The sequence below is a fragment of the Ursidibacter arcticus genome (genome assembly GCF_009761375.1).
GTDB lineage: Bacteria > Pseudomonadota > Gammaproteobacteria > Enterobacterales > Pasteurellaceae > Ursidibacter > Ursidibacter arcticus.
The window spans coordinates 1-51,574 of sequence record NZ_LEKM01000105.1 but is presented as its reverse complement, the minus strand read 5'-3'; the positions used below and the strand labels follow the sequence as shown (position 1 = coordinate 51,574).

Sequence of the window (51,574 nt, the reverse complement as noted above, 5' to 3'; positions counted from 1 at the left end):
CAGACTGATGACAAACCCCAATTTGTTGTATCCAATTAACGGACGCCAGCGTGGCGTCCCTACATAACAAAATAAAATCTGTTATTTTTCAATTGGTTATAACTTTCCTTGTAGGGACGCCACGCTGGCGTCCGAATGAAAAAAGACTTTGTCAATAATCTGGGTGGGATTTAGCCCACCATTTTGTAACTGATTGATTTTAAATATGGTGGGCTAAAGTCTACCTTACCCCAAAAAAATTTTCTTAAAGATAGATTTTATCTAAGCAAGATTTCAGATTCCCACCTAGCCCAATTTCAAGTAGAATAGCTCTCAATTTTTATCAATAAGGAATGAATATAATGTCCACGCAATTTGTTTATACAATGCATCGTGTTGGTAAGGTTGTTCCACCAAAACGACACATTCTTAAAGACATCTCATTAAGTTTCTTCCCTGGTGCTAAAATCGGGGTGCTTGGCTTAAATGGTGCGGGTAAATCGACACTTTTACGCATTATGGCTGGTATCGACAAAGAGATCGAGGGTGAAGCTCGCCCACAACCAGGGATTAAAATTGGCTATCTTCCACAAGAACCAAAACTTGAACCACAACAAACTGTGCGTGAAGCCATTGAAGAATCAGTGGGTGAAGTTAAAAAAGCACTTACCCGTTTAGATGAAGTGTATGCGCTTTATGCGGATCCTGACGCTGATTTTGATAAACTGGCAGCGGAGCAAGCAGAACTTGAAGCCATTATTCAAGCTCACGATGGTCATAATCTTGAAAACCAATTAGAGCGAGCAGCAGATGCGTTACGCTTACCTGACTGGGACTCAAAAATTGAGCATCTTTCAGGGGGAGAACGCCGTCGTGTAGCACTTTGCCGTTTATTACTTGAAAAGCCAGATATGTTGTTATTAGACGAACCAACCAACCACTTAGATGCAGAGTCAGTGGCTTGGTTAGAACGTTTCTTACACGATTATGAAGGCACAGTCGTTGCAATTACCCACGACCGTTATTTCTTAGATAACGTAGCAGGTTGGATCTTAGAACTTGACCGCGGAGAAGGTATTCCTTGGGAAGGAAATTACTCATCTTGGTTAGAGCAAAAAGAGAAACGTTTAGCACAAGAGCAAGCTGCGGAATCGGCTCGTCAGAAATCTATCGAAAAAGAGCTTGAATGGGTACGTCAAAATCCAAAAGGTCGCCAAGCAAAAAGTAAAGCTCGTATGGCTCGTTTTGAAGAACTTAATAGTGGCGAATATCAAAAACGTAACGAAACCAATGAACTCTTTATTCCACCTGGCCCACGCTTAGGGGATAAAGTGATTGAAGTACAAAATCTAACAAAATCTTATGGCGAACGTACTTTAATTGACGATCTCTCATTCTCTATTCCAAAAGGAGCGATTGTCGGGATTATTGGGGCAAATGGTGCGGGTAAATCAACTTTATTCCGTATGCTATCAGGGCAAGAACAGCCTGATTCTGGTTCAATCGTCTTGGGCGAAACAGTAGTAATGGCATCTGTTGATCAGTTCCGTGATGCGATGGATAACAGCAAAACCGTTTGGGAAGAAGTATCTGGTGGACAGGATATTATGCGAATTGGCAACTTTGAAATTCCAAGTCGTGCTTATGTTGGACGCTTTAACTTCAAAGGGGTAGATCAACAAAAACGTGTAGGTGAGCTATCGGGTGGTGAGCGTGGTCGTTTACATTTAGCAAAATTACTACAAGTAGGCGGAAATGTCTTATTACTAGATGAACCAACCAATGATTTAGACGTTGAAACCTTACGTGCATTAGAAAATGCAATTTTAGAGTTCCCTGGTTGTGCATTGGTTATTTCGCACGACCGTTGGTTCTTAGACCGTATTGCGACCCATATTCTTGACTACGGTGATGAAGGTAAAGTAACTTTCTATGAAGGTAACTTCTCTGACTACGAAGAGTGGAAAAAGAAAACCTTTGGAGCAGATGCGGTACAGCCACATCGTATCAAATATAAACGTATTGCGAAGTAGTAAGTCGATAGAGATGGTACAGTTGTACCATCTTTGAATAAGATAGGTATCAGGAGATACTTACAACACTTAAATGAGGTAAACAATGGAAACTATCGAAAGAATCCAAAAACAAATTAGCGAAAACCCAATCTTACTTTATATGAAAGGTTCGCCAAAATTCCCATCTTGTGGTTTCTCTGCTCGTGCAGTGGAAGCAGTAATTAACTGCCAAGTTCCATTTGGTTATGTAGATATTTTAACTAACCCAGATATTCGTGCAGAATTACCAAAATACGCAAATTGGCCAACATTCCCACAATTATGGGTAGAAGGTGAGTTAATTGGTGGTTGCGATATCGTGCTTGAAATGTTCCAAAAAGGTGAATTACAAGCATTGTTAAAAGAAGTTGCAGAAAGACACCCAGCGTAATTTTAATAAATAATAGGCAAGTAGATAAAATAGTTTACTCACTTGCCTAATTTTTTATATTTCATCTACTATTTTAACACTAATATTGAAATTAACTTTTCAAACACGTCATTAAATTCTTGTTCATCAATATCCGCAAAGCCAATGGAAAAGAGTTGCCGATTAGGGTAATTAAGCGGGTAGATTTTAATGTTTTTTTGCAAGCAGCGTTCTACTAATTCAGTGCTGGTGTGCGGGCTTTTCAAGAGTTCAATCAATAAATATGCTCCGGAATGTTCGCCATAATAGCGAATTTTATCTGAGTGAGATTGCAATAGACGGCAAAGCATTTCCATTTTTTTACGATAAATTTTCCGCATTCGCTGAATATGTTTTTCAAATTCACCTTGTTGAATAAATGTGGCTAATCGTTGCTGTTCAAAGCGAGAAACACCACAGTTAAAAAATCCGCAATATTCTTGATAAAGTGAAAGTAGGGATTTGGGTAATACCATAAAGCCAACTCGTAAAGATGGCATCAGTAGTTTAGAGAATGATCCTAGATAAATGACCTTCTCATTGACATCAAGGCTTTGTAATGCAGGAATAGGCTTACCTTTGTAGCGATATTCGCTGTCGTAGTCATCTTCAATAATATAACGTTGTGGCTGTTGGTTCGCCCATTCTAGTAATTGTTGGCGTTGTCCAATAGATAATACTTGTGAGAACGGGTAGAGGTTAGATGGAGTCAGGTAAGCAACATCTATTTGGCTTTCCGCCAGTGTGGCTAGATCAAGCTGTCCGTCAGTGGTTAAGGGGAGGTGAAGTACTTTTTTACCATAAGCAGTGAGCATTTTTTCAATGGTAATATAACCATAAGACTCCATTGCATATTGTATAGGCTTTTCGCTGATTTGATTAAAAAGTAAAATTAGTTGTAGCACACAATTTTCTAATCCTGTACCGATTACAATTTGTTCAGGTTCACAATTTACTCCACGAGATGCGTATAAGTAGTGGGCTATTTCATTGCGTAAATTACGATCACCTTGTTTGTCGCCTAAGGCAATCATTTCATTTTGCCAAAATTTAAGGCTCTGTTTTCCTGCTTTTTGCCACTGACGTATCGGAAAATTTTTACTATCAATTAAATTAGGATTGAGATCGTAGTAAGTTTTGCGAGATTGAAAATATGCAGTTTGTTTTTGACGTGGCAGATCACAAGGAAAATCCAGCTCCGCTTGAAAGCTGACAAAAAAACCACTGCGAGCTTTAGCATTGATATAACCTTCCGCAAGTAATTGCTCATAAGCATTCTCAACGGTGTTTTGGCTGATTTGCAGAAACTCACTTAAGTGGCGTTTGGAAGGTAATTTATCACCAAAATGTAATTGTTGTTGATGAATTGCTAAACGGATTTGTTGATAAAGCTGTAAATAGAGTGGCGTTTTATCGGTTTTATCTAAGCGATAATTTATTTTTTTCATTCTGACACCATTAAAATCATCAAAACTGATACTTTTAATCATATCTGTGATTTCTCAAAATAGCGAGCAATTTCACTAACAGAAGGAAAATACAATGGCAACAATTCTAGGTTCAGATGTCGTAAAACGTGGTATGGCACAAATGCAAAAAGGTGGCGTAATTATGGATGTTGTGAATGCCGAGCAAGCTCGCATTGCGGAAGCTGCGGGTGCAGTGGCAGTAATGGCATTAGAGCGTGTACCTTCTGATATTCGTGCAGCAGGCGGTGTGGCTCGTATGGCAAACCCTAAAATTGTGAAAGACGTTATGGGGGCTGTTTCTATTCCTGTAATGGCAAAAGCGCGTATTGGGCATATTACTGAAGCGCGTGTATTAGAGTCTATGGGGGTCGATTACATTGATGAGAGTGAAGTACTTACGCCTGCAGATGAAGAGTTCCACCTATTAAAAAGTGAGTTTAGAGTGCCTTTCGTATGTGGCTGTCGTGATCTTGGTGAAGCACTTCGCCGAATTGGAGAAGGAGCGTCAATGCTGAGAACGAAAGGAGAACCAGGAACAGGAAATATTGTAGAAGCTGTTCGTCATATGCGTAAGGTTAATGCACAGGTGCGTAAAGTTGTCGCAATGAGCCACGATGAGCTAATGACAGAAGCGAAAAACTTAGGTGCACCTTTTGAATTATTACTGCAAATTAAAACCTTAGGTAAATTACCTGTGGTGAATTTTGCAGCTGGTGGTGTGGCAACACCTGCCGATGCAGCATTGATGATGGAACTCGGTGCTGACGGTGTCTTTGTAGGTTCAGGTATTTTTAAAGCAGAAAATCCAGAGAAATTTGCTCGTGCAATTGTTCAAGCTACTACACATTATCAAGACTACGATTTAATCGCTCGTCTTTCAGAAGATTTGGGTGAGCCAATGAAAGGGGTTGAAATTTCTCGTCTCTCAGCAGCAGAAAGAATGCAAGATCGTGGTTGGTAGAGTATGCAAAATTATCGTCATTTAACTATTGGTGTGCTTGCTCTACAAGGTGCGGTAAGTGAGCATTGCCAACAGATTGAGCAATTAGGTGCAACGGCAAAAATTGTAAAAAATCCAAGTGATCTCACCGCTCTTGATGGTTTAGTTTTACCTGGGGGAGAAAGTACTGCTATCGGTAAGCTAATGCGTACGGTGGGACTGTTGGAGGCAATACAGCAGTTTGCTCAACAAGGAAAAGGATTGTTCGGTACTTGTGCAGGAATGATCTTATTAGCTAAACAAATTGAAGGTGGAGAGCCTGCTCATCTAGGGGTAATGGATATTTGTGTGCAACGTAATGCGTTTGGACGGCAGATAGACAGCTTTCAAACTGATTTGGCGGTAAAAGGCTTAGAAAAGCCATTCCCAGCAGTATTTATTCGAGCACCTTATATCTCAACCATTGAGAATAGTCGTGTAGAAGTACTTGCAGAATTTGAGGGTAATGTAGTATTGGCAAAACAAGGTAAGGTACTGGCTTGCTCTTTCCACCCAGAATTAACCAATGATGCCAGAATAATGCAATACTTTTTAGAGATAGTTGCATCTTAAATATTATTCATAGTAGAGCCCTTCTAGGAAGGCATAAAGCAAAATGGCAAGGAATCCACCTTGCCATTTTTTTGTAAAAAAATCGAATTAAAAGCCCGCTTGTTTTTCAAGCTGTTCAACTAAAGCGTCATCAAGATTTAATTCCGTAGCGAGTTGTGATAAGAACACTATTTCTTTACGAGAAAGATCTTTACACACAACACGAGCGGCTAAATAAACTTGGCTTGCCAATGCAACATCATTACCGACAATGCTAGCAATTTCAGAAACACGAATTGGACTTGCGATTTCTTGTGATAGCCATTGTTGTAATTCAGGGTCATTTCCCCCCTCTTGTTCAATTAACGCTTTTTCGTGTTCATCAAGTACACCGTCAGATAATGCGGCTGCGATCATTGTGCGTAAAATTACATTACTACGTTCTTCTTCACTATGAGCTGTTGAAGTAAACACAGTTTCAGAAACCTGTTGCTGAGTATTTGCCTGATCTTTTTGATAATTTTGATAGGCTTGGTAAGCAATACTGCCCAATGCAGCGAGTGAGCCAAGTTTTGTTAGGCTTGCTCCACCATTTCTACCTAATACCATTGATAAAATACCCGCTAAAGCCGCACCACCACCAATTTTAGTAATTGTATCTGCAGTGTTTTCACTTGGTTTATTAATTTTGCCAGCTGATTGTTTCACTGTGCCTAATACGGTATTTAAAATTTGATTAAAATTCATTTTCTTTCCTTAATGTTGATTGAATGGCATAAATACAGGAGAAGGTAGCTTATCATAGAAATTTTGTCTAATCACTATTCACTGTGACGATAAAACGCAAAGAGCTATTTTATACTGTTTAAGATAATAATTAGGATTTATATATGTCAGTTAGTTTGTGTTTTGTAAATTTATGTGATCTTTATCTCATTTTCGAATGCTTTTGATTGTTTTTGTTATTCGTTGTTTTATTATTCATCTCGAAAGCAATCGTAGTTTGTGGTGATTGTTTGAATTTAGGAGAGAAAATGAAAAGTAGCGTTGAAAGACGTTCTGATATTTTAGAATTGCTCAAGCTGACAAATAGTCAGCGAGTTGAGGCTTTAGCTCAGTATTTCAAGGTATCTTCAGTGACGATTAGAACTGATCTAAATGCTTTGGAACAACAAGGGTTTATAACTCGTTCACATGGTTTTGCAGTGTTAAATTCTAGATTGATTGCGGAACTTTCAATTGCAGACAAGCGAAATCATTATCCTGAAGTTAAGCAAAATATAGGCAAAATGGCTGCGTCATTATTACAGAATGGTGATAAAGTTATTCTAGATTCTGGAACAACAACGAAAGCAATCGTAAGTCATTTAAATGATTTAAACTTGACAGTTTTGACAAATGGTTTAGATATTGCGATGGAATTAGTTGCTTGTCCGAATGTAGAAGTCAGAATGACGGGAGGGATTTTGCGTAAAAATGCGATGTCTTTTTCAGGCATAATGGCAGATAACAATTTACGTCAATATCGCTTTGATAAAGTGTTCTTAGGTGTTGATGGTTTTGATTTGCAAAAAGGTGTTACAACTTTTAATGAGCAAGAGGCACATCTAAATCGTTTGATGTGTGAAGCAGCAAATCAAGTTATTGTGGTAACGGATTCAAGTAAATTTGGACAATATAGTGATTTTGTTATTTGCCCGGTCAATCAAATTGATGTGTTAGTCACAGATGATCAGCTACCGAAAAATTATCAGCATTATTTAGAAAATTCAGGTGTAAAAGTGTTGATTGCTTAATTCATTTTCTCTTAACAAAGTATTTATTTATCGTCGATTAGATTTGAAATAAAACATTTAGCTACTTTGCAAGTTTCAAATTTGGACGACAATATTTTGTGAGGGAAGTGGAATGATTCTAAATATTTCAAACCAAACCTTAGAAAATCAAAAGGCTTTTTGGACAGCAAAAGAAATTGCACAGCAGCCACAGACGTGGCGAGAAACCACAGAAATTGTTGCAAATTCATCTATTCATACTTTTATTGCTCCACTCGTAGAGAGAGCTAAAAAAGGCGAACTACGTATTATTTTTACTGGGGCGGGTACATCGGCGTTTATCGGTGAAGTGATTGCTCCAGTTTTAAGTGAACAATTAGGTTGCGTAGTAGAAGCTATTGCTAGTACAGATTTAGTTTCTAGTCCTTATCAATATTTATTTGAAGATAAACCTACCTTATTAGTTTCTTTTGCCCGTTCAGGAAATAGCCCTGAAAGTATAGGGGCTGTTGATCGTGTCAATGATATTGTGAAAGAGGCTTACCATTTAGCGATAACAAATAATGTGAAAGGGGCATTATTTGTAAAATGTTCACAAAATCCTACCGCTTGTTACCCTCTAGCCTTGCCTGATTCTACTCACGATCAAGGATTTGCAATGACATCGAGTGCTAGCAATATGATGTTAGCTGCATTGTTAGCCTTCGCCCCACAAAAATTTAATTCACAGTGGGTAGAGCAATTTTCACAAGTAACAGAAAAATTATTAACAGAAGATGCTTTAACAGTTCAAACTCTAGCTCATTTACCTGTAAAACGAGTGGTTTATTTAGGTAGCGGTGGTTTTCAAGGGTTGGCTCGAGAAACCGCATTGAAATTATTAGAATTAACTGCAGGAGAGCGTTTAGGCTTTTTTGAATCAACAATGGGATTTCGTCACGGCCCGAAATCATTAGTACAAAATGAAACACTTATTTTTGTATTCCTTTCGCAACACGCTTACACCGAAAAATATGATCGAGATCTTTATAACGAACTAATTCGAGATAAAAAAGCGAGAGAAGTAATATTACTTGGTGACACAAGCGGTCAGTTCCACGCAGAAATTTACCAATTAGATGATGCAGCTCGTATTTTCCCATTTTTAGTTATAGGTCAATTATATTCATTTTATAGCTCACTTCATTTGGGCTATACCACCGATAACCCTTGTCCAACTGGGGAAGTAAATCGAGTGGTGCAAGGTGTAACGCTTTATTCATACAATAACTAAGGAGACCAATATGGCAATTTTAAACGTACGAATTGATGGTCGTTTAATTCACGGTCAAGTGGCTAATTTGTGGACATCTTATCTCGATATTACTCGCATTATGGTCGTTGATGATGTTGCTGCAAATAATGATATTGATAAAGCAGGACTACGTTTAGCTTGTCCAGCAGGTGTCAATTTAAGCGTACTTACCGTTGAGAAGGCAGCAACAAACATTAACGATGGACGTTATGATTCACAGCGTGTGTTGTTGGTGACTCGTAACCCACAGACATTATTAAGGCTAGTGGAACAAGGTGTTGCATTAACGGAAATTAACGCTGGCAATATGCCAAAAACGGATCTAACGCGTGCAATCAGAAAAACGGTACACGTTACCGATGATGATGTGGATGTGTTTAGAAAACTTTCTGCAAAAGGTATCAATTTAACCGCACAATTAGTACCTAATGAAGAGAAAGTCGATTTAATGAAACTTTTATAGAGGAGTAAAGATTATGATCGAATGGTGGCAAATACTTTTGATAACGCTCTATGCGTTCTATCAAATTTTAGATGAAATTACTATCGTATCAAGTGCTGGTTCCCCTGTGTTTGCAGGTTTTATCACAGGGTTAATTATGGGTGATCTAACAACAGGGTTACTCATTGGTGGTTCAATGCAACTTACCGTTCTCGGTGTAGGAACTTTCGGTGGTGCGTCACGCATTGATGCAAACTCAGGAACTGTTATTGCAACAGCGTTCTCTGTTGCTGTTGGAATGGATCCGCAACTTGCATTAACATCATTAGCAGTACCAATTGCAGCGTTAATGGTTTATACCGATATTTTAGCGAGAATGTCTAACGTGTTCTTCGCTCACCGTATTGATAAAAATATCCAAGACCACGCCTATAACGCAATTACAGTGAACTATCTCTGTGGTGCAATCGCTTGGGGTCTTTCTCGTGCATTACCGATCTTCCTTGCTCTAGTCTTTGGTGGTCCATTTGTGGCAAGTTTAGCTGAAGCAATGCAACACGGGGTATTAAAAGTTATTGCAGATGGTTTAACGCTTGCAGGTGGTGTATTACCAGCATTAGGTTTTGCAATCTTACTTCGTTACTTACCAACAAAACGTCATATTGCTTACTTAATCCTTGCATTCGCACTCACCTCTATCTTTATTACCCTATTCGGTAATATTTCAGCAGTAGGTGCAGCAACAAATGTAAGTAATTCAATCAATAGTGTGCCTATGTTAGCAATGGCTGCAATCGGATTCGCATTCGCTTATATGGTTTACCAACGTAGCGTAGAGGGTGGATCTGCCCCAGTTGCGAAAAATACAACTTCTGCAAAAGGAGAAATTGAAGATGACGAACTCTAATCAACAAGTTGGAAATCCAAAAGGCTATAAACTTACTGATGCAGATTTCCGCCAAATCAATATCCGTAACTTATTCTTTAACCAAGTCGGTTGGAACTATGAGCGTATGCAAGGTTCTGGTTATCTTTGGATTATGTTGCCACAACTACGCAAAATGTATGGCGATAATACACCTGAATTACAAAAAATGATGGTGATGCATAACCAATTCTTTAATACCAGTCCATTCTTTAACACAATTGTAAAAGGGATCGACCTTGCTCTTGAAGAAAAACAAGGGGTTAAATCACTAGAAGCAGTCGCAGGGATTAAATCAGGTTTAATGGGACCATTCGCCGCTATTGGTGATGCGATTTTTGGCTCTCTCGTTCCTGCAATTATGGGTGCGATTGCCGCAACAATGGCAGTAGGTGGTAATCCATTAGGGGTTGGTTTATGGGTTGCTGTTGCAATTGCTACGATGGTATTCCGTTGGGTGCAACTCAAAATCGCTTATCGTGAAGGGGTTAATCTTGTAACTAATTTAGGACACAAACTCAACGCCTTAACCAATGCCGCAACAGTACTTGGGGTGTTTGTTGTCGGGGTGATGTGTGCCACGATGGTAAATGTGAAAGTACCTTATGTGGCAACCATTGGTGAAAAAGTCGTATCAGCACAAGCAAACTTAGATCTCATTCTTCCACGCTTAGTGCCTGCTTTAGTCGTGTTCTTTATCTACTGGTTACTTGGAAGACCAAAAATGAACTCGAATAAAGCGATTATGATCATTATCGCACTCTGTATCTTGCTCTCTTGGGCTGGATTATTAGCGAAAGGTTAATGTAAGCCCTCTCCCTCCGAAATTCGGTGAATTTCTCTTCCCTCTCCCACTTGTGGGAGAGGGGGTTTGTAAAACAGGAAGCGATATATCGATAATCTAATGAACTGTATTTTTAGAAAATAAATTAATAACCAAAACACCTGCAATAATCATTGCCATACCAATAAGTCCTGCTAAATCAGGTTTTTGACCGAAAGCGAAATAGGCAATAACAGCAGTAAGTACAATACCAGTACCAGACCAAATAGCATAGACCAAGCCGACAGGTAAGGTTTTAAAAACAATAGAAATTAAATAGAACGCAATTAAAAATGCACTTAAAGCAAGAATTGTAGGTAATGGCTTAGTGAAACCATTACTATATTTTAAAGCTGTAGTGCCACAGATTTCAGCACAAATAGAAATAAATAATAAAAACCAAGCATTCATATAAAAAATTACCTTAATCATTGAAAAAGAGTGGCTATTTTAAAGAGAAATAATTTATTTGGTAGTCTTGAAAAATAAAAAAATCTGTGCGCATTAAATCAAGTGGTATTAAATTAATTGTTATAAAACAAATGGTTATGTTTTTATAATCTAAAGTAAGTATAAATTTTCTAGGTTAATAATTACCAAGGTATTTGCAATGTTGAAACTCATTATTTTTGATATGGACGGCGTTATTATTGACTCGGAATATATGGGATTTGGTTTATTACAACGCTTCGTAAATGAATTGAAAACTTTTGATGAGCCAATTAGCCTGCAACAATTTTCATCTGTTGTTGGGCGTTCTTATCAAGACCTTTTTTTAGCTATTAAACAACTCAGCAAATCACCGCTTTCAGTAGAAGAAATTGGTGAGCGATTGCTAAGTTATGATAAAGACTATTGGGAAAATTTAGATTATTTAGCCATTTTTCGTCAAGACATTCGCCATATTATCCATTTTGCTAAAGCCAATAATATTAAACTTGCAGTTGCATCATCAGCAGATCGTAAACATATTGAACGAATACTTACCCTTACTCAAATTAGAGAACATTTTGATTTTATTATGAGTGGTAAAGAATTAGTGAAAAGTAAACCTGATCCTACCATTTACCAAAAAGTCTTGGCTCATTTTAATCTAAATGCGGATCAAGTCATTGCGATTGAAGACTCTGAACACGGTATTGCATCGGCAAAAGGAGCTGGATTAAAAGTAATAGCCTATGAAGAAACTCGGATTTTAATCGATCAATCCAAAGCTGATTTTAAAGGCAAAGATATGAATGCGATTTTAACTATTTTGCAGTCATTACATTTCGCAAATTAGGAGCAAGAAATGACTACATTTGAAATTGGAAACAAAGATTTTTTACTTAACGGCAAGCCATTCAAAATTATTTCTGGGGCAGTTCACTATTTCCGCATTGTACCAGAGTACTGGTATAAAACCTTATACAACCTAAAAGCAATGGGGTGTAATACCGTAGAAACTTATGTGGCGTGGAACGTCCATCAACCAAAGCCAAATGAATTTAACTTCAGTAAGCGGGCAGATTTGGTGAAATTTTTGCAAACGGCAAAAGAGTTAGGGCTTTATGTCATTTTACGCCCAACGCCTTATATCTGTGCGGAATGGGAGTTTGGCGGATTACCTGCTTGGTTACTGAACATTCCAAATATTCGCTTACGCCAAAACGATCCTCTATTTCTTGCCGAAGTTGAACGTTACTTTGCCAAATTATTGCCTTTAGTCGCCCCTTATCAGACTACACAAGGTGGCAATATTCTAATGATGCAAATTGAAAATGAATACGGCTCTTTTGGCAATGATAAAAACTACCTACGAGCTATTCGAGATTTAATGCAAAAAAATGGCATAAATGTACCGCTTTTCACTTCTGATGGTGCTTGGCAAAATGCGTTAGAAGCAGGTGCATTGATTGAAGATGACATTTTGCCAACAGGTAATTTTGGCTCACGTTCTAACCAAAATTTAGATGAATTACAACGCTATTTTGATAATCACCATAAATCTTACCCATTGATGTGTATGGAATTTTGGGACGGGTGGTTTAACCGCTGGAAAGAACCTGTAATAACACGAGATGCACAAGATTTAGTGGATTGCACGAAAGAGCTATTAGATCGTGCCAGTATCAATTTCTATATGTTCCAAGGCGGTACGAATTTTGGCTTTTGGAATGGTTGTTCAGCTAGATTAGATACCGACTTACCACAAGTTACTAGCTATGATTATGATGCCCCTGTTAGAGAATGGGGTGAACCATCTGAAAAATACTATTTGCTACAAAAATTATTGGCAACTTATCCAGATGCCAGCCCAATTTCTGAGCCGATTTTACCTGAAATCACGGCTTATCCAACTTTAGTGCCGAATAAGTCTGTTTCTCTATTTAGTACCTTATCGACAATCAGCCAAAGAGTAGACAGCCCTTATACACAGACAATGGAAACATTAGGACATTATTACGGCTACTTGCTTTATCGGGCTAAACCAACGGCATATAGCGGTGAGATTAAGCTCAGAATTTACCAATGCCGAGATCGTGTACAAGTATTTAACGATCAACAAAAAGTCGCCACTCAATATCAACACGAAATTGGCAACGACATAATGCTACAAACCCCGAATGGAGCATTTCAGTTAGATCTTTTAGTTGAAAATATGGGGCGTGTCAATTATGGCGGAAAACTCCTCGCCCCAACACAACATAAAGGGATCGGAGCAGGTGCAGTTTTAGATCTTCATTTCCATACAGGGTGGGAGCAGTATTTGATTGATTTTGAACGCTATGATCAGATTGATTTCAACGGTTTTACAGATCCAAAAACACCGTCATTTTATCAATTTACTTTAACGATTGATGATGAACCGAAAGATACCTTTATTGATACGCAAGAATTAGGAAAAGGCATTGTTCTTGTAAACGGTGAAAATATAGGACGATACTGGAATGAAGGCCCGACTTGTTACCTTTATATTCCTGCACCGCTATTAAAACAAGGCAATAACAACATTATTGTTTTTGAAACAGAGGGTGTAGAAATTACACAACTTAAATTTAGCGATAAACCGATTTATAAAAAGTTAGATACGAAGAATTTGTAGAATAAATAATTAAATTCTGCCCCCGCTTGCGGGGGAAGTACCTGAGCAAAGTGAAGGGGTAGGGGGTGAATGCGATTTAGAAATAATGAAACAGAGCAATTAATAACGTATAAAAAGCATCTTCGTAAAAATATGACACACGAAGAAGTTATTTTGTGGCAAGCCATTAGAAATGCACAACTAGGAAAATGGCGAATACGCCGTCAAGTTATTATAAAACACTATATCGTTGATTTTGCTTGCATACCAGCTAGGTTAGTCATAGAAATTGATGGATCGCAACACTATCAAGCTCAAGGATTAGCATATGATATAAAACGAACAGAAGAATTAAATCAGCTAGGATTTAAAGTATTGCGTTTTACAAATCACCAAATAAAAACGCAATTGAGAAATGTACTAGAAGATATTTATTTGCATTTAAATAGATAATCAGCCCCCCACCCCCTTGCTTTGCAAGGGTACTTCCCCCGTAAACGGGGGAAGATAGTGTCTAAATAGAATAAATATAAATTAGATTTTACAAATACAATAAGGAGCAATTATGAGCTTAATTTTAATCAGCCACGGCGAATTTGCAGAAGGGTTATTGGAAACCGCTGAAATGATTTTAGGCGAAATTCCCCAAGCACAAACTGTTTGTTTATATCCTCACGAAGGGACTGAAGACTTTCGACAAAAATTTGAACAGGCTTTAGCAAAAGCAAGTGATGATATTGTGGTGTTTTGCGACATTATGGGCGGCACACCTTGTAATGTGGCAATGCGTTATTTAAGCCAGCTTTCAGGGTTATATAGCGGAATGAATTTACCGATGGTAATTAGCTATGTTAGCGAAGAAGGTACGGAAGGCTTAATCGAAAATGCGAAAGAGCAGATCTACGATGTCGCAGAAAAATTAAAAAATTTAGCATCAGATGATGACGAGTAAAAGGAGAAAACAAATGAGCAAACAAGAATTACTAAAAAAATTAGCTACTAAAGATGGGATTATTGCAGCACTTGCTATTGATCAGCGTGGGGCGTTACGCAGAATGATGGGCGATGATATTACGCCACAGCAAGTCAGTGAATTTAAAACATTGATCTCACAAGAGCTAACGCCTTATGCCTCTTCTATTTTACTTGATCCTGAATTTGGTTGGGCAGCGGCAGAAAAACGTGATGAAAATTGTGGATTGATTATGGCGTATGAAAAAACAGGTTACGACAAAACCGTGGTTGGTCGTTTTCCTGATTTAATTGACGATGTTTCTGTGTATCGCTTAAAAGAAAAAGGCTCAGAAGCGGTGAAATTATTGATCTATTTTGATATTGATGAACCGAAAGAGATCAATGATCGCAAAGCCGCTTTTGTTGAACGAGTTGCGTCAGAATGTAATGCTGAGCAGATCCCATTATTTCTTGAAATTTTGACTTATGATGGCACGAATGAAGATTATGTTCATAACGCCAAGGTCAAACCTCATAAAGTGATTGAGGCAATGAAGTTTTTTGCAGATAAACGTTTTGGTGTTGATGTATTAAAAGTGGAAGTTCCTGTCAATATGGCTTATGTAGAAGGTTTTGCGAAAGGGGAGGTTCTTTATACTCAAGATGAAGCAAAAGCATTCTTTAAACAGCAAAGTGAAGCGACTTCATTACCTTTTATTTTCTTAAGTGCAGGTGTATCAGCAAAATTATTCCAAGATACGCTTGTATTTGCCAAAGAAGCGGGTAGCCAATTTAATGGTGTATTATGTGGGCGTGCAACTTGGGCTGGCGGTGCTGACGCTTACAAAGCCGAGGGTGTTGATGCAGCTCGTCAATGGCTAAAAACACAAGGTAAACAAAATATCAGTGAATTACTTGCCGTATTAGAACAAACTGCAACCCCCATTAAATTATAGTTAAACTGCTATATTTTTACTAAGTTAGGGGAGAGTTACTCCTCTAACTTTTTAATTTCTACTATTGTAAATTTTTTGTATAAAAAGACCGCTTATCTTGAAATCTTGATGTTCAATGAGCATATTCGATATTTGTTTTAGTTTATATAAGTCGGAACAATACTTTTGAAATTTACCAAAAAATACCTTGCATTATTTTCACTTCTTTTAGCTGGAGGATATTATTTTTATCCTGAAAACTATCCTATCTATGTAGAAAGTGATCATTATTCCGTAGATAAAAAGCAGTTTTTTAACCCAACACTAGATAAAAATGTGGAAAAAATAGCCGCGTTCAAAGCCATTTGGCAGATGATATTTAACGCACAAGCATTTACTCCACCTTCACTATTACCAATGAATAAACCTGATTTTCAGGCATTTTTATCAGAAAGTGATAATGCAAAATTTATTTGGTTTGGGCATAGTTCCATACTGGCAAGAATCGCAAATCAAACTATTTTTATTGATCCAGTCTTTGCAAAATCGGTTTCACCTATCCCAATTATGATGAAAAGATTTCAAGCTCCCCCTGCAACATTAGCAGAGCTACCCGAAGTGGATTTAATTATTTATAGTCATAACCATTATGATCATTTAGATGAGAATGTGGTTCGCCATTATGCTTTGCAAAAAACTCGCTTTATCGTACCGCTTGGAATGAGTGTTTTATTGAAAAAATGGGGGGTAAGTGCAGAGCGTATTGAAGAATTAGACTGGTGGCAATCTACTCAAATAGGGAATTTAACTTTAACAGCTGTACCAGCTAAACATAATACGGGACGTGGTTTATTTGATAGCAATAAAACTTTATGGGCAGGTTATGTATTTAAAACGCCACAAGAGCAAATCTATTATTCAGGGGACTCTGCTTTTGGTAATGGGCTACATTTCAAGCAAATTGTGGAACGTTTTGGCGGCTTTGATTTAGCATTTGTTGAAAATGGGCAATATAACCCTGCTTGGATTGATAACCATATGTTACCAGTTCAAACTGCTCAAGCGGTAACTATGCTAAATGCAAAACGCTTTATGCCTGTTCACTGGGGAGCTTATCCTCTTTCTATCCACGCTTGGGACGAGCCTGTAAAAGAGAGTATTCCGCTTGTTGAGAAAGCTGGAATTAAAACATTAACACCAATAATGGGAGATGTGTTTGATAAAAATACAGAAACGTCACATTGGTGGTTAAATGTAAAATAATTGTATCTTTAACCTAGCCAAAACTAGTCTAAATAGGTACAATTTAACGCTTGTATTTGGCTATGTTTTAGCAAAATATAAATAGATAACAGTATTTCTTTGGAGAGAATTATGTCGTGGAATGAATCAGGCAACCAGCAAGATCCTTGGGGTAAACCAGGGCAAAAAAAGCCTGAACAAGAACAAGGCTCAGGTCAGCAACAGCCTGAGCAGAAAAATAGACAATCAGAACAACAACCACCTGATTTAGAAGAAGTTTTTAATAACTTACTGAAAAAAATGGGGGGCGGAAAAGGCAATGGTGGTTCAAATCGTACTCCTTCAGCACCATTACCTGTGGGGAAATTGCTACCTTTGGGTTTAATTTTAGGGGCAATTGTATGGGGAGCATCAGGTTTTTATACTATTCAGGAAGCAGAGCGTGGTGTCGTTACTCGTTTCGGTAAATTGCATAATATTGTATTACCTGGTTTAAACTGGAAACCGACCTTTATTGATGAGGTTTTGCCAGTAAATATTGAACGTGTATTAGAGCTAAAAACGAATGGTTCAATGCTTACACAAGATGAAAATATGGTTTTAGTAGAAATGACGGTGCAATATCGTGTTGAAGATCCTGCTAAATATAAATTTAATGTAAATAATCCTGATGATAGTTTGAAACAAGCAACGGATAGTGCGTTACGTTATGTTATCGGTCATATGACAATGGACGATATTTTAACTACTGGTCGTGCCGTTGTGCGTGAAAGAACTTGGAATGCGTTGCGTGATATTATCAAAACTTATGATATGGGACTGCTTGTAACAGACGTAAACTTCCAATATGCCCGCCCACCTGAAGAAGTCAAAGCTGCATTTGATGATGCGATTAAAGCACAAGAAGATGAACAGCGTTTAATTCGTGAAGCGGAAGCTTATGCTCGAGGTCAAGAGCCTATTGCTCGTGGTCAGGCACAACGTATTTTAGAGCAAGCGAGTGCTTATAAAGAGCAAGTCGTGTTGAATGCTAAAGGGGAAGTAGAACGCTTTAGTAAATTATTACCAGAGTATAAAGTGGCTCCAGAAGTAATGCGTGAGCGTTTATATATTCAAACAATGGAAAAGGTGATGAAAAACACACCTAAGTTAATGATGGACGGTTCACACAGTAATAATTTAACGGTTTTACCAATTGATAAACTAATGCAGAAACCAACCGCTTCTGATGCAACAGAAACGATGGTTCGTCCGCAAGTTCAAGTGCCACAAGTTGCACAACCTGCACAACCTGTACAGCCAGTTCAATCAGTGCCTACTCAGCAAGAAGCAGAGCCAGTGCGTAAAGGGAGATTTTAATGATGCGTAGAATATTATTCCCCTTATTAGCGGTTATTTTATTTATTGTTTATCAAGCAGTCATTGTTGTACAAGAAGGTCAGCGTGGCATTATGTTACGCTTTAATAAGGTTCATCGTGATGCAGATAATAAAGTTGTTGTTTATGAGCCAGGTTTGCATTTTAAACTCCCTATTATTGACCAACTTAAAACATTAGATGCTCGTATTCAAACCCTTGATGGTCAAGAAGATCGTTTTGTTACCGTAGAGAAAAAAGATCTACTCGTTGATTCTTATGTCAAATGGAAAATCAGTGATTTCGGTCAGTTCTATACATCAACAGGTGGTGATTACCAAAAAGCATCAGATCTTTTACGCCGTAAGGTAAATGACCGTTTACGTTCAGAAATTGGCTCTCGTACGATTAAAGATATTGTGTCGGGTTCTCGTGGTGAGTTAATGGCGGGTGCTCAAAAAGCACTGAATGCAGGCGAAGACGGTGCAGAACGTTTAGGTATTGAAGTTGTTGATGTGCGTGTTAAGCAAATTAACTTACCGAATGAAGTGTCATCATCTATTTATCAACGTATGCAAGCGGAGCGTGCGGCCGTTGCTCGTGAACACCGCTCTCAAGGTGAAGAAAAAGCAGAATTTATTCGTGCTGATGTTGATAAGAAAGTTATTTTAATTTTAGCCAATGCGAATAAGACAGCAGAAGAAATGAAAGGTCAAGGGGATGCAGAAGCTGCTAAAATTTATGCTGACGCATTTAGCCAAGATCCACAGTTTTATAGCTTTATTCGTAGCTTAAAAGCTTATGAAGAGAGCTTTGCTGAAGGCAAAAATAATATGATGCTACTTAAACCGGATAGTGAATTTTTCCGCTTTATGAAAGCACCTACAAAATAATTGTATCTAAGACCCGAGTAATCGGGTCTTTTTATGTTTGATTTTTGAATAACAAGCGGTAGCTTTGTAGAATATTTTTACAAAATATCGTTTACTTGAATTTATAGAACTAACTCAAGAGGCAACTAATTATGGGCAAAAGTGTAGCAATCCTTGGCGCACAATGGGGCGATGAAGGAAAAGGCAAAATTGTTGATTTATTGACGGATCGTGTGAAGTATGTGGTGCGTTATCAAGGTGGTCATAATGCAGGTCATACCTTAATTATCAACGGTGAGAAAACAGTACTTCGTCTTATTCCATCTGGTATTTTACGCGATAATGTAACTTGTTTAATCGGTAATGGAGTTGTTCTTTCTCCTGCTGCGTTGATGCAAGAAATGGGAGAGTTAGAGTCTCGTGGGATCAATGTGCGTGAACGTTTAAAAATTTCTGAGGCTTGCCCACTAATTTTGCCATATCATGTTGCAATGGATCACGCACGTGAAGCTGCATTAGGTAAAAATAAAATTGGTACAACTGGTCGTGGTATTGGACCTGCTTATGAAGATAAAGTGGCTCGTCGTGGCTTACGAGTAAGTGATTTATTTAATCGTGAAGTATTTGCAGAGAAATTAAAAAATATTCTTGAATATTATAATTTCCAGCTTGTTCATTACTACAAAGTTGAGCCAGTAGATTACCAAAAAACGTTAGATGAAGTTTTCGCTGTGGCGGATATTCTAACGGGAATGGTTGCTGATATTACGACTTTATTACATAAAGCTCGTGCGAATGGTGATAACATCTTATTTGAAGGTGCTCAAGGAACAATGCTCGATATTGACCACGGCACTTATCCATTTGTAACAAGTTCAAACACCACCGCTGGTGGCGTTGCAACAGGTTCAGGTTTTGGTCCTCGTAGCCTTGACTATGTATTAGGGATTATTAAAGCCTATTGTACTCGTGTTGGTTCAGGTCCATTTACCACAGAACTATTTGATGATGTTGGGGCAGAAATTGCTCGTAAAGGGAATGAATTTGGTGCAGTAACAGGTCGTCCACGTCGTTGCGGTTGGTTTGACGCAGTTGCTGTTCGCCGAGCAATTCAAATTAACTCAATTTCAGGATTCTGTATGACTAAATTAGACGTACTTGATGGTTTTGAAGAGTTAAAAATCTGTGTAGCCTACAAAATGCCAAATGGTGAAATTGTAGAATATGCACCAATGGCGGCAGCAGACTGGGAAGGTGTTGAGCCAATTTATGAAACATTACCAGGTTGGAGTGAAAATACTTTCCGAGTGACTAAACTAGAAGATCTTCCACAAAATGCGATTAACTATATTAAGCGTATTGAAGAAGTATTAGGTGTGCCAGTGGATATTCTTTCAACAGGTCCTGATCGTGTAGAAACAATGATTTTACGTGATCCATTTGCAGCATAATTGCGATAAAGCCAATGAAAACGCACCTTAATTGGTGCGTTTTTGTTAATCTTTATCGGTATCTTACCGCTTATTTGAGATTCATCTCTTGTAATAATGGTAATGCAGGATAAATCTCTTGCATAATCCAACGGATATAACGTTGATCTACCCCTATCACGCGGGTCATTTTCTCATCAAAGATAGCTTTAGAACTCACAGACTCCCAGTTACCATCAAAGGCAAGTCCAATCAATTTTCCTTCACTATCTAGCATTGGTGAGCCTGAATTTCCGCCAGTAATATCCAGATTAGAAAGGAAGTTCACTGGTACAGAATTTAATTTCTCATCTTGGTAACCTGCATAGCGTTTTTCTGCAATAGCATTAAGTAATGCTTTAGGTGCATCAAAAGGCTCTTTACCAGTATCTTTTGCGGTAATTTCTTCTACTTTAGTAAATGGTGTTTGTACTTCACCATTTAATTTAGTGTAGCCAACGACATTACCAAAGGTAAGGCGTAGGGAAGAATTTGCATCAGGATAAATCGCTTTACCAATCGTTTTTTGGTAATCAATAACTGCCTGTAAATAGAGTGGGCGTAAAACTAAGTTTTCCCCTTTAATTGCTTTTGTTTCATTCTCTAATTCAAGTAAAGTCGGCATTATGGCAACCGCATATTGAATTGCAGGATCATCGCTTTTCTCAAAAGTCGCTTTATCTGCAGTTAGCCATTTCAAACGATTTTCGGCAATTTTTAATTCGCTTTGACTTAAGCGTTCTAAAGCTTTTTCAATATCTTGCTCAGTGTTACCGCCTAACCATTTATCAATAGCGGCAATACGTTGCTGAGTTGGTAATTTTAGATATTCTTGCAACCAATAACGTTGTAGTTGTTTATCCATTGACGGTTCATAGCGACGCTCCATCTGTTTGAGATTGCTTTCAATGCTTGCAATATCTCGTTCTTGATAACCTTTTTCTCTTTCACTATTTGGTTTTTCTTTTTCAATAGATAAACGATATAGGCTAATAGCAGAGCTGGTTAATGCTCCAACGGACTCTTTCAGAATAAGATCTCGAGCTTGGTTTTCTCGTGCTTTCTGGTTGAGTTCTTGTAAACGATGATGAGCATCTAAAGCTGATTTTCCTTTATCTCCTTGCTGTTTAAGCCAGTTGAGAACATTTGCTTCTTCTTGAGCTTTGACTGAAATTGCATCAATACGTTTAAAGCCTTCTAATTGACCATTATAGTTTTTCGATCTATTTCCCCAGCGATGTTTTATGCTGGCATATTTCACATCAATATCTGGGCTATTTTTAGCGGCATTATCAACTAATGTGATCATATTTTGATAGTGTTTAGATGTTGTTGGGTAAAGCCATTCAACAACATTAGTAAATTCGTCAGATAATGCATAACGATTTGTGCTACCTGGATAGCCAGCAATCATTACAAAATCACCTTCGGCAAGGGGTTTATCTGTAAATTTTAGCCAATGTTTTGGTTTATAAGGCACATTATCTTTATGATAAGCGGCAGGTTTACCATCTTTATTTACATAGGCACGATAGAATGAGAAATCTCCTGTATGTCGTGGCCACATAAAGTTATCGACTTCGCCACCATAAGCACCGATTGAGCTTGGCGGTGCGTAAACAAGACGGATATCTTTAAGCTCTAAGTTTTTGAATAAACGGTAGGTAATACCATCAAAGAAACTATATAAACGACAACGATATCCATCTGTTTCACATTTAGAAATCAGTTCTTTTTCAAATTGATCGAAGAGATTTGCTCGTTCTAGCCCTGTTTTAGCATTTTGAATAGCTTGTTGTACATCTTTAGTTACGTCAATAATTTCATCTAAAACAAATACTTTAGCATTACCTGCTGAGAGTTCATCTTGATGAGTGGCAGCATAAAATCCATTTTTTATTAGATTTTTCTCAGGGGTAGAGTTTAACTGAATTGCACCGTAAGCACAGTGGTGGTTAGTAACAACTAATCCTTGTGGAGAAACAAAACTAGCGGTACAGTTACCTAAGGATAAAACAGCACCGAGTGGATCACCTGTTAATTGAGTGAGTTGTTCAGGTGGTAATTTTAACCCTGCTTGCTTTAGGGCATTACTAATTTCTGGGAGTTGCTGGGGAACCCACATCCCTTCTTGTGCATAACTTACTAAGGAATAGCTTGAAAATAATGCTAAAGCAAGTGTTTGCTTGAGCGTTGGATATTTCAATTTAAAAGTAAAAATTTTAGATTGAAGTTTCATATAGACTCCTTTTGGTTCAACATTAATGTGGTGACTGCTTGTTCACTCGCAGATATCATAAGCAAATGGTCAAGATAAATAAATTTATTTATAGCATATTTTTTAAACTAAAATTGATTTAATTTGTTCTAAATCATACTTTTATCTACTGAAATAATTTATAGATCGGATTATAAAAATTGAGATGATTTTTACAAACTTTAGTGTTAATTTACTAAATATTACTTACATTTGGAGTGATATATACATTTAACCTTAAATATGGAAGGAGAACACACTATGAAAAAAATGTTACTAATGAGCGGTTCTAAATATCAAAATACAGATTATTTAGTTCACTGTTTGCCTTGGTTAAAAGATTTCTTAGCTGCTTACAAAGGTAAACGTATTGCATTTGTTCCATACGCAGGCGTAAGACAAACTTACGATCAATATGAAGAAAAAGTGCAAAAAGCATTAGCTGAACTTGGTATGGAAATTGTTGCGGTACATCGTGATGCTAAACATAGTAATATTATTGAGAGTGCTGATGTAATTGGTATCGGTGGTGGTAACACCTACTGCTTACTCAAGCAGATGTATGAAAATAATTTAATGGACGCTATTCGTGAAAAAGTATTGGCTGGCACACCATATTTTGGTTGGAGTGCAGGAGCAAATGTTGCAGGTGCATCAATTATGACCACCAATGATATGCCAATTACCTACCCACCTTCTTTTGACGCATTAAACTTATTCCCACATCAAATTAACCCACACTTTATTTCAGGGAAAATGCAAGGTCATAATGGTGAAAGCCGTGAAGAGCGTTTAGAAGAGTTCTTACGAGTTAATCCAACCGCACAAGTGTATGCACTTCCTGAAGGTACAGCCTTAAAAGTAGAAGGGGATAAAGTTTCACTATTAGGTGAAAGTGATGTGTTGTTATTTAATAGCGTAGCACAACCTTCGATTATTGCTAAAGGATCGAGTTTTACTCTTTAACATTAAGGATATAGAAAATGGCTGAATTTAAAGCGATTGTCGCAATTGTAGGTATTATTGCAACAATTTATCTGCTAATTAAAAAATATGAAACAAGGACTGTTCTTATTGGTGTCGGTCTTGTTATGGCGGTACTTGCTCTCAATCCAATGGGAGCGTTAGATGCCTTTGCGAAAAGTATGACGTCGAGCGGATTGATTATGGCAATCTGTTCAAGTATGGGTTTTGCTTATGTGATGAAATATACTGAGTGTGATACACATTTAGTTCATTTATTAACTAAACCGTTGAGCGTACTGAAATTTTTCTTAATTCCAGTGGCAACAATCATTACTTTCTTTATCAATATTGCAATTCCATCTGCGGCAGGTTGTGCAGCAGCGGTTGGGGCAACGTTGATTCCTGTATTAAGAGCATCAGGTGTTCGTCCAGCAATGGCTGGTGCGGCAATTCTTTCAGGGACATTTGGTTCAATGTTAAGCCCTGGTTCATCACATACAGCGATGATCAGTGAAATGACCAAATTGAGTATTACTGAGGTTATTCTTTCTCACGCACCTTATACGTTAATTGCTGGTGCAATTGGTGTTGTTTCTTTAACTGTACTTGTACTTGTTTTTAAAGATTATGGTAAACAGCACAGAGAAGATTATCTGAAAGAACATGGTGAGTCAGAAGCGAAATTCGCAAAAGTAAATGTACTTTATGCTTTAGCCCCATTAATTCCTTTAATCATTCTTGTTATTGGTGGTACTTCATTACAAAAAATGCCAGGACTTGAATGGACGAAAATGGGCGTTCCACAAGCAATGTTAATTGGTGCAATTTATGCGATTGTAGTTACTCGTACATCACCGTCAAAAATTACCAATGAATTTTTCAATGGTATGGGTAATGCGTATGCAAATGTACTTGGTATCATCATTGCTGCAAGCGTTTTCGTTGCAGGCTTAAAAGCGACGGGTGCAATTGATTCAGCTATTGAATTCTTAAAACACTCTAATGAATTTGTACGTTGGGGAGCAACAATCGGTCCATTCCTGATGGGCTTGATTACAGGCTCTGGTGATGCGGCAGCGATTGCATTTAATACCGCAGTAACACCGCACGCAACAGAGTTAGGCTATACTCACGTTAATTTAGGTATGGCAGCAGCGATTGCTGGTTCTTTAGGTAGAACGATTTCTCCGATTGCTGGTGTAACGATTGTTTGTGCAGGTCTTGCTGGTGTTAGCCCTGTGGAAATTATTAAACGTACTGCATTAGGTATGATTCTAGCAGTATTATTCTTAGCACTCTTTATGTTATAACTTATCGTAAAGATCGTAATCAGGCAGTATCGTTGAGATACTGCCTTTATTTTTACAAAAAACAGCTCGGATCAGACCGCTTAACTGTATTAAATATTTCAGTGAATGGCGTAAAACGTGTAGAATAGTGAAAATTTTTTAGATTAAACTCAGAGGTAAAAATGAAACGAGTTGTTATCACCGGTTTGGGTATCATTTCAAGTATTGGTAATAATAAAGAAGAAGTCCTTGCGTCTTTACGCGAAGGTAAATCAGGTATTGAATTTGTCCCTGATTTTGCAGAAGTGGGAATGCGTAGCCAAGTCGCAGGTACAATTAAATTAAATCCAGCGGAATTAATTGATCGTAAAGTTTATCGTTTTATGGGCGATGCTGCAGCTTATGCTTATCTTTCAATGAAAGAAGCAATTGAAGATGCAGGTTTAACCGAAGAACAAGTTTCAAATGATCGTACTGGTTTAGTGATCGGTGCTGGTACTGGTTCAGCACATAGCCAACTCGTTGCGTGTGATGCAGTGCGTGGCCCTCGTGGTGTGAAAGCCATTGGACCTTATGCAGTAACAAAAACAATGGCATCAAGTGTATCAGCTTGTTTAGCAACGCCTTATAAAATTCGTGGTGTAAACTACTCAATTAGCTCTGCTTGTGCAACATCAGCACACTGTATTGGACACGCAATGGAATTAATTCAGTTAGGTAAGCAAGATATTATTTTTGCAGGTGGTGCTGAAGAACTTTCTTGGGAATGTGCTACTGAATTTGATGCAATGGGGGCTGTTTCAACAAAATATAATGATACACCAACTAAAGCTAGCCGAGCTTATGATGCAAATCGTGATGGTTTTGTTATTGCGGGTGGTGGTGCAGTTGTTGTTGTTGAAGAATTAGAACACGCATTAGCTCGTGGGGCAAAAATTTATGCTGAAATTGTAGGCTATGGTGCGACATCTGACGGCTATGATATGGTTGCTCCAAGTGGTGAAGGTGCTGTACGTTGTATGAAACAAGCAATGGCAACTGTTGATGGCGAAATTGAGTATATCAATGTACACGGTACATCAACACCTGTTGGTGATGTAAAAGAGCTTGGTGCAATTCGTGAAGTATTTGCAGATAAATCACCTGCTATCTCATCAACTAAATCAATGACAGGGCACTCATTAGGTGCTGCTGGTGCACACGAAGCAATTTACTCATTATTGATGTTAGATAATGATTTTATTGCACCGAGTATCAACATTGAAACACTTGATGAACAAGCTCAGGGAATGAATATTGTAACAGAATGCCAAAACAAAGCATTAACTACTGTAATGTCAAATAGCTTTGGCTTTGGTGGAACTAACGCTTGTTTAGTATTCCAAAAATATAAAGGCTAATTCTTGATTGGATTCTTTGTTCAAATTTTGATATAAAGACGTGGGGTTTTCCCCACGTTTTTTATTTTTAATTTTTATTTTTTGGAGTGTACTGATATGAACAAAGTAAAACAAATTTTATTCGCCTCGTTGATTGCGGTTTCAACAATAGCTACTGCAAACGTATCAACAGAAATGCGTCAAATGGGACGTAACGTCAATGGGTTGCTACGAGCAGATTCAGCCGAGAGTTTCCAACAAAGTGCAACAGAATTTCTAATTGCCGCTAAAAAAGCTCAAGAAACAATGCCGAAAAGCCTTGATGGTGATCAAGAAAAATTTAAAGGTTACCAAAAAGGCATACAAGAGGTGATCGATGTTGTGGAACAAGCAAACCAATTAGCCAAAGATGGAAAACTTGATGAAGCTAAGGCAACGGCGGAAAAACTGGATAAACTCAAAAAAATGTATCATTCTGAATATAAATAATATTTAGCAAGCGGTCTGATCTTCTATCTTTTTTACAAAAAAGTGTGAAAATCAAACCGCTTATTCAACAGGGAAATTATGCAACAACACTCAATTACTCGAATTTTACTTACTATTGCAGCCATTGTGATTATTCTTGCTGGCGTTAAATTATCCGCAGAAATTATTATTCCTTTTTTATTATCACTATTTATTGCAATTACTTGTTCTCCCATCATTAAGATAATGACAGATCGTAAAGTACCACTTTGGTTAGCAATTACTTTACTGTTTGTACTTTTTATTGTGATTTCATTTTTCCTTGTCGGTTTAATTAACAGTACAGTAAGGGAATTTGCCCTTTCAATTCCAACCTATAAAATATTACTTTCTCAGCGTATTGCCGATCTATTAGCACTGGCAGAAAAATGGAATATTTCTCTTGCGATTTCTCGTGACGATATTATGAATGAACTTGATCCAAGTCGAATTATGAATTTGGTAACGAGTTTACTCTTGAGTTTCTCTGGGGTAGTGACAAATATTTTTGTATTATTGCTTGTCGTTGTTTTTATGCTATTTGAAGCACCGACAGCAAAGCACCGTTTAGCGATTGCTTTAAGTTCAAATCATAATGAAGCGATAGCACAGGAAAATCATATTAACCGTATTTTACAAGGGGTAATTAGCTATTTAGGGGTAAAAACATTAGTTAGCCTACTCACTGGGTTTTGTATTTGGGTTTTGTTAGAACTGATGGGCGTACAGTATGCTGTATTATGGGCAACATTAAGTTTCTTACTCAATTATATTCCAAATATAGGTTCTATTTTGGCTGGTGTACCGATTATTATTCAAGCATTACTGTTAAACGGCTTTTCTGTTGGATTTGGCGTTGCAATTGGTGTTATTACGATCAATATGATTATTGGAAATATACTAGAACCACGAATGATGGGAAGAACATTAGGGTTATCGACACTTGTTGTTTTCCTCTCTTTACTTTTCTGGGGATGGATTTTGGGAACCGTTGGAATGTTGCTTTCTGTCCCTTTAACGATGGCTTTAAAAATAGCTTTGGAATCTAGCCCAACAACTGTTCGGTATGCTTTATTATTAGGTGATGTACCAGAAGAAAAATTGATGAAATAGATGTGCTATGTCAAAGATAGCTTATTGATAATATGATAATTTAGGCAATAGTATTAAGTGAGTTTTATCAACTTTAGGGGATAATGAATATGAACATTAACTTTTCTCAACTTATTGAATGGAGACGTGAATTTCATCAATATCCAGAAACAGGTTGGGCTGAATTTTGGACAACTTGCAAAATTGCAGATTATCTTGAATCAATGGGATTTGAGCAAATTTTGATGGGTACAGAGATTATTAATCCAGACTTTGTTCGTGGTCGCCATTTATCGACAGTGAGACAGAGTATAGAAAAAGCCCTAGTAAATGGAGCTAACCCAAAATGGTTAGATAAGATGCAAGAGTTTACGGGCTGTGTTGCTATCTTTGATAGTGGAAAATCAGGAAAAACGGTTGCTTTACGTTTTGATATTGATTGTGTTAATGTCAGTGAAACTAAATCAGATAATCACAAGCCCAATCAATTAGGATTCAGCTCTAAAAATGAAGGTTTGATGCACGCCTGTGGACATGATGGGCATATCACTGTCGGGCTAGGCGTCGCTCAGTGGATTATGCAAAACAAAGATAAGTTAAGTGGGAAAATTAAGCTTATTTTTCAGCCTGCTGAAGAAGGAGTAAGAGGTGCAGCTGCGATTGCTGCAAGTAGTGTGTTGGACGATGTTAATTATTTTATTAGCTCTCATATCAGCTTCTGTGCAAGTAGCGGTACTATCATTTCTAATCTTAAGAATTTCCTTTCAACGACTAAAGTAGATATTCGCTATCGTGGTAAACCTGCACACGCAGGAGCAGCTCCCCATTTAGGGCGTAATGCTTTACTCGCAGCAGCCCATACAGTCACTCAAGTTTACGGTATTTCTCGCCACGGTGAGGGAATGACTAGAATTAATGTAGGGGTATTAAAAGCTGGGGAAGGACGCAATGTAGTGCCTGCTACAGCAGAGATCCAACTTGAAGTGCGTGGCGAAAATAAAGCAATTAACCAGTATATGTATGACCAAGTAGTTCAGATGGTAAAAGGTGTCGCTTTGAGTTTTGATGTTGAGTATGAAACAGAAATTATGGGGGAAGCGGTTGATATGGTAAATGATCCTGAACTAATTGCTAAGGTGGAAAAGATTGCTTCGCAACTGCCACAAATTCATACCCCTAATGCAGAATATGCCTTCAATGCTAGTGAAGATGCTACGATTTTAGGACGTAAAGTACAAGAGCAGGGGGGCAAAAGCATCTACTTCATTTTAGGTGCGGATCGAACAGCAGAGCATCATCAATCAGAATTTGATTTTGATGAAAGACAGCTTGAAACAGGAGTACAAATTTATACTGGGTTGTTAGCCGATATAAATAGTAAATAAAGTGAGATAGCTATTATTTCATTATTGAAAATGCCTATTTTAAACACTCAATAAGATTTAGGATAGGCATTTAATATAAATTATCTAGGTGGAAAGTATTCACAAAATCTCATCATAGATCATCTATTCCAAGCAATATGCTACAATCGTCAAAATTTCTTCAAGTAGTCTAAACAATGAACCAACAAACATTTTTTATTTACGATTATGAAAGTTTTGGGGTAAATCCAGCCAGCGACCGCCCAGCACAATTTGCAGGTATTCGCACAGACAGTGATTTTAATATCATTGGTGAACCAGTGATGTTTTATTGTAAACAGACATCGGACTATTTACCTGCACCAGAAGCCGTAATGGTAACAGGGATCACGTCACAACTTTGTAATCAGCAAGGCTTGCCAGAGCCTGAATTTTCAGCCCGTATTCACGCGGAATTTTCAGTGCCGAATACTTGTATTATGGGCTATAACAATATTCGTTATGATGATGAAATGACCCGTTATACCTTTTTCCGCAACTTTTTCGACCCCTATGAATATAGTTGGAAAAATGGCAATTCTCGTTGGGATTTATTAGATGTTGTGCGAGCTTGCTATGCGTTACGCCCTGAAGGTATTCAGTGGGCGTATGATGACGATGGAATGCCAAGTTTTAAATTAGAAAATTTAACCAAAGTGAATGGTATTGCTCACGAAAATGCACACGATGCAATGTCTGATGTGTATGCAACTATTGCAATGGCGAAATTGATTAAACAAAAACAACCTAAGCTCTTTCAATTTTTCTTTGAACATCGTGGTAAAAAAGCATTAGAAGAGATGGTTGATACTGGGGAAATGACCCCACTCGTTCACGTTTCGGGAATGTTAGGTAACTATCGTGGTAATACTGCTTGGATTGTGCCGTTAGCGTGGCACCCAACCAATCAAAATGCAGTAATTGTTTGTGATCTCTCGGCAGATCTTTCAGGTTTATTAACCGAAACGAGCGAGCAACTACGCACCAATCTCTACACGAAGAAAAGTGAGTTAGTAGAACAAGGTATCGCACCAGTACCATTAAAATTAGTGCATATCAATAAATGTCCTATTCTTGCCCCTGCGAAAACCTTGTTACCTGAGAATGCCGAACGTTTAGGCATTGATCGAGCATATTGTTTAGAAAATCTCAAACAATTAAAAGCACATAAAGGTTTAGTGCGAGAAAAAGTGATTGAGATTTTTAGCGAAGAGCGAGTATTTGAGAAGTCTGCAAATGTTGAAACAACTTTATATGAGGGCTTTTTCTCTCCAGCAGATAAAAACAATATGGCGATCTTACGCAGTTTAGCCCCAAATGAATTGGCAAATCACGGTCTAAAATTTGCAGATCCACGCATTGAAAAGTTGCTATTTCACTACCGAGCAAGACACTATCCAGACAGTTTAAATCGAGCAGAGCAGATCCGCTGGCAAAAATATTGTGAGCAGCAAATTGAGCAACAAGCCGAACAGTTTAGTCATTCACTAAATGAGATGCTTCAGCAGTATCACGATGATCCAAACAAAGTAAAACTATTGGAGGATCTTAGTGCCTATGCTACCCAATTATCAGAACAGCCACGTTTTAGCTATCAAGAAAGTGAAGGTGCTGTGGCATTGGTTAATGCATTAAATCAGGTTGCTGAGCAAAGCAGTGATAAAGCAGCGAAGTTTGCAGCCTTAAATGCGATTTTGGGTAAAAACAATTAGACAAATTTTAGCCTAGCGATTACTATTCCCACGCAATTTTTAACACTCACACAACATAAAGGAAACAGAATGAATAAAACATTTTTAGCTGCAGCACTTGCATTTTTTTCAATTTCATCAGTGGCAAATACGGGGACGCAACAAGCGGTGAGTTCAGAGCAAACTTTTGCAAAAAATGCACTTGTTTTGCAAACAGATTTTAGCTTAAAAGATGGTGCTGTATCTGCAATGCAAGGGGTTGCATTTGGTGTTGATCGTGATCTAAAAATGTTTAATCTCACTCACGAAATTCCTGCCTATAATATTTGGGAAGCCACCTATCGTTTATATCAAACAGCAACTTATTGGCCACAAGGTACAGTTTTTGTCAGTGTTGTTGATCCAGGTGTAGGGACTGATCGTAAATCTGTTGTTTTAAAAACGAAAACAGGACATTATTTTGTTACCCCTGATAATGGCACATTAACTTTGGTGGCAGAGCATTTAGGTATTGAATCGGTTCGCCAAATTGATGAGCAAACTAACCGCTTAGAAGGTTCAGAAAAATCTTACACTTTCCACGGTCGTGATGTTTATGCCTACACAGGTGCTCGTTTAGCTTCTGGCAAAATTCGTTTTGAAGAAGTAGGACAAGAACTAGAGCCTAAAGTGGTTGAAATTGCTTATCAACGTCCAACCTTTGAAGATGGTGTGTTAAAAGGTAATATTCCTGTTTTAGATATTCAGTACGGTAATATTTGGACAAACATTAGTGATACGTTATTAGAACAATCCGGTATTAAAAAAGATGGGCGTGTCTGTGTTGAAATTAGCGAGAAAGTTGGCGAAGAGGTAAAAGTTCGTTATAGCGGTGCAATGCCATATAAAAGTAGCTTTGGTGACGTAGAAACAGGCAGACCGCTAATGTATCTCAACAGCTTATTAAATGTTTCTTTTGCATTAAATATGGATAGCTTTGCAGATAAATATAAAATCAAATCAGGTGCAGAGTGGTCTGTCTCTTTAAAATCTTGTGACAAGAAAACGGCTGAGTAATAGATTAATAGTAGGGTGGGCTTTAGCCCACCGATTAAATGTGTAGGCATTTTTATGTCCAACTACAGACGAGATTTTACACAAGGTGGGACTTATTTTTTTACGGTAGTCTTACAAGATAGAACTAAGGATTATCTGGTATCTCACATTGATTTATTTAGGTTTGCTTATAAAAAGACGCTTGAGCGTTATCCTTTTAAAACCATTGCTATTTGTATTTTGCCTGATCACTTTCATTTAATAATGAAATTACCTGATGGCGATGATAATTTCTCCGCTCGGATTGCCTATCTAAAAACAGTATTTTCCCAATCTTTACCTGATCATTATCGTGAGCAACGTAGTAGCCAATTAAAGCGTAGGGAAGCTGGTATTTGGCAAAGAAGATTTTGGGAGCATTTAATTCGGAATGAGAAGGATCTAGCTAACCACATAGATTATATTTATTACAACCCCGTAAAACATCAATATGTAAACTGCGTAAAAGATTGGCTTTTTTCATCTTTTCATCGTGATGTAAGGGCTAAACTTTACCCTATTGATTGGGGAAATAGTGTTGATATGAAAATTAGAAATTTGTACAAAGAATAATTTTACGAAATTAATCGGCATAAGATGGTGGGCTAAAGCCCACCCTACCAATATTAAGATTACTTATAAAATAAAAGATAATGATTAGAGATTTACATAGCCATAGTACTGCGTCCGATGGGATACTCACACCAACACAGCTAGTTCAACGAGCGGTTGAAATGAATATTGAAATGCTTGCTTTGACAGATCACGATACGGTTGCAGGTATTGCAGAAGCAAAGCAAGCTGCTGAAAATCAGCCGATTACCTTGATTGCAGGGGTTGAAATTTCAATTCTGTGGGAAGGAAAGAGCATTCATTTAGCAGCATTAAATGTAGATGAAACTCACCCTGCATTAGTAAAATTATTAGCAAATCAGACCGCTTTACGCCAAGAACGTGCTATTCAAATTGGTGAAAAATTAGCAAAAGCTGGTATTGCTAATGCGTATGAAGGGGCAAGAAAATTAGCTAGTGGTGAAGTTACACGAGCTCATTATGCTCGTTTTTTAGTAGCAGAAGGCTATGCTAGAAATGATGAACACGCTTTCAAACGCTATTTAGGAATGGGGAAAAGTGCATACGTTAAGCCAATTTGGTGTTCAATGGCAGACGCTATTGAGGCTACGCACCAAGCTGGCGGTGTGATTTGTATCGCTCACCCATTGCGTTATAAATTAACTGCTCGCTGGATTCGCCGTTTAATTGCTGAATTTAAACAACTAGGCGGAGATGGGATTGAAGTTGCAGGTTGTGCACAAACACCCGATCAGCGTCAGTTATTGGCACGTTGGGCAATCGAATTTGATCTATACGCCTCTCAAGGATCGGACTTTCACTTCCCAGCAGGTTGGATTGAATTAGGTAAAGGGTTAGTATTACCGTCAGAATGTAAGCCAATTTGGGATAAATTTTAACAATTTAAATTTACCATTTTTTGGATTAAACTTACCGCTTATTTTCGTTACTTTGAGAGTAGATAATGGCTAAAACTCGCACTACCCCGTCAAAAAATCCTGCCGATCCGCAAGTTGAGCAGATCAATATAGCTCCGCATTCCCTTGAAGCCGAGCAAGCGGTTTTAGGGGCAATTATGTTGAATAACGAGCAATGGGATAACGTTGCGGAACGGGTTCAACCGACAGATTTTTATAATTATGCCCATAAATTGATCTATGAGCAGATGATCGAATTAGTGCGTAATCATCAGCCAATTGATCTTATTACGCTAGATCAGGCTCTCAAAAATAAAGGTATTCTTGAAGATATTGGTGGTTTTGCTTATTTAGCTGAATTATCTAAAAATACGCCAAGTGTTGCGAACGTGCTGACTTATGCGGAGATTATTAGTGAAAGAGCCATTCGCCGAGAACTGATTGCGGCAAGTAATAAAATTGCCTCGCTAAGCTATCAGCCGAAAGGAATGTTAGTGAAAGATGTGCTGGACGAGGCGGAACGTGAAATTTTCCACATTGCAGAAAAACGCACTTCGGGGGAAGATGGCCCGAAAAATATTGATTCTATCTTAATGAACACCCTGGCTCGTATTGAGATGTTATCTAAATCGAAACACAATGGCGGTATAACAGGGGTTACGACAGGATTTGATGATCTAGATCGTAAAACCGCAGGGTTACAACCTTCCGATCTCATTATTGTTGCAGCTCGTCCTTCAATGGGAAAAACAACTTTCGCAATGAATTTGTGTGAAAATGCCGCCTTTGCAGATATAACTGAAACCGATGAAAATGGCAATACAGTAAAAAGACCAAATAAGCCAGTACTGATTTTTAGCCTTGAGATGCCCTCAGATCAAATTATGATGCGTATGTTGGCATCACTTTCTCGTGTCGATCAAACAAAAATTAGAACTGGGCAAATTGATGATGATGAAGATTGGGCAAAAATCTCTACCACAATGTCATTACTTCAAAAAAGACGGAATATTTATATTGACGACAGTTCAGGACTAACCCCAACGGAACTACGTTCTCGGGCAAGACGAATATATCGTGAAAATGGTGGGCTAAGTTTAATTATGGTGGACTATCTACAACTGATGCGAGCCCCTGGCTTTGCCGACAACCGAACATTAGAAATTGCGGAAATTTCTCGTTCTTTAAAAGCACTGGCGAAAGAGTTGGAAGTGCCTGTTGTAGCACTTTCTCAGCTTAACCGTAGTCTTGAGCAACGTGCAGATAAACGCCCTGTGAACTCTGATTTGCGTGAATCTGGCTCTATTGAACAAGATGCTGATTTAATTATGTTTATCTATCGTGATGAGGTGTATCACGATAATTCTGATCTGAAAGGTATTGCCGAAATTATTATCGGTAAACAACGTAATGGCCCGATTGGGCGAGTGCGTTTAACTTTCCAAGGTCAATTTTCTCGCTTTGATAATTATCAAGGTGCAGCTTATGATGATGAGTATTAAAGATGTTATGTGCAATTTATAAAAGTAGTAAAAAAGAAGGAATGTATCTTTTTGTGGAAAAACGAGATCAATTTGATCAAGTGCCTGATGAACTACGTCAATTATTTGGCAAGCCACAATTTGTGATGTTATTTAATTTGAATGGTGAAAAGCCATTAAAGCGGGCGGATAAGCAAGATGTTTTGCAAAAAATTCAAACTCAAGGCTTTTACTTACAAATGCCACCACCAACAGAAAATTTGCATAAACTCTTTTTAGAACAGCAAGGAAAAAAATAATGCGTTGCCCTTTTTGTGCTGAAGATGAAACCAAAGTGGTCGATTCTCGTTTAACGGCAGATGGCTATCAAATTCGCCGCCGTAGAGAATGTATTCAATGTAAAGAACGTTTTACCACATTTGAAACAGCAGAATTATTAGTGCCTCATATTGTGAAAAATAATGGCAATAGAGAGCCTTTTAATATTCAAAAACTTCGCTTAGGATTAAGCCGAGCATTAGAAAAACGCCCCGTTAGTGCTGATGAACTTGAAAAAGCTATCAATAACATTGTTCTACAACTTCAAGCAACGGGAGAGCGAGAAATTTCAAGTAAATATGTTGGAAACCTTGTTCTTGATGCTTTGAAATCTCTCGATAAAGTGGCATATATCCGCTTCGCTTCAGTCTATTTAAGTTTTGATGATATTACTGAATTTACTAATGAGATTGAGAAGTTAAGATTGGAGAGTTTAAACTAAAAATTGTAACTTTGATTCTGATAGATATTGGGGGCTTTATATATCCCCCACTTCACTACTTATTTGAATTGATGAATGGCATTACCAACTTCATTATCATTATAGATAGATTGGATTGCATCAGTGTATGCCAGATTTAATACATTATGAATCTCTTTATTATTGGCTCCGAATGCACCTTCATAAGAACGAGCGGTGCTAAAGTTCTTACTAAAATTACCTTTTACGCCCTGTACAGCGACTTCAACATCAACATTAGCACTTACTTTGTAGCGTAAATTACCTTGCTCTACATCTGCAAAGAAACGTTTTATTTTGACTGTAACATTGGCATTTCCTGCACCTTGAACAATTGTGAATCCTTTGCTATTTAAGTTTTGTTGCATTGCTTGCTGAAATAAGTGGGCAACTTGTGGTACTGCATTTAAACGAACAATATTTCCACTATCAGTATAGCTTGCTACTTCTGCTGAAGGGCGTAAATCCTGAGTCATTACATTTACTAATGCTGTTTGATTATTTGTATTAAACACCGCAGTCGGTGACGGTACATTAAATGTCAGTGTATTTGATTGACTTTGACAGCCTGCTAATACTGCTGTACCAAATAAAGAAGCGATGAGTATTGCTTTTTTTGTGAGTTTCATAAAACCTTCCTTATATAATGAATAAATTATGGGTAAAGTATAGTATTATCTTACTAAATTTCCAATCATTCAGGAGAAACAATGTCTGTACAACAAACTATTATTCAAAAACTAACTGAACAATTCGCACCCAGTGTGCTACAAGTTGAAAATGAGAGCCATCGCCATAGTTCTGGACGTGGAGCAGAATCCCATTTTAAAGTAACCCTTGTTTCAGCTCAATTTGAACAAATGCGTACACTGACTCGTCATCGTAGTGTGTATCAATGCTTAGCCGATGAATTAGCTAACGGTGTTCACGCATTAGCGTTGCATACCTATACGCAACAAGAGTGGCTTGAACAAGGTGAAGTAGCTCCAAAATCGACAAACTGTGTAGGACATGGTCACTAAATTTACAAACACTATACAAAACAGAAAAACTCCTTGCTTAGTCAATTAAATTTTTGTATAGTTCTTGAAGATTTAGAAATGTGCATTTATATGCACATTTTTTATTGATTCGGTGAGATGTCCGAGTGGTTGAAGGAGCACGCCTGGAAAGCGTGTATATGGGAGACTGTATCGGGGGTTCGAATCCCCCTCTCACCGCCATTCAATAGATATATCTGTTTTCATATTCATAGATAATTCCTTGTTAAAATAACTTATCTCCAAACATTTTATTATGTTTGGAGTTTTTTTTATTCCTTATATTTTGGGATGTTGGTAAATATGTTCTCTCCTATATATTTCGCATCTTTATTAAATTTCGGTAGAATAGACACAATTTTTTCTTATAAGGATTTCAAAATGACTCAACTTAGCGTTGTTATTCTTGCAGCGGGTAAAGGTACTCGTATGTATTCAGATTTACCGAAGGTTTTACACCCTATTGCAGGAAAACCGATGGTAAAACACGTAATTGATACCGCAAAACAGCTTGATGCTAAACAAATTCATTTAATTTATGGACACGGTGGCGATTTGTTACAACAACGTTTAGCGAATGAGCCTGTAAATTGGGTATTACAAGCCGAACAACTTGGGACAGGACACGCAATGCAACAAGCTGCACCATTTTTTGCTGACGATGAAAACATTTTAATGGTATATGGTGATTCGCCACTCATTACCAAAGCAACGTTAGAAAAACTCATTGCAGCTAAACCTGAAAATGGTATCGCATTACTGACAGTCGAGTTAGCGAACCCCACTGGTTACGGACGTATTATTCGTAAAAATGGTTCTGTGGTAGCGATTGTTGAACAAAAAGATGCTAATCCTGAACAGTTAAAAATCCAAGAAATCAATACTGGCGTAATGGTGGCGAGCGGTGCGAGTTTCAAAAAATGGTTGGCTCAATTAAACAATAATAATGCTCAAGGCGAGTATTACATTACCGATGTAATTGCAATGGCAAATCGTGATGGCTTTAAGGTGCAAGCAGTGCAAGCAACGGATTTAATGGAAGTGGAAGGTGCAAATAATCGCCTACAACTTGCCGCTTTAGAACGCTACTACCAAAAAACACAGGCTGAAAAATTATTGTTAGCGGGCGTGACTATTGTTGATCCACAACGTTTTGATGTGCGTGGTACGGTTTCACACGGTAAAGATGTTTATATTGATGTGAATGTTGTGCTAGAGGGCGAAATTAAGCTAGGTGATCGTGTCAAAATTGGGGTTGGTTCAGTACTGAAAAATTGTGAAATTGGTGATGATGTAGAGATCAAACCTTATTCTGTAATTGAAGATGCCATTATTGGTAAGCAAGCTAAAATTGGACCATTCTCTCGTTTACGTCCAGGTACGCAATTAGCCGAAGATACTCATGTCGGTAACTTTGTTGAGATTAAAAATGCACAAGTGGGTATTGGATCAAAGGTCAATCATCTCGCTTATGTTGGTGATGCTGAAGTAGGAGCAAATTGTAATATTGGTGCTGGTGTCATTACCTGTAACTATGATGGAGCGAATAAATTTAAAACAATCATCGGTGATGATGTATTTGTTGGATCTGATAGTCAGTTGGTTGCCCCAGTAACGATTGCAAGTGGCTCAACTATTGGTGCGGGTTCAACAGTAACCAAAGATGTGGCGGAAAAGGAATTAGTGATTACTCGTGTACCACAACGCCATATTCAAAATTGGCAACGTCCAACGAAGAAAAAAGCATAACGGGTTTACAAGCGGTGTGAAATGCGAAATTTTTTGCAAAACTCACCGCTTGTCGTGAAATAGTTATAGCTTTTTTCTTTGCTTTTCTGTAAAATCCGTCCGTTTTTTGTGCTTGCTTTTTCTCTGAAAAAACAGCTCAAAAAACATTATTTTTTATTAACCCAAAATCACACACATATCACAAACTGATTATCGGGGTGCTGTTAAAATAAACTGTTTTAATGGTCGATATACAGGATATGTGGAGGCAAAACCCTTCCCATAAAAATGGGAACTAACATAAAGGAAATTTCTTATGGCACAAGTATCTATGCGCGATATGCTTAACGCAGGCGTTCACTTCGGTCACCAAACTCGTTACTGGAATCCAAAAATGAAACCTTTCATTTTCGGTGCGCGTAACGGTGTTCATATCATCAACTTAGAGAAAACATTACCATTATTCAACGATGCATTAGCGGAATTAACACGCATTGCAAGTAACAACGGTAAAATTCTTTTCGTTGGTACAAAACGTGCAGCGTCTGATGCAGTGAAAGCAGCAGCAGTAGAGAGCCAACAATTCTACGTAAACCACCGTTGGTTAGGTGGTATGTTGACTAACTGGAAAACAGTTCGTCAATCAATCAAACGCTTAAAAGATTTAGAAACTCAAACTCAAGATGGTACTTTCGATAAAATTACTAAGAAAGAAGCATTAATGCGTACTCGTGAGCTTGAGAAATTAGAATTAAGCTTAGGCGGTATTAAAGATATGGCTGGTCTTCCAGATGCAATTTTTGTAATCGGTGCAGACTACGAACATATCGCAATCAAAGAAGCAAACAACTTAGGTATTCCTGTATTTGCTATCGTTGATACTAACGCAAGCCCAGATGGCGTAAACTACGTTATCCCTGGTAACGATGACGCAGCTCGTGCGATCCAACTTTACTTAGATGCAGCTGTTGCAGCAATCAAAGAAGGTCGTGGTCAAGAAGTTGAAATCGTTGCAGAAGAAGCGGCTGAATAATCGTATTAAGGCATAAGCCCTATACACATTCGTAATTTGTGAAGCAGGGGCGACAATTCCCCTGCTTTCTTTGTTTATATTTAAGAGGAATAAGAAAATGGCTGAAATTACAGCATCTCTAGTAAAAGAACTTCGTGAGCGTACAGGCGCTGGAATGATGGAATGTAAAAAAGCGTTAGTAGAAGCAAACGGTGATATCGAGTTAGCAATCGATAATATGCGTAAATCTGGTCAAGCTAAAGCGGCTAAAAAAGCAGGTAACATCGCAGCTGAAGGTGTAATCTTAGCTCGTGTTGGTGCAGGTTTTGGTGTATTAGTTGAAATGAACTGCCAAACTGACTTCGTAGCAAAAGATGCAGGTTTCTTAGGTTTAGCAAATGAAGTTGCTGACTATGCATTAGCAAACAAAGGTATCTCAATTGAAGCATTAGCTGCACAATTCGAAGAGCAACGTGTCGCTTTAGTTGCTAAAATTGGTGAGAATATGAACATTCGTCGTGTTCAATACTTAGATGGTCAAGTGATTGCACAATACTTACACGGTGCGAAAATCGGTGTATTAGTAGCTGGTGAAGGTTCAGAAGAAGAATTGAAGAAAGTTGCAATGCACGTTGCTGCATCTAAACCTGAATTCGTAAACCCAGAAGACGTATCTGCTGATGTTGTTGCGAAAGAGCGTGAAATTCAAATCGAAATCGCAATGAACTCAGGTAAACCAAAAGAAATCGCAGAGAAAATGGTTGAAGGCCGTATGGCTAAATTTACTGGTGAAGTATCATTAACAGGTCAAGCATTTGTAATGGATCCTTCTCAATCAGTAGGTAGCTACTTAAAATCAGTAAATACCTCTGTATCTAACTTCATTCGTTTAGAAGTTGGTGAAGGTATTGAGAAAGTTGAAACAGACTTCGCTGCAGAAGTTGCTGCAATGCAAAAAGTTTAATTTTCAGTATGAAAACAGAAAAGCAGGCTAAAAGCCTGCTTTTTGTTGTTTAAGGCATAGTAGACAGAAAGAATACCTTCTGCCCATATACACTATATTGAACCTTCTAATCTTATTTAGAATAGGGGTAATTGTTGATAATTAACTTTAAATAACTATTTTAAGTTCTCTAAAAATGCAGGTAAGTTTTGAGCACCAACTTGTTGTGCTACAACTTCACCATTTTTGAAAATAAGTAAGAATGGGATACTGCGTACGCCGAATTGTGCAGGTACTTGTTGGTTTTCATCAACATTCATTTTTACGATACGTGCATTTTCACCAACTTGTTCTGCTAAATCATCTAATACAGGGCCGATTGCACGACAAGGTCCACACCAAGGTGCCCAAAAATCTAATAAAACAGGGACATCTGATTTTAATACGTCTTGTTCAAATGTTGCGTCAGTAGTATGAATTACTTTGCTCATAGTGTTTCCTTAATTGAGTGATAAAAAGAAACGCTTCTATCTAACGAAGCGTTATATGGTTACACAAGATAGAGATTTATTTCCTACTTTTCAAGTAGGAAATAGATATTGATCTAATTATTTTTCAGAATGTTCTTTATCTTGTGGCAAAATCAGGTTGAGTGTGAGTGCCAGTAATGAACCTACTGTAATACCAGAACCGAAGATCTCTTTAAAGAAACTTGGTAATTTATCAAGTAATTCAGGGCGTGTTGTTACCGCTAAGCCACAGCCAATAGAAATAGCAATAATCAATCCATTACGTTTACTACGTTCTACTTTATCTAGCATTTGAATACCTGCTGCAATAATCATTGCAAACATCATTAAACCTGCACCACCTAATACTGGCATAGGAATTGAAACAATCAATGCACCAAATACAGGGAATACGCCAGCTAACACGAGTAAAACTCCCATAATTGTTACTACATAGCGGCTTGCAACGCCTGTGAGTGAGATAACGCCGATATTTTGTGAGAATGATGAGAATGGGGTTGTGGACATTATTGCTGCAAAAGCAGATCCTAAACCATCACACAATACGCCACCACGCAGATGTTTACCTGTGATCTCCGTTTGTGTTGCGTTACCTAATGCTAAAAAGTTACCGCTTGATTCAACAATAGTTACTAAGTAAGCAATACTCATTCCAATAATGCCAGAAATAGGGAAAGCTAAGCCAAAATGTAGTGGCTGTGGCACTGCGAAGAGCTCTGCATTTTTTACGCTGTCAAAGTTGATCCAACCCAACGCTAGTGCTACGAGATAGCCAACTAAAATACCAATTACGATAGCGGCAGCAGAGAAGATTCCTTTGCCCCATTGTACTAATGCAACAACCAAAACTAATACAAATGTTGCCATAGCTAAATTAGCAGGATCTGCATAGTTAGGATCGCCTTTCTGTCCACCAGCGAACCAGTCCACTGCAACAGGAATAAGGCTTAAGCCGATCATCATTACCACAACGCCAGTAACAACAGGTGGGAATAGTTTACGCACATAAGGCATAAAGAAACTGCCGATAATCATCACTAAAGACCCTACTAATGATGAGCCGAGAATACCTGCCACACCATATTCACTAAAGCCGATGGCTAGAGCAGCTGCAACGAAAGTAAAGCTTGTTCCCATTACGCTTGGTAGGCGTAGCCCGATTGGACCGACACCTTGACACTGAATAATAGTCACGATGCCAGACACTAATAATGCAGCATTGACTAAAACAATCGTATCTGCTGTTGGAAGTTGTAATACATTACCTAGCACAAGTGGAACAGCAATAATACCGCCAAGTGCTGCGAGTAAATGTTGTGAAGCTAATAATAGTGTTAATCCAAATGGTGGTTTGGAATCAACAGGATAAAGAAGTTTTTGCATATAAAATAACAAGGTTGATTAAGGAAGGAGGCTAATTATACCGTTTTTTACGGATTAAAAGAATGTGGGATAGCTTAATTTATCCGAGAATTATAAAAATAAGCGGTTAGTTTTATGTAAAATTTTACAAGAAACTGACCGCTTACTATTAGATTAGAAAAAGAGTAAGGTTATTTCTCTACATAGAGATCGCGTAGGAAGTAAATACCTTGTGGGCTTTTTCCTTCATAGCCTTTTAATTTAGGATTTTTAATAAATAAGCCTGCATAGTGGTAAATAGCAACAAATGGGTGATGTTTACCTAATTCATCTTCTGCTTGTGCGTAAATCTCGGCTCGTTCTTCAGGGGTTTTTGCATAGTAAGAGTCGTTGATTAACTTATCAAATTTCTCACTTTTGAAACCAATTTTATTCTGTTCACTATTAGATAAATAGTAGGTTAAGAATGTACTGGCATCATTATAATCAGCGATCCAAGCACTAAAGGCTAAGGTGTAATTTTTTTGCTGTTTGGTATCTAAAAACGTTTTCCACTCAATATTTCTGAGTGTAATATCAGCCATACCATCTAAGTTTTTCTTCCACATTGCAGTGGCAGCAACAGCAATATTTTTTAAGCCTTCATTGGTGTTATAAAGTAGCTCTGTTTTAAGTGGGTTAGATTTACTATAACCAGCATCTTTTAATAGTTTTTTAGCTTCTTCGTTGCGTTGTTGTTGTGTCCAATTAGCATATTCAGGTTGCTTAATTTTTTCACCTCCACCGATATAACTTGGCGTAAAGCGATAAGTCGGAGTTTGTCCAAAGCCTAGTACTTTATCTGTAATCACTTCACGCTCTAAAGCAAGATCGAGGGCTTTACGCACACGAATATCATTAAATGGAGCTTTAGCAAGATTCATTTCATAGGTGAATGTTCCAAGTTTGCGAGAATTATGGATTTGTGAATCAAACTGCTTACGGAATTTAGGATCTTTGTAGAGCGTTGAAGGAATATTTGCAATATCAATTTCGCCCGTACGGAAACGTGCGATGGCAGCATTCTCATTTAAAATATAAATAGTTGCTTTATTGATCACTGTTTCATTGTTATTCCAATAAGTAGAACTGCGTTCCAAATCTACTTTTTCATTTAGAATACGCTCTCCGAGTTTATATGCACCGTTTCCAACGAAATGCTCTGGGCGAGTCCAATTATCCCCATATTTTTCAACCGTTGCTTTATGTACAGGATAGAGTGAAGAGTGTTGAGTTAGTTCGGCTGCGTAGGGAACGGGGGCGGTTAATGTTAATTGTAAAGTATAATCATCAACTGCTTTTACCCCTAATGTATCAGGTGATTTTTTACCTGCCACGATGTCCGCAACATTTTCCATTTTCATAAATTCTAGGTAGGTTGCATAAGGTGAAGCGGTCGTAGGATCGACTAAACGTTGCCAAGCATAAACAAAGTCGTGTGCAGTAACAGGATCGCCATTTGACCATTTGGCATTTTTACGCAAATAGAAGGTAACGGTTTGGTTATCAGCCGAAGATTCCCAACGTTCTGCAACACCAGGGATAATATTATCTTCGTCATCAGTATTCACTAATCCTTCTAAGAGTTGGCGAGCATAGTAGCTTTCAGATACTCCTTCCATTTTCTGTGGATCTAGCGTTGCAGGCTCTGCAGTTGCTTGAATTCGTACTTCTTGTTTATCAGCCAAGATAACGCCGTCAGGCACTTTTGCGGCAAAAGCATTTGGCGTTAAGGCGAATAAAATGGGAGTTGTGAGAGTAGATAATTTGACAAGGTATTTAGTTTTTGTCCAAATAATGTGTTCTGTGTTCTGCATAAAACTATCCTTATTGCAAGTAATATTGCAAATTTATTGTTATGTATTTGTTATAAATTTGTCAAAAAAGACACAATATAGATAGCTTATTTTTCATAGTATGTAAATGATTTATTGTAGGTTTTGATTTTATTTTTTATTTAAAATTAAAGTTGTGTAAATTTTGATGGCTAAAACGTTTTAGTTGCCATTTTGTTGTATTATTAGTTGTTTTTGATAATTATTTTCAGAAACAATTTATTTACATTTATTGAGAGCAAATTTATGACATTCAAACACAACATCATTTATACCTCATTATTTGCAGGTTTATCTTTTAATCTTCTTGCTCAAGAGCAGCAAACCAATGCAACGTTAGAGGAAGTTTCGGTGGTTTCGGAGCTTGAGAAATTCAAAGCAACAGCAAAATCTTCAAGAAAAATTCTCGGCAGTTATTCATAATCGTTGGAACATTGTACGAAGAATGTTGGGCTTGGACGGTTTTAATACGGGTGTAACACAAATTGCAATGATTTTACCGCTAATGTTGCAATCTCAACGCTTTTTTGCAGGCCAAGTTACACTGGGAGATATGCACCAAACGGTGCAGTCGTTTAACCGTTTAATGCGAGCATTATCATTTTTCCGCCTATTTTATGATGAATTTACCTTATACCAAGCAAGATTAAATCGTCTATACGGCTTTTTTACCACTTTAGAACATCTCAATACCGAAGAAAAAGCCGTTGTAACGGTTGATGAACAGCGTTTAACCGTTTCTAATTTAACTATTCAAGGGATTGATGGGCGTACATTATTAGAAAATGTGAATTTTTCATTAAAAAGTGGTGACGCATTACTTATTCAAGGGGCATCAGGAACAGGAAAAACGACATTGCTAAAAGTGTTAGCAGGAATTTATCCGATTAAAACCACAGGGCATATTACTGCACCATCTCAACAAAATGCATTATTTCTGCCACAACGCTCTTATGTACCACAAGGAACATTGAAAGAGGCGATTTGTTACCCTGCTATTCAAGCAACGGAAGATGAATTAGTCAGCGTAATGAAACAATGTCGCTTAGAAAAATACAGCGAAATGCTAAATGAAGAAAAAGATTGGCAACAAATTCTTTCACCCGGTGAATTGCAACGCATTGCCTTTGTGCGAATTTTATTAACCAAACCAGCATTAATTTTACTTGATGAAACAACGTCAGCACTTGAAGAAACAATGGAGAGACAGCTATACGAACTAGTGAGAAAATTGCTCCCTGAAAGTATCATTGTGAGTGTTGGTCATCGTTGCACATTACAAAGCTATCATACTCAAACAATGACATTAGGTTATTGTTGTATGAATAAATTGGAATGTGAGAGAGTATAAGTAGTTTGTATAGTTACTCCGTATATCTCTATTGATTAGAGATATACGGAGTAATGGTAGAATTTATTCAAAGATAAGTGATTACTTTAACAATAAATTTTCCAAATTTACGAAATACTAGGCGATTTTTATCTAAATTTCTGTATAATACGCCAGTTTTGTTTCTAGGTATGTAAGAGGCGGCTATCAAAAGTTATCTCATTAAGCGAGATGATTTTTGCTAGTCGCAATTTTTAAGAAATAAAACGATAAAACTAAAGATTTTTAAAGGAAATGAATAATGACTCCAATTGTAAAACAATTTAAATATGGTCAGCATACTGTTACATTAGAAACAGGAGCAATCGCGCGTCAAGCAACAGCAGCGGTAATGGCGAGTATGGACGATACAACCGTTTTTGTAACGGTAGTTGCTAAAAAAGATGTGAAAGAAGGACAAGATTTCTTTCCATTAACCGTAGATTATCAAGAACGTACTTACGCAGCAGGTCGTATTCCTGGTGGATTCTTTAAACGTGAAGGTCGCCCTTCTGAAGGTGAAACCTTAATTGCTCGTTTAATTGACCGCCCTGTTCGCCCGCTTTTCCCTGAAGGCTTTTTCAACGAAATTCAAGTGATTGCAACGGTTGTTTCTGTAAATCCACAAATTAGCCCTGATTTAGTCGCAATGATTGGTGCATCAGCAGCATTATCATTATCAGGCGTGCCGTTTAATGGTCCAATCGGTGCTGCTCGAGTTGGTTTTATTAACGACCAATTCGTATTAAACCCAACAATGGCAGAACAAAAAATTAGCCGTTTAGATTTAGTTGTGGCAGGTACAGATAAAGCAGTTTTAATGGTTGAATCTGAAGCGGATATTTTAACTGAAGAACAAATGCTTGCAGCAGTGGTATTTGGTCACGAGCAGCAACAAGTTGTTATTGAAAACATCAAAGAATTTGTAAAAGAAGCAGGTAAACCACGTTGGGATTGGGTTGCTCCAGAACCAAATACAGATTTAATCAATAAAGTGAAAGCACTAGCTGAAACACGCATTGGCGAAGCATATCGTATTGTTGAAAAACAAGCTCGTTATGAACAAATTGATGCTATTAAAGCCGATGTCATTGCGACTTTAACCGCTGAAGATGAAAGTGTTTCTGAAGGCAAAATTATTGATATTATTACCGCATTAGAAAGCCAAATCGTTCGTAGCCGTATTATTGCTGGCGAGCCTCGTATTGATGGTCGTACGGTAGATACTGTTCGTGCATTAGATATTTGCACAGGTGTTTTACCTCGTACTCACGGCTCTGCAATTTTCACACGTGGCGAAACACAAGCATTAGCGGTTGCAACACTTGGCACAGAGCGTGATGCGCAGATCATTGATGAATTAACAGGTGAAAAATCAGACCGTTTCTTATTCCACTATAACTTCCCTCCATATTCTGTGGGTGAAACAGGTCGTATCGGTTCACCAAAACGCCGTGAAATTGGTCACGGTCGTCTAGCTAAACGTGGTGTGTTAGCTGTAATGCCAACCGCTGAAGAATTCCCGTATGTAGTGCGTGTGGTTTCTGAAATTACTGAATCAAATGGTTCTTCGTCTATGGCATCTGTATGTGGTGCATCTCTTGCGTTAATGGATGCAGGCGTGCCGATTAAAGCCGCTGTTGCAGGTATTGCAATGGGCTTAGTGAAAGAAGAAGAAAAATTTGTTGTTCTTTCAGATATTCTAGGTGATGAAGATCATTTAGGTGATATGGACTTTAAAGTAGCGGGTACTCGTGAAGGGGTAACTGCGTTACAAATGGATATTAAAATTGAAGGGATCACCCCTGAAATTATGCGTATCGCCTTAAAACAAGCGAAAGGGGCTCGTTTACATATTTTAGGTGTAATGGAGCAAGCTATCCCTGTTGCTCGTGCGGATATCTCAGATTTTGCACCGCGTATCCATACAATGAAAATTGATCCGAAGAAAATCAAAGATGTTATTGGTAAAGGTGGTGCGACAATTCGTGCATTAACTGAAGAAACTAGTACATCAATTGATATTGATGATGACGGTACAGTAAAAATTGCTGCAACAGATAATAATGCAGCAAAACGTGTAATGGAACGTATTGAAGAAATTGTCGCTGAAGTCGAAGTCAATGCGATCTACAAAGGTAAAGTTACGCGTGTAGTTGATTTCGGTGCATTTGTGTCTATCCTTGGTGGTAAAGAAGGTTTAGTGCATATTTCTCAAATTACCGATGCTCGTGTTGAGCGTGTTGCTGACTATTTAGAAGTCGGTCAAGAAGTTCAAGTAAAAGTAGTTGAAATCGATCGCCAAGGTCGTATTCGTTTAACTATGAAAGACTTGAATAATGCTCCAGAAACAACAGATGTTGTGGAAGACGCTCAGGAACTAGCAGAATAATTTTGTTTAGAGGGACGCAGTGTAATGCGTCCCTTGTATAAGAAACATAGTTATTTCCGATGTTTTTGTATGAATACTCTCAGGTATTCAGAAATCTTTTACCTAAGGTTTTATGAATGTTACAACGTTTTAAGTTGTTAAATTTTCGTCTGTTTATTATCAATATGATGGCGATAGTTCTGCTTACGGGGTGTATTAACCGCGTGTCAGATCTTATATCTCCACATAAATTGCTTTTACCAGAAGTCAGTCCACAATTACGTTTTGAACAAGAATTGATGATTGCTCGTTTGACGTTAGTTCTTCAAGAGGCGGAATTAACGAAATCAGAGCAAGCAGAATTATTATTTGAACGCGGTGTTATTTACGATAGTTTGGGCTTATGGTCGCTTGCTCGTAATGATTTTTCTGAAGCGGTAGAGCTAAATCCTAAAATGGCGGCAGCATATAATTACTTAGGTTTATATTTACTCTTGGAAGATGATTATGATAGCTCGGTAGATGCATTCAATGCGGTATTAGAGCTTGACCCTAACTACGATTATACTCGTTTAAATAGGGGATTATCATTTTATTATAGCGGTAGATATGCTGAAGCGGAACGTGATTTACTCTATTTCTATGAAGCAGATAAAACCGATCCTTATCGTGTTTTATGGTTATATTTCAATGAATTAGAGTTATCGCCGAGTGAAGCAAAAGCTAATTTAGCAACCCGTTCAAAAGGGTTAGCTGATACATTTTGGGGAACAAATATCGTTTCCTATTTTCTTGGGGATTACACCCTTGAACAGCTTCGGTTAAAAATGAATGCTCAAGCTGAGCCGAATACAGCTCAGTATGCTGAAATTTTAACTGAAACTTATTTTTATCTTGCAAAACAAACACTCAAATTGAATCAAGTAGAAGAGGCATCTAGCCTATTCCGTCTGACTATTGCAAATCAAGTATATAACTTTGTTGAGTATCGTTTTGCCTTGTTTGAATTAGCTCGCTTGCGTGCTAATAAGACAGCTCCCATAACTATTGGGAAAGTTGTTGTTGGGATAAATTAGGACGATAAAGCGGTCAGATTTGCAAAATATTTTGTAAATTCCACCGCTTGTACTGTGTGACAAGTTATATAAAGCATTGATTTGTTTTCTATTTATTTTTCTTACCTAAAAAGCTCAACAATATAATTTTGTATCGGTTTTCTTTGCTTAATAGGCAAATAGAACCTCATTTATTTTGGAATTTTATGACAACTAACACTATGACTTTTGCCGATTTAGGCTTACCACTATCTATCCTTGATGCTGTAACAGAAATGGGGTTTGTAACCCCATCACCTATTCAACAAGCCTGTATTCCCCACTTACTCGAAGGGCGTGATGTTTTAGGTATGGCACAAACAGGAAGTGGTAAAACTGCGGCATTTTCATTGCCTGTATTAGCACAAATTGATGTTGAAAAACGTCACCCACAAATGCTTGTTATGGCACCTACCCGTGAGCTTGCAATCCAAGTTGCTGATGCTTGTGAACAATTTACAAAAAATATGAAAGGCGTTCGTGTTGTTACCATTTACGGTGGTCAGCGTTACGATATTCAAATTCGTGCGTTAAAACAAGGCTCACAAGTTGTGGTTGGAACACCAGGACGTATTCTTGACCATATCCGTCGCGGTACTTTAGATCTTTCTGCATTAAAAACTATTGTATTAGATGAAGCTGATGAAATGTTACGAATGGGCTTTATTGAAGATGTAGAAACAGTAATGGCGGAATTACCTGAAAATCACCAAACAGCGTTATTTTCGGCAACAATGCCAGAGCCAATCCGCCGTATTACACGCCGTTTTATGAATGATCCACAAGAAGTTAAAATTCAAGCGACTCAGCGTTCAGCACCAGATATTACTCAAAGCTACTGGTTAGTGAATGGTTTCCGTAAGAATGATGCACTATTACGTTTCTTAGAAGTGGAAGAATTTGATGCGTCAATTATCTTTACTCGCACCAAAACAGGCACAACTGATGTAACAGAATTACTCGAACGTAACGGCTATCGTGCAGCGGCATTAAATGGTGATATGACCCAACAAGCTCGTGAACAAACTTTAGAGCGTTTGAAATCAGGTCGTTTAGATATCGTTGTTGCAACCGATGTGGCAGCTCGTGGGATTGATATTGAGCGTATTAGCTTAGTTGTGAACTATGATATTCCGCTAGATGCAGAATCTTATGTTCACCGTATTGGACGTACAGGGCGTGCAGGTCGTTCAGGACGTGCGTTACTATTTGTTGAACCGCGTGAACGCCGTTTACTCAAAAATATCGAACATTTAATGAAAAAGCCGATTGATGAAGTGCCAGTACCAAATCACGAAATTTTAATGGCAAAACGTCGTGAAAAATTTAAGGCGAAAATTTCATTACAATTAGAACACCACGATCTTGAGCTTTATCGTGAGTTACTTGAAGATCTCTTTACGGCAGATCAAGATCACGAAGAACTTGCAGCTGCGATGATGATGTTGCTACAAGAAAAACAAAAATTGATTTTACCACCAGATCCAGAAATCAAAGCGGCTCGTGGTGAGCGTGGCCGTGGACGAGATCGTGAAAACCCACGTTCAGCAGAGCGTCGTGGTGGTCGTGAACATCGTGAGAATAATGGTGTTGCAATGGATCTCTACCGTATTGAACTTGGCCGTGAAGATGGTGTTGAAGTTCGTCACATTGTTGGTGCAATCGCCAATGAAGGAGATATTAGTAGCCGCTACATTGGACATATTAAATTACACGATAAATATTCAACGATTGAATTACCACAAGGTATGCCAAATCACTTAGTTCAACATTTTGCTCAAAAGGCTCGTGTATTAAGCAAACCGATGCAAATGTCGTTATTAGGCCCAGCGAGTTCAGCAAGCAATAATTCCCCGTATGAAGAAAAGGGAAGAGGTCGTGGACGTGGTGATCGTAGTGAAAAACGTGGTGGACGTGATCGTGATGATCGTGGCTTTAAAGAGCGTAAGGGCGGATTTAAAGAGAAGCGTTTTGGTGATAAACGCGGACGCCGTGACTAATTAACATTAAATGCCCCGAAAGGGGCATTTCAGATTATTGACAAAGTCTTTTTTCATTCGGACGCCAGCGTGGCGTCCCTACAAGGAAAGTTATAACTAATTGAAAAATAACAGATTTTATTTTGTTGTGTAGGGACGCCACGCTGGCGTCCGTTTATTGAATACAACAAATTAGGGTTTGTCAGCGGTCTGGACCGACTAAAACAGTCGGTTTTTTATTGCTGAAAAAAAACCAAAGGCATAAGATATTC

47 protein-coding genes, 1 tRNA gene and 1 pseudogene are annotated in these 51,574 nt (G+C 37.9%); 41 read left to right on the top strand and 8 right to left on the bottom strand.

Annotated features, from left to right (window positions below; genetic code table 11):
• Positions 1-341: 341 nt before the first annotated feature.
• On the top strand, positions 342-2,012 hold the full coding sequence (gene ettA / locus A1D25_RS02440; RefSeq protein WP_157394120.1) for an energy-dependent translational throttle protein EttA: 1,671 nt from the start codon (positions 342-344) through the stop codon (positions 2,010-2,012).
• Between the two features lie 85 nt (positions 2,013-2,097).
• Positions 2,098-2,424: a Grx4 family monothiol glutaredoxin gene (gene grxD, locus A1D25_RS02435; RefSeq protein WP_157394119.1), complete on the top strand. Its 327-nt coding sequence runs from the start codon at positions 2,098-2,100 to the stop codon at positions 2,422-2,424.
• Between the two features lie 68 nt (positions 2,425-2,492).
• Here grxD and pdxR read toward each other — a convergent pair whose 3' ends face one another.
• Positions 2,493-3,890 carry a MocR-like pyridoxine biosynthesis transcription factor PdxR gene (gene pdxR / locus A1D25_RS02430; protein WP_157394118.1) on the bottom strand — a complete coding sequence of 466 codons (1,398 nt, stop codon included), beginning with the start codon at positions 3,888-3,890 and terminating at the stop codon, positions 2,493-2,495.
• 94 nt (positions 3,891-3,984) lie between these two features.
• On the opposite strand from pdxR, the gene pdxS reads away from it, so the two are divergent.
• Together pdxS and pdxT are read left to right on the top strand one after the other, a co-directional pair.
• Positions 3,985-4,872, top strand: coding sequence for a pyridoxal 5'-phosphate synthase lyase subunit PdxS (gene pdxS / locus A1D25_RS02425; RefSeq protein WP_157394117.1), 888 nt, complete (start codon positions 3,985-3,987; stop codon positions 4,870-4,872).
• Between the two features lie 3 nt (positions 4,873-4,875).
• A complete protein-coding gene (gene pdxT / locus A1D25_RS02420) occupies positions 4,876-5,463 on the top strand; it encodes a pyridoxal 5'-phosphate synthase glutaminase subunit PdxT (protein WP_157394116.1) in 588 nt (195 codons plus the stop codon).
• A gap of 87 nt (positions 5,464-5,550) precedes the next feature.
• On the opposite strand, the gene A1D25_RS02415 is transcribed toward pdxT, so the two are convergent.
• Complete coding sequence (locus A1D25_RS02415; protein ID WP_157394115.1) at positions 5,551-6,189, bottom strand: tellurite resistance TerB family protein; 639 nt, start codon at positions 6,187-6,189, stop codon at positions 5,551-5,553.
• A 287-nt stretch (positions 6,190-6,476) separates the two neighbouring features.
• On the opposite strand from A1D25_RS02415, the gene agaR reads away from it, so the two are divergent.
• The 5 genes from agaR (at position 6,477) to A1D25_RS02390 (ending at position 10,683) form a co-directional block, all read left to right on the top strand.
• Positions 6,477-7,238: a transcriptional repressor AgaR gene (gene agaR, locus A1D25_RS02410; RefSeq protein WP_157394114.1), complete on the top strand. Its 762-nt coding sequence runs from the start codon at positions 6,477-6,479 to the stop codon at positions 7,236-7,238.
• Between the two features lie 112 nt (positions 7,239-7,350).
• Positions 7,351-8,490 (top strand): SIS domain-containing protein, encoded by a 1,140-nt coding sequence (locus A1D25_RS02405; RefSeq protein ID WP_157394113.1) that lies wholly within the window; start codon positions 7,351-7,353, stop codon positions 8,488-8,490.
• Between the two features lie 10 nt (positions 8,491-8,500).
• Entirely contained in the window at positions 8,501-8,974 is a 474-nt protein-coding gene (locus A1D25_RS02400; protein ID WP_157394112.1) for a PTS sugar transporter subunit IIB, read from the top strand.
• Positions 8,975-8,987: 13 nt separating this feature from the next.
• Positions 8,988-9,860 carry a PTS mannose/fructose/sorbose/N-acetylgalactosamine transporter subunit IIC gene (locus tag A1D25_RS02395; RefSeq protein ID WP_157394111.1) on the top strand — a complete coding sequence of 291 codons (873 nt, stop codon included), beginning with the start codon at positions 8,988-8,990 and terminating at the stop codon, positions 9,858-9,860.
• Positions 9,847-10,683, top strand: coding sequence for a PTS system mannose/fructose/sorbose family transporter subunit IID (locus A1D25_RS02390; protein WP_157394110.1), 837 nt, complete (start codon positions 9,847-9,849; stop codon positions 10,681-10,683). Before A1D25_RS02395 ends, A1D25_RS02390 begins: the two co-directional genes overlap by 14 nt.
• Before the next feature lie 96 nt (positions 10,684-10,779).
• On the opposite strand, the gene A1D25_RS02385 is transcribed toward A1D25_RS02390, so the two are convergent.
• Positions 10,780-11,112 carry a DMT family transporter gene (locus tag A1D25_RS02385; protein ID WP_157394109.1) on the bottom strand — a complete coding sequence of 111 codons (333 nt, stop codon included), beginning with the start codon at positions 11,110-11,112 and terminating at the stop codon, positions 10,780-10,782.
• Between the two features lie 199 nt (positions 11,113-11,311).
• On the opposite strand from A1D25_RS02385, the gene A1D25_RS02380 reads away from it, so the two are divergent.
• From A1D25_RS02380 to purA, 9 genes are all read left to right on the top strand, one after another.
• A complete protein-coding gene (locus tag A1D25_RS02380) occupies positions 11,312-11,983 on the top strand; it encodes an HAD family hydrolase (RefSeq protein WP_157394108.1) in 672 nt (223 codons plus the stop codon).
• A gap of 9 nt (positions 11,984-11,992) precedes the next feature.
• On the top strand, positions 11,993-13,786 hold the full coding sequence (locus tag A1D25_RS02375) for a glycoside hydrolase family 35 protein (protein ID WP_157394107.1): 1,794 nt from the start codon (positions 11,993-11,995) through the stop codon (positions 13,784-13,786).
• A 69-nt stretch (positions 13,787-13,855) separates the two neighbouring features.
• Positions 13,856-14,218, top strand: coding sequence for an endonuclease domain-containing protein (locus A1D25_RS02370; protein WP_157394106.1), 363 nt, complete (start codon positions 13,856-13,858; stop codon positions 14,216-14,218).
• Positions 14,219-14,330: 112 nt separating this feature from the next.
• Positions 14,331-14,717 (top strand): PTS sugar transporter subunit IIA, encoded by a 387-nt coding sequence (locus tag A1D25_RS02365; protein WP_157394105.1) that lies wholly within the window; start codon positions 14,331-14,333, stop codon positions 14,715-14,717.
• A gap of 13 nt (positions 14,718-14,730) precedes the next feature.
• Positions 14,731-15,675, top strand: a complete 945-nt coding sequence (locus tag A1D25_RS02360) for a tagatose 1,6-diphosphate aldolase (protein ID WP_157394104.1) — start codon at positions 14,731-14,733, stop codon at positions 15,673-15,675.
• Between the two features lie 165 nt (positions 15,676-15,840).
• A complete protein-coding gene (locus tag A1D25_RS02355) occupies positions 15,841-16,917 on the top strand; it encodes an MBL fold metallo-hydrolase (protein ID WP_157394103.1) in 1,077 nt (358 codons plus the stop codon).
• Positions 16,918-17,028: 111 nt separating this feature from the next.
• Entirely contained in the window at positions 17,029-18,255 is a 1,227-nt protein-coding gene (hflK, locus tag A1D25_RS02350; RefSeq protein WP_157394102.1) for an FtsH protease activity modulator HflK, read from the top strand.
• Between the two features lie 2 nt (positions 18,256-18,257).
• The gene (hflC, locus tag A1D25_RS02345; RefSeq protein WP_157394122.1) at positions 18,258-19,145 is read left to right on the top strand and encodes a protease modulator HflC; all 888 of its coding nucleotides are present in this window, start codon (positions 18,258-18,260) and stop codon (positions 19,143-19,145) included.
• 131 nt (positions 19,146-19,276) lie between these two features.
• The gene (gene purA / locus A1D25_RS02340) at positions 19,277-20,575 is read left to right on the top strand and encodes an adenylosuccinate synthase (protein WP_157394101.1); all 1,299 of its coding nucleotides are present in this window, start codon (positions 19,277-19,279) and stop codon (positions 20,573-20,575) included.
• A gap of 70 nt (positions 20,576-20,645) precedes the next feature.
• On the opposite strand, the gene A1D25_RS02335 is transcribed toward purA, so the two are convergent.
• Entirely contained in the window at positions 20,646-22,832 is a 2,187-nt protein-coding gene (locus tag A1D25_RS02335) for a S46 family peptidase (RefSeq protein ID WP_157394100.1), read from the bottom strand.
• 279 nt (positions 22,833-23,111) lie between these two features.
• Between A1D25_RS02335 and pepE the strand changes: the two genes are divergently transcribed.
• From pepE to nrdR, 13 genes are all read left to right on the top strand, one after another.
• Positions 23,112-23,816, top strand: a complete 705-nt coding sequence (pepE, locus tag A1D25_RS02330; protein ID WP_157394099.1) for a dipeptidase PepE — start codon at positions 23,112-23,114, stop codon at positions 23,814-23,816.
• Between the two features lie 17 nt (positions 23,817-23,833).
• Positions 23,834-25,126 (top strand): C4-dicarboxylate transporter DcuC, encoded by a 1,293-nt coding sequence (dcuC, locus tag A1D25_RS02325; protein ID WP_157394098.1) that lies wholly within the window; start codon positions 23,834-23,836, stop codon positions 25,124-25,126.
• A gap of 161 nt (positions 25,127-25,287) precedes the next feature.
• A complete protein-coding gene (gene fabB / locus A1D25_RS02320; protein WP_157394097.1) occupies positions 25,288-26,505 on the top strand; it encodes a beta-ketoacyl-ACP synthase I in 1,218 nt (405 codons plus the stop codon).
• 96 nt (positions 26,506-26,601) lie between these two features.
• Positions 26,602-26,973: a cytochrome b562 gene (locus A1D25_RS02315; protein WP_157394096.1), complete on the top strand. Its 372-nt coding sequence runs from the start codon at positions 26,602-26,604 to the stop codon at positions 26,971-26,973.
• 78 nt (positions 26,974-27,051) lie between these two features.
• Positions 27,052-28,104 carry an AI-2E family transporter gene (locus A1D25_RS02310; protein WP_157394095.1) on the top strand — a complete coding sequence of 351 codons (1,053 nt, stop codon included), beginning with the start codon at positions 27,052-27,054 and terminating at the stop codon, positions 28,102-28,104.
• 89 nt (positions 28,105-28,193) lie between these two features.
• Positions 28,194-29,468: a M20 family metallo-hydrolase gene (locus A1D25_RS02305; protein WP_157394094.1), complete on the top strand. Its 1,275-nt coding sequence runs from the start codon at positions 28,194-28,196 to the stop codon at positions 29,466-29,468.
• 176 nt (positions 29,469-29,644) lie between these two features.
• Positions 29,645-31,198, top strand: coding sequence for an exodeoxyribonuclease I (gene sbcB / locus A1D25_RS02300; protein ID WP_157394093.1), 1,554 nt, complete (start codon positions 29,645-29,647; stop codon positions 31,196-31,198).
• A 69-nt stretch (positions 31,199-31,267) separates the two neighbouring features.
• Positions 31,268-32,233 (top strand): SAM hydrolase/SAM-dependent halogenase family protein, encoded by a 966-nt coding sequence (locus tag A1D25_RS02295; protein WP_157394092.1) that lies wholly within the window; start codon positions 31,268-31,270, stop codon positions 32,231-32,233.
• Positions 32,234-32,287: 54 nt separating this feature from the next.
• Entirely contained in the window at positions 32,288-32,824 is a 537-nt protein-coding gene (locus A1D25_RS02290) for an REP-associated tyrosine transposase (RefSeq protein ID WP_157394121.1), read from the top strand.
• Positions 32,825-32,904: 80 nt separating this feature from the next.
• Positions 32,905-33,723 carry an RNase RNM gene (gene rnm, locus A1D25_RS02285; RefSeq protein WP_157394091.1) on the top strand — a complete coding sequence of 273 codons (819 nt, stop codon included), beginning with the start codon at positions 32,905-32,907 and terminating at the stop codon, positions 33,721-33,723.
• 65 nt (positions 33,724-33,788) lie between these two features.
• Positions 33,789-35,243, top strand: coding sequence for a replicative DNA helicase (locus tag A1D25_RS02280; protein WP_157394090.1), 1,455 nt, complete (start codon positions 33,789-33,791; stop codon positions 35,241-35,243).
• Between the two features lie 2 nt (positions 35,244-35,245).
• On the top strand, positions 35,246-35,521 hold the full coding sequence (locus A1D25_RS02275; RefSeq protein ID WP_157394089.1) for a YcgL domain-containing protein: 276 nt from the start codon (positions 35,246-35,248) through the stop codon (positions 35,519-35,521).
• Positions 35,521-35,982: a transcriptional regulator NrdR gene (nrdR, locus tag A1D25_RS02270; RefSeq protein WP_157394088.1), complete on the top strand. Its 462-nt coding sequence runs from the start codon at positions 35,521-35,523 to the stop codon at positions 35,980-35,982. Before A1D25_RS02275 ends, nrdR begins: the two co-directional genes overlap by 1 nt.
• Before the next feature lie 59 nt (positions 35,983-36,041).
• On the opposite strand, the gene A1D25_RS02265 is transcribed toward nrdR, so the two are convergent.
• Positions 36,042-36,629: a YajG family lipoprotein gene (locus tag A1D25_RS02265; RefSeq protein ID WP_157394087.1), complete on the bottom strand. Its 588-nt coding sequence runs from the start codon at positions 36,627-36,629 to the stop codon at positions 36,042-36,044.
• 81 nt (positions 36,630-36,710) lie between these two features.
• On the opposite strand from A1D25_RS02265, the gene A1D25_RS02260 reads away from it, so the two are divergent.
• The 5 genes from A1D25_RS02260 to tsf all read left to right on the top strand — a co-directional run bounded on the left by A1D25_RS02260 (position 36,711) and on the right by tsf (position 40,744).
• Positions 36,711-37,022 (top strand): BolA family protein, encoded by a 312-nt coding sequence (locus tag A1D25_RS02260; RefSeq protein WP_157394086.1) that lies wholly within the window; start codon positions 36,711-36,713, stop codon positions 37,020-37,022.
• 111 nt (positions 37,023-37,133) lie between these two features.
• Positions 37,134-37,223 (top strand) — tRNA-Ser (locus A1D25_RS02255).
• A gap of 198 nt (positions 37,224-37,421) precedes the next feature.
• On the top strand, positions 37,422-38,789 hold the full coding sequence (gene glmU / locus A1D25_RS02250) for a bifunctional UDP-N-acetylglucosamine diphosphorylase/glucosamine-1-phosphate N-acetyltransferase GlmU (RefSeq protein WP_157394085.1): 1,368 nt from the start codon (positions 37,422-37,424) through the stop codon (positions 38,787-38,789).
• 295 nt (positions 38,790-39,084) lie between these two features.
• Positions 39,085-39,801, top strand: a complete 717-nt coding sequence (rpsB, locus tag A1D25_RS02245) for a 30S ribosomal protein S2 (RefSeq protein WP_157394084.1) — start codon at positions 39,085-39,087, stop codon at positions 39,799-39,801.
• Between the two features lie 97 nt (positions 39,802-39,898).
• Positions 39,899-40,744, top strand: coding sequence for a translation elongation factor Ts (gene tsf, locus A1D25_RS02240; RefSeq protein WP_157394083.1), 846 nt, complete (start codon positions 39,899-39,901; stop codon positions 40,742-40,744).
• 155 nt (positions 40,745-40,899) lie between these two features.
• On the opposite strand, the gene trxA is transcribed toward tsf, so the two are convergent.
• The 3 genes from trxA to A1D25_RS02225 form a co-directional block, all read right to left on the bottom strand.
• A complete protein-coding gene (gene trxA, locus A1D25_RS02235; protein ID WP_157394082.1) occupies positions 40,900-41,214 on the bottom strand; it encodes a thioredoxin in 315 nt (104 codons plus the stop codon).
• 117 nt (positions 41,215-41,331) lie between these two features.
• Complete coding sequence (locus A1D25_RS02230) at positions 41,332-42,636, bottom strand: uracil-xanthine permease family protein (RefSeq protein ID WP_157394081.1); 1,305 nt, start codon at positions 42,634-42,636, stop codon at positions 41,332-41,334.
• A 170-nt stretch (positions 42,637-42,806) separates the two neighbouring features.
• Positions 42,807-44,471, bottom strand: coding sequence for an ABC transporter substrate-binding protein (locus A1D25_RS02225; protein WP_157394080.1), 1,665 nt, complete (start codon positions 44,469-44,471; stop codon positions 42,807-42,809).
• Between the two features lie 264 nt (positions 44,472-44,735).
• Between A1D25_RS02225 and A1D25_RS10910 the strand changes: the two genes are divergently transcribed.
• The 5 genes and pseudogenes from A1D25_RS10910 (at position 44,736) to A1D25_RS02205 (ending at position 51,323) form a co-directional block, all read left to right on the top strand.
• Entirely contained in the window at positions 44,736-44,912 is a 177-nt protein-coding gene (locus A1D25_RS10910; protein WP_162853265.1) for a hypothetical protein, read from the top strand.
• A pseudogene (locus tag A1D25_RS02220) lies at positions 44,866-45,840 on the top strand (ABC transporter ATP-binding protein/permease); the annotation flags it as partial. The gene A1D25_RS10910 and the pseudogene A1D25_RS02220, both read left to right, overlap by 47 nt.
• 280 nt (positions 45,841-46,120) lie before the next feature.
• Complete coding sequence (gene pnp / locus A1D25_RS02215) at positions 46,121-48,250, top strand: polyribonucleotide nucleotidyltransferase (protein ID WP_157394079.1); 2,130 nt, start codon at positions 46,121-46,123, stop codon at positions 48,248-48,250.
• A 116-nt stretch (positions 48,251-48,366) separates the two neighbouring features.
• Positions 48,367-49,305: a lipoprotein NlpI gene (gene nlpI, locus A1D25_RS02210; RefSeq protein ID WP_157394078.1), complete on the top strand. Its 939-nt coding sequence runs from the start codon at positions 48,367-48,369 to the stop codon at positions 49,303-49,305.
• 185 nt (positions 49,306-49,490) lie between these two features.
• Positions 49,491-51,323 (top strand): DEAD/DEAH box helicase, encoded by a 1,833-nt coding sequence (locus tag A1D25_RS02205; protein WP_157394077.1) that lies wholly within the window; start codon positions 49,491-49,493, stop codon positions 51,321-51,323.
• Positions 51,324-51,574: the final 251 nt, after the last annotated feature.

Coding starts and splice junctions, on each gene's coding strand:
- A1D25_RS10910 (WP_162853265.1), top strand. CDS start 44,736: ATGACATTCAAACACAACATCATTTATACCTCATTATTTGCAGGTTTA.
- A1D25_RS02310 (WP_157394095.1), top strand. CDS start 27,052: ATGCAACAACACTCAATTACTCGAATTTTACTTACTATTGCAGCCATT.
- tsf (WP_157394083.1), top strand. CDS start 39,899: ATGGCTGAAATTACAGCATCTCTAGTAAAAGAACTTCGTGAGCGTACA.
- A1D25_RS02295 (WP_157394092.1), top strand. CDS start 31,268: ATGAATAAAACATTTTTAGCTGCAGCACTTGCATTTTTTTCAATTTCA.
- agaR (WP_157394114.1), top strand. CDS start 6,477: ATGAAAAGTAGCGTTGAAAGACGTTCTGATATTTTAGAATTGCTCAAG.
- dcuC (WP_157394098.1), top strand. CDS start 23,834: ATGGCTGAATTTAAAGCGATTGTCGCAATTGTAGGTATTATTGCAACA.
- A1D25_RS02400 (WP_157394112.1), top strand. CDS start 8,501: ATGGCAATTTTAAACGTACGAATTGATGGTCGTTTAATTCACGGTCAA.
- sbcB (WP_157394093.1), top strand. CDS start 29,645: ATGAACCAACAAACATTTTTTATTTACGATTATGAAAGTTTTGGGGTA.
- rnm (WP_157394091.1), top strand. CDS start 32,905: ATGATTAGAGATTTACATAGCCATAGTACTGCGTCCGATGGGATACTC.
- A1D25_RS02265 (WP_157394087.1), bottom strand. CDS start 36,629: ATGAAACTCACAAAAAAAGCAATACTCATCGCTTCTTTATTTGGTACA.
- A1D25_RS02415 (WP_157394115.1), bottom strand. CDS start 6,189: ATGAATTTTAATCAAATTTTAAATACCGTATTAGGCACAGTGAAACAA.
- A1D25_RS02380 (WP_157394108.1), top strand. CDS start 11,312: ATGTTGAAACTCATTATTTTTGATATGGACGGCGTTATTATTGACTCG.
- pdxT (WP_157394116.1), top strand. CDS start 4,876: ATGCAAAATTATCGTCATTTAACTATTGGTGTGCTTGCTCTACAAGGT.
- nrdR (WP_157394088.1), top strand. CDS start 35,521: ATGCGTTGCCCTTTTTGTGCTGAAGATGAAACCAAAGTGGTCGATTCT.
- A1D25_RS02365 (WP_157394105.1), top strand. CDS start 14,331: ATGAGCTTAATTTTAATCAGCCACGGCGAATTTGCAGAAGGGTTATTG.
- purA (WP_157394101.1), top strand. CDS start 19,277: ATGGGCAAAAGTGTAGCAATCCTTGGCGCACAATGGGGCGATGAAGGA.
- A1D25_RS02275 (WP_157394089.1), top strand. CDS start 35,246: ATGTTATGTGCAATTTATAAAAGTAGTAAAAAAGAAGGAATGTATCTT.
- A1D25_RS02290 (WP_157394121.1), top strand. CDS start 32,288: ATGTCCAACTACAGACGAGATTTTACACAAGGTGGGACTTATTTTTTT.
- A1D25_RS02405 (WP_157394113.1), top strand. CDS start 7,351: ATGATTCTAAATATTTCAAACCAAACCTTAGAAAATCAAAAGGCTTTT.
- ettA (WP_157394120.1), top strand. CDS start 342: ATGTCCACGCAATTTGTTTATACAATGCATCGTGTTGGTAAGGTTGTT.
- A1D25_RS02280 (WP_157394090.1), top strand. CDS start 33,789: ATGGCTAAAACTCGCACTACCCCGTCAAAAAATCCTGCCGATCCGCAA.
- rpsB (WP_157394084.1), top strand. CDS start 39,085: ATGGCACAAGTATCTATGCGCGATATGCTTAACGCAGGCGTTCACTTC.
- A1D25_RS02395 (WP_157394111.1), top strand. CDS start 8,988: ATGATCGAATGGTGGCAAATACTTTTGATAACGCTCTATGCGTTCTAT.
- fabB (WP_157394097.1), top strand. CDS start 25,288: ATGAAACGAGTTGTTATCACCGGTTTGGGTATCATTTCAAGTATTGGT.
- trxA (WP_157394082.1), bottom strand. CDS start 41,214: ATGAGCAAAGTAATTCATACTACTGACGCAACATTTGAACAAGACGTA.
- pnp (WP_157394079.1), top strand. CDS start 46,121: ATGACTCCAATTGTAAAACAATTTAAATATGGTCAGCATACTGTTACA.
- A1D25_RS02370 (WP_157394106.1), top strand. CDS start 13,856: ATGCGATTTAGAAATAATGAAACAGAGCAATTAATAACGTATAAAAAG.
- A1D25_RS02315 (WP_157394096.1), top strand. CDS start 26,602: ATGAACAAAGTAAAACAAATTTTATTCGCCTCGTTGATTGCGGTTTCA.
- hflK (WP_157394102.1), top strand. CDS start 17,029: ATGTCGTGGAATGAATCAGGCAACCAGCAAGATCCTTGGGGTAAACCA.
- A1D25_RS02360 (WP_157394104.1), top strand. CDS start 14,731: ATGAGCAAACAAGAATTACTAAAAAAATTAGCTACTAAAGATGGGATT.
- A1D25_RS02205 (WP_157394077.1), top strand. CDS start 49,491: ATGACAACTAACACTATGACTTTTGCCGATTTAGGCTTACCACTATCT.
- A1D25_RS02230 (WP_157394081.1), bottom strand. CDS start 42,636: ATGCAAAAACTTCTTTATCCTGTTGATTCCAAACCACCATTTGGATTA.
- pdxR (WP_157394118.1), bottom strand. CDS start 3,890: ATGAAAAAAATAAATTATCGCTTAGATAAAACCGATAAAACGCCACTC.
- glmU (WP_157394085.1), top strand. CDS start 37,422: ATGACTCAACTTAGCGTTGTTATTCTTGCAGCGGGTAAAGGTACTCGT.
- A1D25_RS02260 (WP_157394086.1), top strand. CDS start 36,711: ATGTCTGTACAACAAACTATTATTCAAAAACTAACTGAACAATTCGCA.
- A1D25_RS02335 (WP_157394100.1), bottom strand. CDS start 22,832: ATGAAACTTCAATCTAAAATTTTTACTTTTAAATTGAAATATCCAACG.
- nlpI (WP_157394078.1), top strand. CDS start 48,367: ATGTTACAACGTTTTAAGTTGTTAAATTTTCGTCTGTTTATTATCAAT.
- A1D25_RS02390 (WP_157394110.1), top strand. CDS start 9,847: ATGACGAACTCTAATCAACAAGTTGGAAATCCAAAAGGCTATAAACTT.
- A1D25_RS02375 (WP_157394107.1), top strand. CDS start 11,993: ATGACTACATTTGAAATTGGAAACAAAGATTTTTTACTTAACGGCAAG.
- pepE (WP_157394099.1), top strand. CDS start 23,112: ATGAAAAAAATGTTACTAATGAGCGGTTCTAAATATCAAAATACAGAT.
- A1D25_RS02225 (WP_157394080.1), bottom strand. CDS start 44,471: ATGCAGAACACAGAACACATTATTTGGACAAAAACTAAATACCTTGTC.
- pdxS (WP_157394117.1), top strand. CDS start 3,985: ATGGCAACAATTCTAGGTTCAGATGTCGTAAAACGTGGTATGGCACAA.
- grxD (WP_157394119.1), top strand. CDS start 2,098: ATGGAAACTATCGAAAGAATCCAAAAACAAATTAGCGAAAACCCAATC.
- hflC (WP_157394122.1), top strand. CDS start 18,258: ATGCGTAGAATATTATTCCCCTTATTAGCGGTTATTTTATTTATTGTT.
- A1D25_RS02385 (WP_157394109.1), bottom strand. CDS start 11,112: ATGAATGCTTGGTTTTTATTATTTATTTCTATTTGTGCTGAAATCTGT.
- A1D25_RS02305 (WP_157394094.1), top strand. CDS start 28,194: ATGAACATTAACTTTTCTCAACTTATTGAATGGAGACGTGAATTTCAT.